This is a genomic window from Trichormus variabilis 0441 (genome assembly GCF_009856605.1).
GTDB classification, from domain to species: domain Bacteria; phylum Cyanobacteriota; class Cyanobacteriia; order Cyanobacteriales; family Nostocaceae; genus Trichormus; species Trichormus variabilis.
This window is the reverse complement of the sequence record NZ_CP047244.1, coordinates 57,672-115,342: the sequence shown is the minus strand read 5'-3', so window position 1 is coordinate 115,342 and position 57,671 is coordinate 57,672. Positions and strand designations below refer to the sequence as shown.

Annotated in this window: 53 protein-coding genes and 5 pseudogenes (2 of these 58 cut by a window edge); 10 read left to right on the top strand and 48 right to left on the bottom strand. The window is 47.1% G+C overall.

The features are described from left to right. From GSQ19_RS28660 to GSQ19_RS28575, 19 genes and pseudogenes are all read right to left on the bottom strand, one after another. Positions 1–72 carry the beginning of a hypothetical protein gene (locus GSQ19_RS28660; RefSeq protein ID WP_224311643.1) on the bottom strand. 180 nt of this gene lie to the left of the window's left edge, so the window shows 72 of its 252 coding nt (coding positions 1–72); it begins with the start codon at positions 70–72; its stop codon lies beyond the left edge, outside the window. Further along, positions 50–1,606, bottom strand: a complete 1,557-nt coding sequence (locus tag GSQ19_RS28655; RefSeq protein ID WP_011316799.1) for a GMC family oxidoreductase — start codon at positions 1,604–1,606, stop codon at positions 50–52. The genes GSQ19_RS28660 and GSQ19_RS28655 overlap by 23 nt, the downstream gene beginning before the upstream one ends. 73 nt (positions 1,607–1,679) lie before the next feature. Beyond that, positions 1,680–1,994, bottom strand: a pseudogene (locus GSQ19_RS28650) (salicylate esterase); the annotation flags it as partial. A gap of 24 nt (positions 1,995–2,018) precedes the next feature. Further along, positions 2,019–2,387, bottom strand: coding sequence for a cupin domain-containing protein (locus tag GSQ19_RS28645; RefSeq protein WP_011316797.1), 369 nt, complete (start codon positions 2,385–2,387; stop codon positions 2,019–2,021). 35 nt (positions 2,388–2,422) lie between these two features. Beyond that, positions 2,423–2,653, bottom strand: a complete 231-nt coding sequence (locus tag GSQ19_RS28640; RefSeq protein WP_153228519.1) for an AraC family transcriptional regulator — start codon at positions 2,651–2,653, stop codon at positions 2,423–2,425. A gap of 133 nt (positions 2,654–2,786) precedes the next feature. Next, the gene (locus GSQ19_RS28635; RefSeq protein ID WP_011316796.1) at positions 2,787–3,452 is read right to left on the bottom strand and encodes a hydrolase; all 666 of its coding nucleotides are present in this window, start codon (positions 3,450–3,452) and stop codon (positions 2,787–2,789) included. A gap of 436 nt (positions 3,453–3,888) precedes the next feature. Further along, positions 3,889–4,749, bottom strand: a complete 861-nt coding sequence (locus GSQ19_RS28630) for an alpha/beta fold hydrolase (RefSeq protein ID WP_011316795.1) — start codon at positions 4,747–4,749, stop codon at positions 3,889–3,891. Between the two features lie 79 nt (positions 4,750–4,828). After that, the gene (locus GSQ19_RS30380; RefSeq protein WP_255449157.1) at positions 4,829–4,963 is read right to left on the bottom strand and encodes a hypothetical protein; all 135 of its coding nucleotides are present in this window, start codon (positions 4,961–4,963) and stop codon (positions 4,829–4,831) included. A 254-nt stretch (positions 4,964–5,217) separates the two neighbouring features. After that, positions 5,218–6,186 carry a zinc-dependent alcohol dehydrogenase family protein gene (locus tag GSQ19_RS28620; RefSeq protein WP_041457411.1) on the bottom strand — a complete coding sequence of 323 codons (969 nt, stop codon included), beginning with the start codon at positions 6,184–6,186 and terminating at the stop codon, positions 5,218–5,220. Positions 6,187–6,285: 99 nt separating this feature from the next. Continuing rightward, positions 6,286–7,137: pseudogene (locus GSQ19_RS28615) on the bottom strand (alpha/beta fold hydrolase); the annotation flags it as partial. Further along, positions 7,134–7,286 carry a hypothetical protein gene (locus GSQ19_RS28610; RefSeq protein WP_153228381.1) on the bottom strand — a complete coding sequence of 51 codons (153 nt, stop codon included), beginning with the start codon at positions 7,284–7,286 and terminating at the stop codon, positions 7,134–7,136. The gene GSQ19_RS28610 and the pseudogene GSQ19_RS28615, both read right to left, overlap by 4 nt. Before the next feature lie 17 nt (positions 7,287–7,303). Continuing rightward, complete coding sequence (locus GSQ19_RS28605) at positions 7,304–8,059, bottom strand: SDR family oxidoreductase (RefSeq protein ID WP_011316793.1); 756 nt, start codon at positions 8,057–8,059, stop codon at positions 7,304–7,306. A gap of 162 nt (positions 8,060–8,221) precedes the next feature. Next, a complete protein-coding gene (locus tag GSQ19_RS28600; RefSeq protein ID WP_011316792.1) occupies positions 8,222–8,803 on the bottom strand; it encodes a nuclear transport factor 2 family protein in 582 nt (193 codons plus the stop codon). 117 nt (positions 8,804–8,920) lie between these two features. Continuing rightward, positions 8,921–9,040: pseudogene (locus tag GSQ19_RS30595) on the bottom strand (SDR family NAD(P)-dependent oxidoreductase); the annotation flags it as partial. A 183-nt stretch (positions 9,041–9,223) separates the two neighbouring features. Then, positions 9,224–9,406, bottom strand: coding sequence for a hypothetical protein (locus tag GSQ19_RS28595; RefSeq protein ID WP_041457393.1), 183 nt, complete (start codon positions 9,404–9,406; stop codon positions 9,224–9,226). Between the two features lie 187 nt (positions 9,407–9,593). Beyond that, complete coding sequence (locus GSQ19_RS28590; RefSeq protein ID WP_011316791.1) at positions 9,594–10,151, bottom strand: DsbA family protein; 558 nt, start codon at positions 10,149–10,151, stop codon at positions 9,594–9,596. A 234-nt stretch (positions 10,152–10,385) separates the two neighbouring features. Then, positions 10,386–11,120, bottom strand: a complete 735-nt coding sequence (locus GSQ19_RS28585) for an SDR family oxidoreductase (RefSeq protein ID WP_011316790.1) — start codon at positions 11,118–11,120, stop codon at positions 10,386–10,388. 63 nt (positions 11,121–11,183) lie between these two features. Next, complete coding sequence (locus GSQ19_RS28580) at positions 11,184–11,822, bottom strand: nuclear transport factor 2 family protein (RefSeq protein WP_011316789.1); 639 nt, start codon at positions 11,820–11,822, stop codon at positions 11,184–11,186. Between the two features lie 25 nt (positions 11,823–11,847). Then, positions 11,848–12,753, bottom strand: a complete 906-nt coding sequence (locus tag GSQ19_RS28575) for an NmrA family NAD(P)-binding protein (RefSeq protein WP_224311648.1) — start codon at positions 12,751–12,753, stop codon at positions 11,848–11,850. A 201-nt stretch (positions 12,754–12,954) separates the two neighbouring features. Between GSQ19_RS28575 and GSQ19_RS28570 the strand changes: the two genes are divergently transcribed. Beyond that, a complete protein-coding gene (locus GSQ19_RS28570) occupies positions 12,955–13,875 on the top strand; it encodes an AraC family transcriptional regulator (protein WP_011316787.1) in 921 nt (306 codons plus the stop codon). A gap of 15 nt (positions 13,876–13,890) precedes the next feature. Here GSQ19_RS28570 and GSQ19_RS30375 read toward each other — a convergent pair whose 3' ends face one another. The 4 genes from GSQ19_RS30375 to GSQ19_RS28555 form a co-directional block, all read right to left on the bottom strand. Then, positions 13,891–14,022, bottom strand: coding sequence for a hypothetical protein (locus GSQ19_RS30375; protein ID WP_255449156.1), 132 nt, complete (start codon positions 14,020–14,022; stop codon positions 13,891–13,893). 48 nt (positions 14,023–14,070) lie between these two features. Further along, positions 14,071–14,700, bottom strand: a complete 630-nt coding sequence (locus GSQ19_RS28565) for a response regulator (protein ID WP_011316786.1) — start codon at positions 14,698–14,700, stop codon at positions 14,071–14,073. Positions 14,701–14,712: 12 nt separating this feature from the next. Continuing rightward, positions 14,713–21,798, bottom strand: coding sequence for a PAS domain S-box protein (locus GSQ19_RS28560; RefSeq protein ID WP_011316785.1), 7,086 nt, complete (start codon positions 21,796–21,798; stop codon positions 14,713–14,715). A 342-nt stretch (positions 21,799–22,140) separates the two neighbouring features. Then, the gene (locus tag GSQ19_RS28555) at positions 22,141–23,316 is read right to left on the bottom strand and encodes a hypothetical protein (protein WP_011316784.1); all 1,176 of its coding nucleotides are present in this window, start codon (positions 23,314–23,316) and stop codon (positions 22,141–22,143) included. 235 nt (positions 23,317–23,551) lie between these two features. On the opposite strand from GSQ19_RS28555, the gene ssb reads away from it, so the two are divergent. The 5 genes from ssb to GSQ19_RS28530 all read left to right on the top strand — a co-directional run bounded on the left by ssb (position 23,552) and on the right by GSQ19_RS28530 (position 27,923). Continuing rightward, on the top strand, positions 23,552–23,935 hold the full coding sequence (gene ssb, locus GSQ19_RS28550) for a single-stranded DNA-binding protein (RefSeq protein WP_011316783.1): 384 nt from the start codon (positions 23,552–23,554) through the stop codon (positions 23,933–23,935). 73 nt (positions 23,936–24,008) lie between these two features. Then, positions 24,009–24,428: a hypothetical protein gene (locus GSQ19_RS28545; protein WP_011316782.1), complete on the top strand. Its 420-nt coding sequence runs from the start codon at positions 24,009–24,011 to the stop codon at positions 24,426–24,428. A 138-nt stretch (positions 24,429–24,566) separates the two neighbouring features. After that, complete coding sequence (locus tag GSQ19_RS28540) at positions 24,567–25,361, top strand: ParA family protein (RefSeq protein WP_011316781.1); 795 nt, start codon at positions 24,567–24,569, stop codon at positions 25,359–25,361. A 207-nt stretch (positions 25,362–25,568) separates the two neighbouring features. Continuing rightward, positions 25,569–26,852: an RNA-guided endonuclease IscB gene (gene iscB / locus GSQ19_RS28535; RefSeq protein WP_011316780.1), complete on the top strand. Its 1,284-nt coding sequence runs from the start codon at positions 25,569–25,571 to the stop codon at positions 26,850–26,852. Between the two features lie 84 nt (positions 26,853–26,936). Then, positions 26,937–27,923 (top strand): ParB/RepB/Spo0J family partition protein, encoded by a 987-nt coding sequence (locus GSQ19_RS28530; RefSeq protein ID WP_011316779.1) that lies wholly within the window; start codon positions 26,937–26,939, stop codon positions 27,921–27,923. 307 nt (positions 27,924–28,230) lie between these two features. Here GSQ19_RS28530 and GSQ19_RS28525 read toward each other — a convergent pair whose 3' ends face one another. The 19 genes and pseudogenes from GSQ19_RS28525 to GSQ19_RS28435 form a co-directional block, all read right to left on the bottom strand. Continuing rightward, positions 28,231–28,827 carry a nucleotidyltransferase family protein gene (locus GSQ19_RS28525; protein ID WP_041457394.1) on the bottom strand — a complete coding sequence of 199 codons (597 nt, stop codon included), beginning with the start codon at positions 28,825–28,827 and terminating at the stop codon, positions 28,231–28,233. Beyond that, positions 28,806–29,966 (bottom strand): XdhC family protein, encoded by a 1,161-nt coding sequence (locus GSQ19_RS28520; protein WP_011316777.1) that lies wholly within the window; start codon positions 29,964–29,966, stop codon positions 28,806–28,808. Before GSQ19_RS28520 ends, GSQ19_RS28525 begins: the two co-directional genes overlap by 22 nt. Before the next feature lie 57 nt (positions 29,967–30,023). Then, complete coding sequence (locus tag GSQ19_RS28515; RefSeq protein ID WP_011316776.1) at positions 30,024–32,315, bottom strand: xanthine dehydrogenase family protein molybdopterin-binding subunit; 2,292 nt, start codon at positions 32,313–32,315, stop codon at positions 30,024–30,026. A gap of 18 nt (positions 32,316–32,333) precedes the next feature. Continuing rightward, on the bottom strand, positions 32,334–33,326 hold the full coding sequence (locus GSQ19_RS28510; RefSeq protein ID WP_011316775.1) for an FAD binding domain-containing protein: 993 nt from the start codon (positions 33,324–33,326) through the stop codon (positions 32,334–32,336). Next, complete coding sequence (locus GSQ19_RS28505; protein WP_011316774.1) at positions 33,313–34,155, bottom strand: 2Fe-2S iron-sulfur cluster-binding protein; 843 nt, start codon at positions 34,153–34,155, stop codon at positions 33,313–33,315. Before GSQ19_RS28505 ends, GSQ19_RS28510 begins: the two co-directional genes overlap by 14 nt. A gap of 118 nt (positions 34,156–34,273) precedes the next feature. Further along, positions 34,274–34,522 (bottom strand): annotated as a pseudogene (locus GSQ19_RS28500) (transposase); the annotation flags it as partial. 192 nt (positions 34,523–34,714) lie between these two features. Beyond that, positions 34,715–35,269, bottom strand: coding sequence for a general stress protein (locus GSQ19_RS28495; protein WP_011316772.1), 555 nt, complete (start codon positions 35,267–35,269; stop codon positions 34,715–34,717). 186 nt (positions 35,270–35,455) lie between these two features. Then, entirely contained in the window at positions 35,456–36,016 is a 561-nt protein-coding gene (locus GSQ19_RS28490) for an HdeD family acid-resistance protein (RefSeq protein ID WP_011316771.1), read from the bottom strand. Between the two features lie 105 nt (positions 36,017–36,121). Beyond that, complete coding sequence (gene clpB / locus GSQ19_RS28485) at positions 36,122–38,743, bottom strand: ATP-dependent chaperone ClpB (RefSeq protein ID WP_011316770.1); 2,622 nt, start codon at positions 38,741–38,743, stop codon at positions 36,122–36,124. A gap of 44 nt (positions 38,744–38,787) precedes the next feature. Next, the gene (locus GSQ19_RS28480; RefSeq protein ID WP_011316769.1) at positions 38,788–39,105 is read right to left on the bottom strand and encodes a chaperone modulator CbpM; all 318 of its coding nucleotides are present in this window, start codon (positions 39,103–39,105) and stop codon (positions 38,788–38,790) included. After that, positions 39,102–40,109, bottom strand: coding sequence for a DnaJ C-terminal domain-containing protein (locus GSQ19_RS28475; RefSeq protein WP_011316768.1), 1,008 nt, complete (start codon positions 40,107–40,109; stop codon positions 39,102–39,104). The genes GSQ19_RS28480 and GSQ19_RS28475 overlap by 4 nt, the downstream gene beginning before the upstream one ends. A gap of 84 nt (positions 40,110–40,193) precedes the next feature. Further along, positions 40,194–41,237 (bottom strand): YfdX family protein, encoded by a 1,044-nt coding sequence (locus GSQ19_RS28470; protein WP_011316767.1) that lies wholly within the window; start codon positions 41,235–41,237, stop codon positions 40,194–40,196. 396 nt (positions 41,238–41,633) lie between these two features. After that, entirely contained in the window at positions 41,634–42,536 is a 903-nt protein-coding gene (locus tag GSQ19_RS28465) for a YfdX family protein (RefSeq protein ID WP_011316765.1), read from the bottom strand. A gap of 188 nt (positions 42,537–42,724) precedes the next feature. Further along, on the bottom strand, positions 42,725–43,564 hold the full coding sequence (locus tag GSQ19_RS28460; RefSeq protein ID WP_011316764.1) for an aldo/keto reductase: 840 nt from the start codon (positions 43,562–43,564) through the stop codon (positions 42,725–42,727). A gap of 149 nt (positions 43,565–43,713) precedes the next feature. Then, entirely contained in the window at positions 43,714–44,385 is a 672-nt protein-coding gene (locus GSQ19_RS28455; RefSeq protein WP_011316763.1) for a BON domain-containing protein, read from the bottom strand. A gap of 32 nt (positions 44,386–44,417) precedes the next feature. Continuing rightward, the gene (locus tag GSQ19_RS28450; protein ID WP_011316762.1) at positions 44,418–45,191 is read right to left on the bottom strand and encodes a ChaB family protein; all 774 of its coding nucleotides are present in this window, start codon (positions 45,189–45,191) and stop codon (positions 44,418–44,420) included. A 185-nt stretch (positions 45,192–45,376) separates the two neighbouring features. Further along, positions 45,377–47,266 carry a molecular chaperone DnaK gene (gene dnaK, locus GSQ19_RS28445; protein WP_011316761.1) on the bottom strand — a complete coding sequence of 630 codons (1,890 nt, stop codon included), beginning with the start codon at positions 47,264–47,266 and terminating at the stop codon, positions 45,377–45,379. Between the two features lie 244 nt (positions 47,267–47,510). Continuing rightward, a complete protein-coding gene (locus tag GSQ19_RS28440) occupies positions 47,511–48,101 on the bottom strand; it encodes a DsbA family protein (RefSeq protein WP_011316760.1) in 591 nt (196 codons plus the stop codon). Between the two features lie 45 nt (positions 48,102–48,146). Next, positions 48,147–48,617 carry an Hsp20/alpha crystallin family protein gene (locus tag GSQ19_RS28435; RefSeq protein WP_011316759.1) on the bottom strand — a complete coding sequence of 157 codons (471 nt, stop codon included), beginning with the start codon at positions 48,615–48,617 and terminating at the stop codon, positions 48,147–48,149. A gap of 294 nt (positions 48,618–48,911) precedes the next feature. Here GSQ19_RS28435 and GSQ19_RS28430 point away from each other — a divergent pair, with 294 nt between their 5' ends. Next, complete coding sequence (locus GSQ19_RS28430; RefSeq protein WP_153228380.1) at positions 48,912–49,112, top strand: hypothetical protein; 201 nt, start codon at positions 48,912–48,914, stop codon at positions 49,110–49,112. A 300-nt stretch (positions 49,113–49,412) separates the two neighbouring features. On the opposite strand, the gene groL is transcribed toward GSQ19_RS28430, so the two are convergent. Together groL and groES are read right to left on the bottom strand one after the other, a co-directional pair. Continuing rightward, positions 49,413–51,050 (bottom strand): chaperonin GroEL, encoded by a 1,638-nt coding sequence (groL, locus tag GSQ19_RS28425; RefSeq protein WP_011316758.1) that lies wholly within the window; start codon positions 51,048–51,050, stop codon positions 49,413–49,415. 153 nt (positions 51,051–51,203) lie between these two features. Further along, a complete protein-coding gene (gene groES / locus GSQ19_RS28420) occupies positions 51,204–51,515 on the bottom strand; it encodes a co-chaperone GroES (RefSeq protein WP_011316757.1) in 312 nt (103 codons plus the stop codon). A gap of 789 nt (positions 51,516–52,304) precedes the next feature. Here groES and GSQ19_RS28415 point away from each other — a divergent pair. Both GSQ19_RS28415 and GSQ19_RS28410 read left to right on the top strand, forming a co-directional pair. Further along, positions 52,305–52,754, top strand: a complete 450-nt coding sequence (locus GSQ19_RS28415) for a DUF1931 family protein (RefSeq protein ID WP_011316756.1) — start codon at positions 52,305–52,307, stop codon at positions 52,752–52,754. A 251-nt stretch (positions 52,755–53,005) separates the two neighbouring features. Beyond that, on the top strand, positions 53,006–53,176 hold the full coding sequence (locus tag GSQ19_RS28410; protein ID WP_011316755.1) for a hypothetical protein: 171 nt from the start codon (positions 53,006–53,008) through the stop codon (positions 53,174–53,176). Between the two features lie 80 nt (positions 53,177–53,256). Here the strand turns inward: GSQ19_RS28410 and GSQ19_RS28405 are convergent, their stop codons facing one another. After that, positions 53,257–54,444 carry an NADH:flavin oxidoreductase/NADH oxidase gene (locus GSQ19_RS28405; protein WP_041457396.1) on the bottom strand — a complete coding sequence of 396 codons (1,188 nt, stop codon included), beginning with the start codon at positions 54,442–54,444 and terminating at the stop codon, positions 53,257–53,259. A gap of 590 nt (positions 54,445–55,034) precedes the next feature. On the opposite strand from GSQ19_RS28405, the pseudogene GSQ19_RS28400 reads away from it, so the two are divergent. After that, positions 55,035–55,196, top strand: a pseudogene (locus tag GSQ19_RS28400) (metallothionein); the annotation flags it as partial. A gap of 251 nt (positions 55,197–55,447) precedes the next feature. Here GSQ19_RS28400 and GSQ19_RS28395 read toward each other — a convergent pair. The 3 genes from GSQ19_RS28395 to gnd form a co-directional block, all read right to left on the bottom strand. Continuing rightward, positions 55,448–55,708: a hypothetical protein gene (locus GSQ19_RS28395; RefSeq protein WP_011316752.1), complete on the bottom strand. Its 261-nt coding sequence runs from the start codon at positions 55,706–55,708 to the stop codon at positions 55,448–55,450. 385 nt (positions 55,709–56,093) lie between these two features. After that, positions 56,094–57,470 (bottom strand): glucose-6-phosphate dehydrogenase, encoded by a 1,377-nt coding sequence (zwf, locus tag GSQ19_RS28390; protein WP_011316751.1) that lies wholly within the window; start codon positions 57,468–57,470, stop codon positions 56,094–56,096. A gap of 98 nt (positions 57,471–57,568) precedes the next feature. Then, a protein-coding gene (gene gnd / locus GSQ19_RS28385; protein WP_011316750.1) for a phosphogluconate dehydrogenase (NAD(+)-dependent, decarboxylating) crosses the window boundary here: on the bottom strand, positions 57,569–57,671 show its 3' end. It continues 911 nt past the right edge of the window; only the last 103 of its 1,014 coding nucleotides appear in the window; its start codon lies beyond the right edge, outside the window; it ends in the stop codon at positions 57,569–57,571.

The following is a 57,671-nucleotide window of genomic DNA, read 5'->3' as shown; positions in this document are numbered from 1 at the left end:
GAGTAACGCTTGATAATGCGGCGGAAGGCTATCTCTGAGGCTTTCACCATCATTGAGGCAATTTTGTTCCAACTTTTATCAAATCGGCAGCCTTTTCTCCAATCATAATTGCCGATGCATTTGTGTTTCCTGTGATCATAGTTGGCATAATCGATGCATCAACAACTCGTAACCCTTCAATCCCCCGTACCTTGAGTTGAGGATCGACAACCGCCATTTGATCAATACCCATTTTGCACGTCCCAACAGGATGCCATCCCGTACCGCACGTTTGCCGAATATAATCTTCGATTGCTTTGTCGCTATGCACGGAACTCCCTGGAGCAATTTCCTCACCCCGAAACTCATTAAACGCATCGGAGTACACAATTTGACGCAAAATTTTAAGTCCTTCAACCATCAGTTGCATGTCAGATTCTTTCTGAAGATAGTTGACGCGAATCAACGGTGGGTCGAAGGGGGAGGAGGAACGTAGTCTTACACTACCACGACTTTCGGGACGGGTGATGTAAAAGGTAAGGGTGAATCCCGGACCTTCACGTGCATAGGCAGGATCGACATATAAAATCGGAACAATTGTAAATTGCAAATTAGGTGCCGCATCTAAATTATTGTTGGTATGCAGAAATAACCCAGCCTCTCCCCCATTACTACTTGGCGCAAGGGGTACGTCCTGAGTAGACTGGTAGGCAATAACAGCAAGTGGGTGATCTTGAAGATTCTGGCCGACACCCGGCAAATCAAAAACTACAGGAATGCCTACTGCCCGCAGATGTTCAGCAGGTCCAATTCCAGAAAGCATGAGCAGTTTAGGAGAATCGAAGGCGCCAGCACTCAAAATCACTTCGGAGTTGACCCTGATTTGATACTCCGTTCCATTTTGAACATACACTACCCCTACTGCACGCTTTCCCTCAAAGAGTAAACGAGTCACCAATGCTCCTGTTTGAATGGTCAAGTTGGGGCGATCTTTAATCGGACGCAGAAATGCCACTGCTGTACTTTGGCGCTTGCCATCTTTCACGGTCACTTGGTAAAGTCCTGCACCTTCCTGCTGTACGCCATTAAAGTCGGGATTTTGCTCATAGCCCTGTGCGATCGCGGCTTCCACAAAGCGTTGCGACACTTTTGCAGGAGAAAGTGGATCTGTGATACTAAGTGGTCCATCAACCCCGTGAAATAACGATGCTCCCCGCTGCTGGTTTTCCGATTTCTTGAAGTAAGGCAAGACATCCTGATAACTCCAACCAATATTACCTAACGCTTGCCAGCTATTGTAGTCACGTTCATTGCCTCGTATATAAATCATGCCATTAATCGAACTGCTGCCGCCCAAGACTTTACCGCGTGAAGATAAAATTTTGCGGTTATTTAAGTAAGGTTCCCCTTCAGTTAAGTATGCCCAGTCCACTTCCGAGCCTAAGAGTGTAGTAGGCCACAATGAGGGAACTTGAAGTTCTGGCTTGGTATCAGGATCACCCGCTTCGAGCAGCAATACTTTAGTATTAGGGTCTTCTGTAAGACGGTTGGCAACAACGCAGCCTGCTGAACCGGCGCCAATCACAATATAATCAAAAGCAGCACTGTGATGGTATGTAGTTGTCATGATTTCTCCTTTTCAGGTCATTGTTTGTTGAATGACGGCGACATTAGTGGGTTGGCGATCGCAAATTCTGCTGCTAGTCACGTCCTGCCACAATCATCTTTTCTGCTAAACTAACCGGGTTAGAAAACATGACCTCGTGACTACCGGGCATTTGTACAAGCCGAAATAGTCCCAAGCGGCTAGACATTCTGGGATGCCAACCCCAATCGCCTTGAGGGAGGACGTTGTCTTCGGTACAGTAGAGGTAGCTTTTGGGGATGGGCAGCGAGTAAAACTGCTTCAGGTCTAACTTGTCAAGCCACGGTTGATACGGTTGGGGCGATAATTGTGCGTAACTGGATCGAGCTAGTTCGAGGTCAGCGTCGTTGATAAACGCTTCTCGCCAAATCCCTAGCAGTGAGATTTGCATGAATCAGACTGGTGCATAAATCGTTTCGTCTTCTTTGCGCCAAGCTGGATCAACTAGACAAACGAAAACAAGGGGTTCGTCGCCGTAGTTGTAAAGTAACTGGATGGCATTTGGAGGAATATAAACCGCATCGCCTGGTTCAATGCGACGAACTTCGCTATCGATCGACATTTTGCCAACACCGCTAATGATGTAATAAACCTCAGAAGTCTTTAGAGAATGGGGAATCGAAGTTTCGCCAACAGGCAAGATCGCATACGCCAAACTGTAACGCAAGTTGATGTCTTGTTTGTCAGGATGAAGCAGTTCGCGCAGAACAGTTCCATCTCCAGCGATAATTTCTTCACAGTCGTTTAGTTTTTGGATCAGCATAAGTTTAGGCTTGCAATTACACAATCGGAGCAAGTTCAAAATCTGTAAATTTTGGAGAAGAAATTTGCCTGTTCCACGCGCCGTTGAATTACGTACTGATAGGGCGAAATCCCCATCGTTCGCTTAAACAAACTTGCACAGTAAGTCGGGCTGATGTAAACTACACTTACCAGTTCGGCTAAGGATAAATCACGATTCAGATGAGCATGAATGTAATCGATCGCTTGCTGCAATTGGCTGTAAGTTAAGCTTCTATTCTCAGGCATGATAATTTGTACGACCTCAGAATAGTGGCGCAACAGATGAATCACTAACGCTTGAGACGGAGACAGTATTTTATCTTTTTCAAAATGCTGTCTCCTATTTTACTTGTTGCTTCCGTAGAGGAAACCTCAAGTATTAATGTCCACCTGAGGTCGCTGGAGGGGTTGTTGCCAGGATCTGAAGTTCCCATGCAAGGGCCACTGCACTAGCACCGCCATGCTCAAGAAGAATCTCTGATACACCCGCAGATGTTTCTGTGCGTGCCCAGTCACGTTGCCATTCAGCAAGTACAGCCATCCAGTTGATTGGAACTGCACCAGCCTGAACCATTCGGCGAACCGCCATGTCATGAGCTTCCGCACTAACACCGCCCGAAGCATCGGTAACGATGAATACTTCATAACCTTCACCCAGCGCCTGGATTGCTGGCATTGCGAGACATATCTCGGTCCAAAGCGCAGCAAGTATAAGTTGCTTGCGGCCGCTTTTCTTCACTACATCTGTAACGTTTGGATCTTCCCAAGTATTGATGAAAGTGCGGTTGATCGGTTTTTGATCGGGAAAAACATCCTGTAGTCCCTTGATGATGTAACCCCCTCTCTCTTCAATGACTGTGGTCAGGATTGTGGGTACGTTAAACACTTTTGCCGATTTAGCAAGACCAATCACATTGTTAATGATCATCGTGGGTTCATGGCTGTTCAAGTTGGTGAACTGATAAGGCTGGTGGTCAATCAGTACCAGGATGCTATCTTCTGGACGAAGCAGTCCTTCTAAGCCGATTTTTGGATTTTTAGACATCGCTATAAGTCTCCATTCAAGTTTACTTTTTAGACACGCCCTAGTGGCGTGGCAAGGCTAAAATAGTGCAAAAATAAGTTATTGTCGTGTGGGCATCTTGCCAGCAGATGACGGGCTAGTAGTTCACCAACCCAAAATTTCTAGGCTAGGGCAAGCAGGGGGAGAAAGAGATTTTTTTTGCTGCTATTAACCTTGCAAAGTTTTCTTGCGAGACTACTAGAAGCCCATCCCACAAGAGAGTTTTAATGCAACATTTAAGGCTTGCCACGCCACTAGCGTGTGATACCATTTCACTAAGATTTTGATACAGACCCAAATCCAGAAACCTTTACAAAAGATAGGTTTCTTAATTTTGAATTTTGAATTGGTATGAGTCTGAATCAAAGGGGTGAATCACACAGTTTTTTCACAAGCCAGAAATTCAGCAGGTCACTGATTATTCCTGCTGAAGAAAGTCCAGTAACAAGGGATTGATCTGATCGGCGTGAGTCCAGTTGATGGCGTGCGGCCCGCCAGGGATGACAACAAGTTGACTGTTTTTAATCAGCTTTGGAAGTCTTGCTGCGGTGGACTCCAGTGGCAAAATGCGATCGCTATCTCCATGAATAATCAGAGTTGGTACATCAATGCGGGGCAAATCGTCGCGGAAATCGGTGAGCCAAGAGGGTACACAGTCCAAAGTCCCTTTAGCAGAAGCTCCTACTGCTACATTCCAACTGGCTTGAATTGCTTCATTGCTGATGCGTTGGCGAAGCCTCTCGGAACGAGAATCGCCAAGCAATACATCAACATTGAAAAACTCTTTGAAAAAGGCAGAGAAATAAGCTGGACGATCGTCAACAATCGCTTTCATAATGCCATCGAAAACGCTTTGATCAACACCCTCTGGATTGTCGTCTGTCTTTAACAGAAACGGTGGAACGGGAGCTATCAGCACGGCTTTCTGCACCCGCTCTGAGCCGTATTTGCCAAGATAACGTGTGACTTCACCCGTTCCCATTGAGAAACCGACCAGCACGGTATTTTGCAAGTCAAGCTTGGTCATGAGTGTATTCAAATCGGCGGCGAAGGTATCGTAGTCATAGCCAGATGAGGGCTGACTGGAGTTGCCAAATCCTCGGCGATCGTAGGTAATTACTCGATATCCTGCATTCAGTAAAACTAAAACCTGCTTCTCCCAGGAATGTCCGTTCAATGGAAATCCATGAATCAGAACAATCGGTTGTCCTGTCCCAAGATCTTCGTAGTAGAGATCGATGGTTGCAGAGTTTTCTTGACCAACGGTAATGTAAGGCATGAGAGGTTTCTCCGTTGTAAATTGATGATGTGTTTTTGTCTGTTGCATCACAATTGTTATGCAGAGATCGAGTACCGTCTTAACAATGCTGCGTTAAGCAGACTTCAAGATGGGGCAAGCATCCATTGCGTATGAACGACAAGAATCCTTCATTGTTGCCTTGGGCGATCGCCGCGTTTGCCACCTCTAAGATTGCTTTATTTTTGGCTGACATTTGAATCTCTCCTCTGTTCAATTGGATGCTTTAAGCGATAACTTCTCTGCGAGACGCTACGCGAACGTTAAGCTTTCCTTCTCTACGAGAGGCTGCGCCAACGGAACGCTGCGCGTAGCTTGCTTCCCCGTAGGGGTACGCTAACGCTGTTGCTCTACCAATTCCCAATGTTTCTCCTATTCCAATCAATATTGACCTTCAGCACACAATCAAACTCCGATCCGTTTAGCAATTATTAACGCTGTAAAGCTGGTCTAATCTTCTGTAAACTTCAGCACAATTTTGCCCCGTGTTCCTCCCTGCTCTAGACGCTGATGTGCCAGAACGACCTGATCCCAAGAAAATACTGAATCAATCACTGGACGAAGCTGATGACGCTCGATGAGTTTTGTCAAAGCCTCTAATTTTGCTCGGTACTGGGGTGAAAAAACAAAATGAATCGTCAGATTTTTACCCCATGCTTCAAGAAGCGATTGCGGTATTGCAATGTCTACAATGCTTGTAAGCCTACCAAAGGGACGAATGATTTCTAGACTACGCTGAATTGTTTCTCCACCGATCGTATCTAGAACTAAATCCACACCCAGTCCATTTGTTTCTTGACGAATGACTTCTACGTAATCTTCATTTTTGTAATCAATCACTCGATCTGCGCCCAGTTCTGTCACGAAATCTCGGTTTCTAGAACTACACGTCGCAAAAACGTATGCCCCTATCGCTTTGGCGAGTTGAACTGCGATCGAACCCACTCCACCCGCACCCGCATGGATGAGAACTGTTTCACCAACTTGTAGATTGCCCCTAGTCACTAGACAATCCCAAGCAGTTCCGCCTGCAAGCGGAAAAGAAGCTGCTTCAATGTGCGATAGATTTGCAGGCTTCAATGCAACAATCGCTGCATCAGCCACATGATACTGAGCGTAGCTACCAAATTCTCCAAAAATTTGCGGCGAGTAATATACGTTGTCTCCCACCTTGAAATCAGTCACAGCTTCGCCAATTGCCTCAATCACCCCAGAAACATCGACTCCAAGGATGGCAGGTAGTTGAACCAGTTCCTTGTAATCACCACGACGAGTTTGGTAATCGACAGGGTTAATCGAGGTTGCACAAACTCTGACTAACACCTGATTCGCCTTCAGTGTTGGTATGGGAACAGTTTGAATCTCAAACTTTTCAGCATCACCAAACGCAGTTAATACGGCTGCTTTCATAGATTCCATCTGTGCCAACTCTCCTTGATTTAGAATAAACAGTGACGGAATTTTGATACCACTCAGCTTAGGTAAGTTCTCCCTTTCAAGACGCAGCGTGGAACCGATCGTGCTGTCGAGGAACGCGCGGATCAACGTTGCTACCTCCTCCGCATGGGTCTCCAACGCGAAATGTCCGGCATCGAGCAGATGAATCTTTGCATCCGGGAGATCTCGCTGATAAGCGGCAGCACCAGCGGGCAGAAACGCCGGATCATGACGACCCCAGACGGCGAGAAGCGGCGGACGGTACTCACGAAAGTAGGACTGGAAGGCTGGATAGAGCGCGACGTTGCTGCGGTAATCGAGGATCAGATCGAGCTGGATCTCCTCCGCGCCCGCTCGCCCCATGTAGGCGATGTCGAGTTCGTAGCCGTCGGGCGACAAAAGGTTTGGATCGGCTCCGATACCGTACTGCCAATTCCGGATTGTGTCTGGCGTGAGCGAGGAGCGGCAGGCTTCCCGATTCGCTGCGCTCGGTTCGCGCCAATAGGTCTCCCACGATCCCCATTCATCACTGAAACCCTCAAGGTAGGCGTTGCCGTTCTGCGAGATAATCGCAGATATCCGTTCAGGATGGCGCATTGCCAGACGCAGACCTATTGGCGCACCGTAGTCGAAGATGTAGAGTACGTATTGATCGAGCGACAAAGCATCGACGAAGCCCTCGATTACGTCGGCAAGGTGGTCGAACGTATAGTCGAACATCCCGCGTGGCGGTGCCTTAGTCTGTCCGAAACCAGGCAGATCCGGCGCGACGAGCCGAAAGCGATCGGCAAGCAGAGGGATCAGGTTGCGGAACATGTGGCTAGCGGTCGGAAAGCCGTGCAACAGCAGTATCACTGGCGCATTGCTTGACCCCGCCTCGCGGTAGAACACTTCGACATCGCCGACCTGTCGAAACCCGTAGCGTATTTTCATCGTACAATTCTCTTTTTTGATTTTCTTCCGACTGAACTTCGACACTCAGATTTGGAATCTTGGACACCTTTCGCATACCCTACGATCGCCGCTCCTAAACCGCGAGAACCGCCCGTTACCAGTGCAACTTTGCCTGCAAGTGTTGTCATCTCGCACTGTCGTTCGACTACTGCGCTACAAACCCACCATCTACCATCAACATTTCACCTGTTATGAACGATGCTATGTCAGATGATAAAAACAGAACTGCATTTGCAACTTCAAGCGGTGTTCCAATTCGTCCGATCGGGTGAAGTCCTGTTATATAAGCTTTGACCTCATCCTGCCCACCTGTAGCTGCTTCAAACATATCTGTTTCGATTGACCCTGGTGCAACGGCATTAATGCGAATACCCGCTTTGGCATATTGGAGCGCGGCGGCTTTTGTTAAACCTACTACTGCATGTTTACTCGCGGTGTAGAGGGGTACGCCAGGAAGTGCAACGACTCCAGCCCCAGATGATGTATTGACGATTGCACCACTTCCCTGTTTCAACATCTGAGCAATTTCATATTTCATCGACAACCAAACGCCTTTGACATTGACGTTCATAATGCGATCGTATTCCGCTTCTGTTTGCTCAATCAATGAGGGATTTTCGCCGACCATTCCTGCATTATTAAAGGCAATATCTAACCGACCAAAAACGCCAACCGCTTTATCAACCATTGCTTTAACATCGGCTTCTTTCGTGACATCTGATTGCACAAAAAACGCCTCTCCGCCAGCTTCCTGAATCAATCGAACCGTTTCTTCACCTTCATCTATTCGACGACCCACTACCACCACTTTTGCCTGTTGTTTGGCATAAGCGATCGCGGTTGCTCGACCGATGCCCGATGTTCCGCCAGTCACCAAAGCAACCTTGTCTTTCAGCATCATGATAGTTACCTCTTGTTGTGAATGGCTGTGTCACTTTGTCAAAAACTCAATGAGCAATACGTGTAGGGGCCAGCAATAAGAAGCACCTCCTACAACCAGGATGAGTACGATGCTGATTGCAAAATGGCGGGTTTAGGCATTGATATTTGCTGGCTCCTACATTTAGTCGCGATCGATCAGTGCGTTTGAGGGCAAGCTCGGATCAAGTACCTTGCGCGCACTGTCAACCCCTACAACGGGCAGTGTACCCGGATCGAGCATGCCGAGTTGAACCAATACACTCGCCTGATCCCAGTAGAGATGTTCGTGGGCTAGCTTGTCGTCACGAAACTGAACAATTGCTACCAATGCCACTTCAACCCGTTTAAGAGTCGGAGCAATGCCGGGTAGCATCCAGTCCATCTGAATGGTATGAGTGAACTTAGCCACCATTTCATCGACGAGTTGATTGGTCCCGATTGTGCGCGAGACCGGAGTCAGCTCCATGTCCGGCGGTATCTGTGGAATGAAGTATTTGGAATAAAACTCGCGCAGTGCTGGTTTCCCTACTCCCCCAATCATTACCGGAATGCCGTTAACGTAAGCATCCTCAACCATCGTGGCAAGAGCATCTTCAGTGTTGTGAGCGTCAAACTCGTGCCGCAGATGCTCATCCCAAAGTTCTTGCAAAGACTCCTGGGCTGGTGTCAAATTGGTAGTTGCTTGTAAAGAAGCTTGTCCGTCTACAGTTTGCTCTTTGACCATGATTAAATACTCCTGGTTCTATCTATCTAAAGTGTCTTGAGTTCCAATGCTTGACTGCTTTCAGATTCTTAAAATGATTTGTCAGATTTTTGTGATGTTAGTGAACTTGTTTCAATAGACGTATAAGCATTCAGCGCCTGTTTCACGAATCAGTTTGGCAGTTTTTTCACCTTCTGCATCGCGTCTGCCTGAGAATACTACCTTTGCTCCAGCAGCACCAAATGCGATAACTTCTCTGCGAGACGCTACGCGAACGTTAAGCTTTCCTTCTCTACGAGAGGCTGCGCCCTAAGCGTAGCTATGCCGCAGGCTTTACGGAACGCTACGCGTAGCTTGCTTCCCCGTAGGAGTACGCTAACGCGGTTACACGACCAATTTCTGAAGTTCCGCCAGTGACTAACGCCACTTTATCTTGCAGTATCATTCTGTTTCTCCTGTTTCAATTTCGTCAGTTTGTATCGGGTAAGTTTGTCTCAGCAACTCAGTGACTTCTTGCGCGATCGCAATCAGGGCATGATTAACTGAGGAGTCGCGAAGAGAACCAGTCTGAGGTGTACCTTCATGCCCAGAATTATTCTTGCCTTGTACTAGTGAATGCGTCATAGAACTATCCTCAATGAAATACCGATTTGTAATTCACTAAATCAATACGCAGGAATTCAGTTGTTGGCATGGTTCAAAAAGCGGCAAATTTGTTCAGTGAAACAGGCAAAATCTAGCCATCAAAATTAGATGGCTTACAGCACTTACAGGCAAGTCAGATATGAATTGAGAGCAAAGATCGGGGAACTTAATAACTTGCAGCAATCATGGCAGCCATCAACTCCGTCGTGTTCCAGCGCTCGGTGTACCGAATTCCATTGATAAACAGGGCTGGGGTAGTCGTCACTCCACTCTGTATTCCGCCTTCGATATCTTCATTGATGCGATCGACATACACTTGTTTAGACAACTCTTTGAGAAATTGAGGAATGTCAAGCCCTAAATCATTGGCGTACTCGACAAGATAACCGTTCTCCAACCTTTGTTGATGGTCAAATAAAGTATCGCTCATTAACCAAAACTTTCCTTGGGCGGCGGCGGCAACGGCTGCTTGGGCTGCCCGTTGTGCCTGGGGATGAATCTGGATCTGTGGAAAATGGCGGAAGATAAAACATAAATAATCCTCTCCAAAAGAAACCGTAAGCTCTTGCCGAATGATTTTAATCAGTTTGTAAACGGCTGCACTTCTAGGACATTGATAATCCCCATACATCACTAATACCACGGCGGCACTTAGCACACCTTGACTGTGATCTTGGATTGAAGCTGGCACAACTAAAGAACTGGAACTATGGTCGTCGATCATCTTTCTACATCTGTATCAAGCATGGAACCTTGCGATTCACTTGCTCAATCCACATGAATTCAATATAAGCAATTGGGTTTTAGTTGTCGTCTACAGTGAGTTAACATTTTTAGGCTGTAATTTGATGGAGCAGCCGCTCCTTCTTAAGATAGAAGGTAGGCTCTAACTCAAGTTAGACTCAAAACTTAATTGCACGGTCAATCCTATCTGTCTGACGTGAACGAGAGCCGTTGCCTACATCATATGGCGGATCGGGCGAACAATCACTTCGTTGACATCGACATCATCCGGCTGAGACACGGCATACAGAACAGCGCTGGCAATCGTATCCGGGTTGAGTGCGTCTTTGCGAAGTTCTTTCAAGAAGCCTTTTGTTGGCTCGTCTGTGATATCAGAGCCGAGTTCGGTCTCAACCACACCGGGAGAGATGACGGTGACGCGAATCATTTTCGACTCCTGTCGCAGTCCTTCGGAGATTGCCCAAACTGCGTACTTGGTAGCGCTGTAAACTGCGCTAGTGGGTACTACCACATGGGCACCAATCGACGCAGTATTGATGATTTGTCCGTTACCTTGCGCTTCCATAATCGGCAAAGCTGCTGCAATGCCATTCAACACCCCGTTGATATTCACGTTAATCATGTTGTCCCATTCCTCGACCTTCAAAGCATTCATCGGGGATAGAGGCATCACGCCTGCATTGTTGAAGATGACATCAACGCGATCGAACTTGTCTTTTGCAAACCCAATGAACGCTTTCACATCTTCTCGATCGGTGACATCTACGGCTTTAAATTCTGCTGTACCGCCTGAGGCGTGGATCTCCTCAACAATCTTTTCGAGCTTTTCGGTGCGTCGTGCACCCAAAAGCACCTTTGCACCGTTTCGAGCAAGTAACTTAGCTGTGGCTTCGCCAATCCCGCTACTGGCTCCAGTGATCGCAATGACTTTGTTCTCAATGTTTAACATCGTTGTTTTCCCTTCTGTTCGAGTTGAGTGCTGTGAACTAAATATTGATTTCCATTTCCTGAATCATGAAGGTGAAACCCTTGTCCACAATTCTGTAAACTTGCTCATGTCTAGAAAGGCGATCGCTTCGATTACCTGGTCATCTTTCATGCGGAAATACCACGTATAGGTGTTCCGATACGATCTGCCGTCTCTGGCGGTCGCCTCCCCGTCCCACAGCACGATCACCATATCGCCATCCGCCCAGATGCCGCGTACAGTCGGGACAATTGGAGTTGATAGTCGGGCACTGGTCGGGCTAACGACTTGATCGAGTAATGCTTGTCGGCTGCGATATGTGCCCGCAGTTGCACCCGTCCCAGTAATTGTCCAGGTTACATCCGGGGCAAGCAGATCAAATGCACTGCCAGTTCCGTTGCGCCATTGGTCGAAAGACTGCTGGACAGTTGCTTTGTTGCGTTGCTCGATCATCTGAGTTGCTTGTGCATCTGCTGAATTAGACGCAGTTGCTTGGGATAAGTCTGCGATCGCTGAAGGCTGAAGCAGAGAGGACTGCTGATTCAACGCTGTCGAGTAATCACTTGACTCAAATGCAGTCACATTCGATTGAATCTCTGCCTTCGCGCGAGCTTGCATCATCACCGGAATAGCCAACAGCCCAATCAGTCCTGCTCCCGTGAAAATTTGACTTAAATAACGCACTATTTCAATCTCCTCAAGCTAATTTTTACTTGGATTTGCTTCCAGTCAATCTATCAACAGCAGCTTCTATTGCAGTTTGTCCGGTGCGCGTTTCTATCTCTGGGCTACTTTCAAAGACGATATGACCAGAGTTGAAACCGCGCATCATCTCGCTGTAGCTGTTGACGGCTTCAGGTGAAAAGCCAAAGCTGGAAATTGTTGCTTGCCAGTCGCTTTCGGGAACAGCAATTGCCTGTACATTACGGTTAAGCACAGCGGCAAAAGCAGCAGCGACATCGTTTGGTGAGTAGTCGATCGGACCATGCAGTTCGATGATGCGCTGACCTTTCCAGTCTTCAATCATGGCTTCAGCCGCAGTGCGCCCGATGTCTTCGGTCGAAACCATAGGCAGCCGACGATCGAGTGGAGCAAAAAAACTGGGCAGTACCCCTTGTTCGGCAGCGATCGCGGCGGCACTCCCCCAATTCTCCATAAACGATGCTGCTCGCAGAACTGTGACGGGAACTGCCAAGTTGCCCAACATGCGCTCTAAAATATGGGTCGTCAAAATGTTGCCCGTACCGGAAGCGTGCTGTGAACCAACCGAAGACAGTAACACGACCTTCCGTGCATCAGCGTTTGTAAGGGCTTCAACATAACACTCGCCGATCTGTTCTGCCAGCGCAAACATATCGCTGACGTTGTAAGCAGGTGGGTTCATCACATAGACGGCATCCGCTTCACGCATCGCGGCGGTCATCGCTTCGACATCAGTGACTTCGGCAATCGCTACGTCTGCACCTTTCTCTCGCCATGTACTGGCAGCTTTATCAGAGCGCAAGACAACGCGCACTGGAAAATTTCTCTCAAGCAAAGCGTTAGCCACTGCTGAACCTGTCTGTCCCGTCGCTCCAAAAACTACATACATAAGGTTCTCCTGCTCATTAATCATTCCGGTCACTCAGGCGATTTTTGCCTTCTTGCATCATTGCCTGATCCTCATCTTGTCTATTCGTCTAAGTTCAGCATAGGTTGGAAAAGCTGTTCTTGAAATGCCCAAACCTATCCGATGATTGCCTAATTCTCCAGAGCGATCGTTTGCAGAGATTCTATAATGTCAACTGTAAGGTATTGAGTTAGTCGAGTCTCTGCTATGACAGTCGCAATCTCTCGCCCTGACATAATTGCGGATCACCGCCAAGAAATCGCCACACGGATCGTGCGGCATACCAAATCCAGCGGCAACATTATCCAACCCACGGCGATCGAGCAATTAGACTTTGCGCGCTCAGATACAGTATCTACCGCACCTCATAGCGTGTATGAACCCATCCTGGCGATCGTCGTTCAAGGTCAGAAAAAAGCATTTCTGGGTGAGGAGACATATCAGTATGGTGCAATGCAGTATCTCGTCGTTTCCGTTGATTTACCGCTGAGTGGCTTTGTGACTGAGGCGACACCTGACAAGCCGTATTTAGGGCTGAAGCTGAACTTAGACTTGATGCAATTGTGTGAGATGGTTGCCCAAATGGGTTCCAGTTCGGCAAAGCCAGAAAAATCTATTCGAGGTATATCGGTTAGCAACGTCGATCCAGCGTTGATGGAGTGTGCCCTTCGCCTCGTCAAGCTCTTAGACACTCCGCAACACATCTCTATGCTGGCACCGTTAATGATTCGTGAACTCTATTACCATCTGCTGTTGGGTGAACAAGGGGAAGCCGTGCGTCAAATTGCCACATCCGGCAGTAATATGCAGCGAATTGCTTTAGCAATTCAACAAATCAAATCTGATTTTACCAAGCCGATGCGGATCGAGGATTTAGCGAGTCAGATCGGGATGTCTACTTCGTCGTTCCATCAGCATTTCAAGCAAGTCACTTCGATGAGTCCGCTTCAGTATCAGAAGCAGTTAAGACTATTAGAAGCGCGTCGTCTGATGTTAGCTGAGGATTTCGATGCGACCTCTACTGCCTACCAGGTGGGATATGAAAGTCCCTCACAGTTCAGTCGGGAATATTCGCGCTTGTTCGGTGCGCCGCCCATTCGAGACATTGAACGGTTACGGACAGCTTGAGCGAAGATTGGCTAGTTATCCATCGACTACAGCATGGCTAGCGATGGCAAGGGTGGTGCGAGTGCCAATGTATTTGGACCCGAAGGGAGCAGTAACTGCAACAAATTTAGTCCCTGGACTGGCGACTCGTTGCGCTTCGCGGTTCATCAGATCAGTGAAATTCTGAGGCTGTTGGGAATCAATTGCAAGTACATCCTACAAACTTACAATGCCGCGCTTAACGGCAACAATCACAGCTTGGGTGCGATCGCTTACATCCAACTTATTCAAAATCCGATTGACATGGGATTTAACAGTGCCTTCACCGATACTCAAAGCCGCCGCAATCTCGGCATTACTCATTCCCTGCGCCAGTGAGCGGAGTACTGCTAGTTCTCTTTCACTCAGTTCTGGATTGCTGAGGCGCTGTACCAACTTTGCTCCCACATCGGGCGGAATATACTTCTGGCCCCGATGAACGGTACGAATCGCATTCAGAAGCTCGTCCGGTTCAGTTTCTTTCAACAGGTATCCTTTTGCGCCTGCCTGCAATCCCCGATAAATATCTTCGTCACTATCATACGTGGTCAGTACAATAATCCGAGCAGATTTAGCAGTAGCACAAATTGCACCAATGGCGGCAACTCCTTCCACTTCAGGCATTCGCAGATCCATTAGCGTTACATCTGGTTGGTGTTCTCGAAAGGCGGCGATCGCTTGTTCCCCATTTTCGGCTTGTGCAATCACCTGCATCTCTGGGTCACGGTTAATAATCGTGGCTAATCCTTGCCGAAAAATGGCGTGATCGTCCGCAATTAGAACCCGAATGGTCGTAGCTTGGCTCATTGTAATGCTCACTCAAGGGTTGACGGTGACAATAATTTCTGTTCCTTGTCCAGGTTGACTCCTAATCGTGAGTTGTGCGCCGATGCGCTCTGCCCGTTCGCTCATGCCGAGTAAGCCAAAACCCTCAGAGGCTGAAATACTTCCAACTCCAAAGCCCTGTCCATTGTCTCTCACGCGCAAGCAAAACTGGTCGCGATCGTAGACTAGCTCCACTCGAATTTCGTCGGCATTGGCGTATCTAATCGCATTAGTTAAGGCTTCCTGCCCAATCCGCAGTAGGTTATTCTCGACTTCAGTGGGTAGAGAATACACTGCACCCTCAATCTCATAATATAAGGTGGTGTCAGTTGCAGCAGCCCTGATTTGAGCGACGAGACGATGGAGAGCGCTCTGTAAACTGCCCTCCTCCAAAAGCTGAGGACGGAGCGCAATTACCGATCGCCGTGCTTCAGTCAGTCCAGTTCGTGCCAATTCTTTGATCAGATCCAGGTGTGCCTGAGCTGCTTCTACATCATCCGTTAGCACCTGTTTTGCAGCACCGACCTGAGCCAGAATCCCTGTAAACGCCTGAGCGAGTGTATCGTGAATTTCGCGTGCCATACGGTTACGTTCTTCTAAAATTGAGGCTTCTTCTGCTTGCTTCTGCGCCGTAATATCTCGCACCAGCCAAATCACCTGATCGTGGCTGATTGGGGCAATGCGAGCCGAAAACCACATTTCTCGTCCATTTAGAAACGCACCATACTCGACTGTGAGGATTTGTTGGGTTCTCAGTACCTGCTGAATATAACCTAGAAACTCATCAGCTTCTTCCCTTCCGAGTTGATGCATAGTTTTACCAATCATCTCCTCAAAGGGTTGCCATAGCAGATTTCGTTCCAGTACCATTATTTCAAGGAATCGCCCTTCAGCAGAGAATACAAATAATGGATCGGGAATGGCTGAAAAGAGCGCCCGCAGTTCTGCTTCAGAGGCTTGCAATGCTGCTTCTGCTTGCTTGCGATCGTTGATATCCGTAACAACTCCCAACGCTCGGATGGGTTCACCGGATTCATTCCAGGTAACAATTTTGCCGACAGAACGAATCCATTTCCACTGACCATCCTGGGTACGAAGGCGATACTCTACTTGAAAGTTGGGGATTTCTCCAGTAATACAAGCACGGTAGGTTGCGACAACTGATTCTCTGTCATCAGGATGCAAACGAGCAATCCATTCAGGAATGGTTTCGTGGAATGTTGCTGGATCGTAGCCCAGCATTAAAGCGTATTCCGGGTTAACAATTCTTTCTTCAGTCTTTAAATCGAAATCGTAGAGTCCTTGATTTGAAGCGGTTAATGCTAAGCGTAGTCGTTCTTCACTCGTTTGTAGAGCGGCTTCTGTTTGTTTGAGATCGCTAATATCCGCAATCACCCCTTCAATGTAGTCATCGTCTGCATTCAGATAAGCAGAGAACAGTCCCCAAAACACTGTCCCATCTCGTTTTCGCCCCTGTGCTTCATAGCTTCGCACTTCCCGATCCCGCTTCAGCACCTCAAGGAATTGTTGGCGATCGCTGGTATTTAGATAGTAGTCTGTGGCGTGTTCAAGCCCAATCATCTCCTCTGATGAATCAAAGCCAAGCAGATTGGCATAGCGTTGATTGGCATCGAGAAGTAATCCATCCGAGAGGCGGGTGCGGAAGATGCCAACCTGTGAGTTTTCAAAAATATTGCGGAACTTAGCTTCACTGCGTTGTAATGCCTCTTCTGCTTGTCTACGCTGGGTGGTGTCATTGCCCACCGATAAGATTTCAACGACATCTCCTTGTTCATTGAAGATGGCTTGATTCGACCAGGCAATCCAAACCCGTCTACCGTTTCGACAAAGGTTTTCATTCTCGGTTTGCAGGTAAGCTTGAGGCAAGGGAGCTTCAAGATTGTGAAACAGATCGTGAACAAACTGCTTGAGATCGCGTCCAGATGTTTCGGTTTCTGGAACGATTGTTTCCAGTAGGGTACGCCCTAAAATCTGATCTTCCTCATAACCAAAAAAGCTCAGTCCATAGTCATTCATGTATCGAATTCGTCCTTGCCTATCCGTGCGAAGGATGATTGAATTCGCAGTTTGAATCAGGTTACGGTAATTGGCCTCACTCTGTCGTAAAGCAGCAGTTCGTTCTGCAACCTGTTGCTCTAAAGTGCAGTTGTAGTCGGCCAGGAGTTTCTCGGCTTGTTTGCGCTCTGTAATGTCCTGAAAGGTAGCGATCGCATAAGTGATATTGCCCTGTCGATCGAAAACTGGTGTTCCCCGTGCCTCAATTAGAATTGAGACATGATCTCGACGAATTTCTATATCTTCAGTCCTAATGCGTTCGCCCCTTAATGCCCGCACAATAGGCAAGCTCTCCGCTGGATAGATTTGATCCGTTCCCGCTACATAAAGCTGATAAGCCTCTGAGAACTGCTCTGGTGCTATGGAAGTATCAGTTTCTTTGCCCGTGAGTTGATTGCCGCATTGGTTGGTATAGTAAGGGCGACCCTCGGCATCCACGATCGCAATTCCCACCGGAATCGCTTCGAGGAACTGGGTGATCTTGCTTTCCTTAGCCCGCAGTTCTGAGTAAAGGTTGGCATTTTCGATGGCGATCGCGGCTTGAGTCGATAATAGCTGCAAGACCTGCGATCGCTCTGGTGTAAATACTCCAGCTGCTAACCGATTTTCTAAATACAATACACCGACCAGCTTGGCTTGATTCAGCAGCGGCAAACAGAAAATAGATTGAGGCTGGTTCTGTTGAATGTATGGCTCATTAATAAAAGCACCTTCACGAGTCGCATCATTTAAGGTGACAGCCTTTAGAGTCCGAATCACATATTGAATGATTGATTCTGGCAATTGATCGGCAATTGGAATAGACTGTAACACCTGAGTCGCACAAGCATTCTCATCGGTATTGAGTTCACAAGCCGCTTCAATCGACCATTCTTCTGAGTTTTCTAAAATCAGATATCCGGTTTGTGCGCCAGCATTCTCAATCAAAGTTTGCATCAGCGATCGCAGCAATTGCTTCAGTTCAATTTCACGAGAAATCGCCTGTGAAGCTTTCATCACTGCTGCTAAATCGAAAGCAGTATGGAAGGGATTAGAGATAGTTGCAGCAGTAGTAGGAATTGATGTGGAAGCGGCTCTAGACGACTGAGAAAAGAACTGTGGATAGCGAGTTTCTAAGTCTTTAACTTTAGCGATTGCGCCCCAGCGATCGTAGCAATAGTGCGCCTCTTTCATGTAGGTTTGAGCAATTTTTGACCGACCTCGCGCTAGATAGTGTTTAGCCGCTAATTCATAAGTTAATGCTTCTTCCTGGATATACTCATTTTCAGCAGCACCTGCGATCGCTTGTTCGTAAAGTTCTTCAGCCTCAAGAAATTGCCCTAAGACTCGTGCTTTCTCTGCCTCGACTAGATAAAATTTATGTAGATAATTCATTGGGGCGTGTTCTGCCCATTTCTGCATCTTTTCTTGGTTGGTGTTGACGCAGTTTAGCAAAGCTAATTTTTCAGAGTTTGAAGCATCGAGCAATAGGCTCAAAAGCGTCAGAGAATGATAGAAACAGAATACAGGTAAAACCTTTATTGCTGTCACTTCTTCAAAATGTTGCCTTGCCAAAATAGCAGTCTGTACAGCTTGATGATATTCTTCAAATAGATAACACAGTATAACTTTGTGCAGATATAGCATTTGAATTGCAGTTCCATCTTTAACTGCAAGGGCGTGTGGTAATGCCTGCTCTTCATTACACACCCGACCAACTAAGCGACTGGGATTAAGAGACCTATCTAACAAATTAAGAATGGTCTGCCACACTATTGCAATCCAAGTCGAGGGGCTTTCCCGTCTGATTCGATCAACTGCTTTGCTATATGTTGCAGTTTTCTGTTCTAGTTGGGTGAGTGACTCACCGACGAAAAACGAGTTGTAGCACACGTCATATGCAGCATAACCAGCGGTTTCAAAGTCTCCGGTTTCCACTCCTTCCTGATAAGCCTCAACCAGCAGTGGTATCGTCTCCTTAAGATGTACTTTCCATTGCATAACATGGTCACTAAATAACTGTAATGCTTTAGCCTTGCCTTTTTTGGTATTCAATCGTTCTGCCAAACTAAGAGCCAATTGACCAAATTTATAGCCGAGTTCAATGTCTTGAACAACTCCACATAGAACAAATCCGTAGCCAGCATAATACAGTGGTGACCAGATAGCATTCCCGTAGTTGATCGATAAATTTACCGTTTTGCAAGTAATCAGCATGAATAGTGCTGGTGATACTATGAATGCAGCAGCTCCTATATTCGCTAGGATTGACATTGCTGCTAGCGGTTCTGGTGCAGTCATCTCTGGTAAATTACTCAAGTCTTCAATTTCTCGTTGGGCGAGTAGTGCCGCCGTTGACTCCAATCCGCCTTGAACATCTAACTCACTTGGATTTTCTGGTAAAATCACTCCCAGGAGCTTCAACACTTCCAAGCCAATTTTGAGTGCTTCTTTCAGGTTGCCCTGTGACAAATATCTTTGAATGCTGCTATCGTAAACTTGCACTTTGTCAACCACTGTTTTGGCACGAGCGAGTACCACTTCTACCAACTGTTCCATCTCATCAAAGCAACCCTGGAGATACGCCGCTTCTGCTGCTTCTGAGTACAGCGTTAAGGTAAGGTCATACTCACTGAGCCAACTCTCCCAATTGAGGAGTTTAAGCCCTGTAGTGAAATACTTAAAAGCTGCTTCATAAGCCGTTGCTGCCTTTGCTTTCTGTCCTGCCATTAAATTCAGTCTGGCAATTTCAGTTCGTTCTGATCGAGCAGTGACTAGCTCAAGTCCTTGATTGAGATGATCGATGATTTCAAACAACCGATCGGATCGTTGCTCTGGTGAAGTTTTTTCGAGCAAATTGCCACCGATTTGGAGATGAACAACCTGTTTGTGCGATTCATCAATCAAAGCATAAGCCGCTTGCTGAACGCGATCGTGCAAAAACTTGTAGTCTTGAACTAACAAGTTTTCGTCTAATTCAGATAGAGGTTGAATTAATCCAGCATTTATTGCAGCTAGTAAATCTAGAGAAATTATTTTCGGCGATTTTTCACAAGCGATCGCTAACGTCTCTAAATCAAATTCAGATCCAACACAAGCGGCTAAGCGGAGAATTTGCCGTGTTTCATTTGGCAATTTCTTCAACTGGAGCAGCAGCAACTCCACTACATTATCGGTAATATTTCGGGCTTGAATTTGAGCAATATCCCACTGCCAGCTTAACTGTTTCGCATTAAAGATTAACAGATTTTCGCTATACAGCATTCGCAAAAATTCACCGACAAAGAAAGGGTTGCCTTCGGTTTTACGTAACACTAATTGGGCTAAAGAACGAACGGTGTCAATATTGCGACCTAGCGTCTCGGCAATCAGTTGACTCAAGGGTTCGAGGGTTAAGGGTGCTAAGGTAATCTCCTGAAGTACTGCCCCTTGGTTTCGTAGTTCTAAGAGCGTTAATACTAGTGGATGCGTTGGATGCACTTCCGAGTCTCGGTAGGCTCCAATCAAAAATAGATAATGGGTTTGCTCGTCGAGTAATATTAACTCGATTAACTTCAGCGTCGCGGAGTCGGACCATTGTAAATCGTCTAAGAAGATGACCAGGGGATGTTCTTTTGAACAAAACACCCGCACAAAATTTTGAAAGATTCGATTAAAGCGATTTTGAGCTTCCGTTGCTCCAACTTCGGGTACGGGTGGCTGTTTGCCAATAATTAATTCAACTTCCGGAATGACATCTATGATGATTTGCCCATTGCTTCCTAAAGCAGTGAGTAGACGCTCTTGCCACTGTTGCACTTGCTCATCCGGTTCCCCCAGAAGTTGCTGCACCAACTTTTGCAGGGCATCCACAATGGCGCTGTAGGGAATATTGCGCCTAAATTGGTCAAATTTACCCGATATGAAATAGCCGTGCTTTGCTGTGATGGGTTTATAGAGTTCTTGCACCAATGCTGTTTTGCCAACGCCAGCATAACCAGCAACGAGCATGAGTTCGACATTGAATTGAGCATTTTCTATGCCTGACTCTAGTTGACAAATTTCGCCAAACGTCTCTTTTCTAGCCACTCTGTCAAACGCCGCCAATAATGCTTTAGTCTGGACTTCTCGTCCATACAGTTTCTGAGGAATGCAAAACTGTTCTGAAACATCTTGCAGTCCCAACGACATAGCGTTGATCTGACCCATTTCTGCCAGTTGCCCGGCGCAGCGTTCTAGATCCGCTTTGATGCCCCAGGCACTTTGATAGCGATCCTCCGCATTTTTCGCCATCAACTTCAAAATTATGCCTGAAATAGGTTTGGGAATCGTGGCGTTCAATTCATGCACAGGAATCGGCGGTTTGGCAATATGGCAATGAACTAGCTCTAGGATGTCTTGAGTGGGGAACGGTAGCTGTCCAGTTAACAGTTCGTAGAAGGTTACGCCCAGCGAGTAGAAATCGGTGCGATAGTCGAGCATCCGATTCATCCGCCCGGTTTGCTCTGGCGACAGATAGGCAAGCGTGCCTTCTAACACATGGGGACTTTTGAACGTCGGATTGGTGCGGTTAAATTGGGTCGCAACCCCAAAATCAATAATTTTGACAACGCCAGTATCCAGATTAAAGACTATGTTTCCAGGGTTGATATCTTTATGAATGATATTGGCTGCATGGATTCTGCCCAGAATGTCGCAAAGGGCGATCGCAATACCAAGAAAAGTGGATAAAGGCATCGGGCAGAAAATATCTGGACGCTTTTGCATCCATTTTTCTAGGGACTCTCCCCCAAAATCTTCTAAGAGAATCACCAGAGTGCGTTGATAGTCCTGCTGGCTGTATGCCTTGATAACTCCTTCCAGATTCAGGGAGCGAATAATTTTATATTCCTGTCTGTAGCGGGTTAGTTCTTGGGGAGAGGGATAATCAAGCTTTAGCATTTTTACGACGATCTCTACTCCATCCTCTCTAATGCCCCGGTACACTAGAGAATTGGAACTTTCGTATATTTTGTTTTGGATAGCAATACCAGGCAGAGTGATCATAGAGCAACTCTTGAAAGGATAATCTGGTACACCTCAAACTATACAGCAATCCAGCTATCACATTTTTCATCTTCTGAAATTTTATCAAGATAGGGAAGAAGGGGGGAATTAAACAATTTATCAAGGGTAACAATACCTTCGCCAATTTAAGAGGGTGAGTTGATGTACAAACTCCCATTTCTCCGAAGCTGGGCAAAAACAATCAGTCCTAAAAATTCCTTCCAGGTTTATCGCAAGGCTTTTTTAATTTTTGTAGACTCTTCTTTTGGCAAAAGTATTGTATAAATAAGTATTTTTTCATAAATATAAATTTGTCTTTATTAACCAACAGCAGAATATTAATTATTGCTTTCCACTCAACCGGCCTGTTTGATAAAAATCAAGCAGGTTAGGGAAAGCTTTTTCTAGCAACCAGTTCCGCCCAATTTCTGATTCGGGAATATTTGAAGCAGCCATGTAATAAGCACTTCTGTAAGCAGCTACACCTAAACAAGCTTGTAGGCTGGATATAGCCCGTGAAGAAACTGGAATAGCCATCAAATCTTGTATATGACTGGGATGATAATTTTGTCCTACCAGTAAAAAATGAACTAAAGTATGAACCAACCGGGATAAAACAACTGTTCGGTCTTGCCAACGTTCTAAACGGGTCTTCATACGGAAGTAATCAGGTAAATCAGCTGCTAGAGATTCATCAAGGAACAAATCGCTTTGGCTTTCGATAAAATTAGAATCCAGACCTATAAATTGTTTGAGAAAAACAAGCGTTTTGCCCCAACGTTCGTGTTCCTTAGTTTCAGGAGAGAACGCACCTTCTGAATAATGTGAAGCATACTTTTCTTGAAGCTGTACAACCGCCTCTTGGTTAATATCACCTTGCCAGTCAGATTCAACAAAAAACTCTTTTAAAATATCTTGCAAGTAGATGGATGAAAACTCACAAATATCTGGTGCTTCATCATCAAAATCGTCTTCATAAGTATCAATAAGGAATTTCTCTAATTTGATTTCTAGCTCTTGCTTTCTATTAACTGGCAGTAATGATTTAGCGTCTTCTAATGATAAAGGAAAATCTAAATAAGGATGACCTTTGGCTAAGTAAGAATCACTCAAATCTGCCAAACTTTCAAGCGTAATAGTCCGGGCAAAATACTCATCTTGTGGGTGTACACATATCCCGTCTAATTCCTTATCCACCAACATCATAGTAATTGCCAGTAGAGCAAACCATGAAGCATCGTGCAAACAAGTCGGTAAATCAGCAATTAAATCTACTAACTTCAGTTCTAGAATTTCTCCCCAAACGCCTATCCTAGCGGTATTAGAAACATCACAAAAATGCTCGACCTCTTCTCCAACAGATGTCTCTCCTAACCACGTAAGATTTTCTACTTGCAAAGGTGAGGAGTAGTCAGGTGTTAGCCGATTTTGGCTGTCCTCATCGAACTGTATCCACATCAAAGCCAAGAGTATCAGCTTACAAATACTTACTCGCTTCACGAGAAGATATTCAAGCATAAGTCATTACTTATAATTTTTAGATACATACCACGCTAATTGCGATCCCACCATAGCACAGGATTATTAGCCGTTCCTTAGTAAAAACCGCAATGGTATGAGAAACAGGGATAAAAAATAACTCACAAGTATGAATCAAAAAGTGTGCTTTAAATAAAACAATTCGTCAAAATGATAAATCCTAAAAGAACTAATGCTGACGCAGCAATAAGAGAAATATATCAATTCTCGCGTTATGAACTATATCAACAAAGTCATGCTAGTTGGCAGATGTGGACAAGAACCCGATCTAAAATTTTTCGAGTCGGGCGCAGTTAAAGCTTCAATCTCTATTGCAGTAAGACCACCCTACAGAAGTGAACAAGCTCTTTGGTTTGATTTAGTCGCTTGGGGAAATCAAGCAGAAGTGATTGGAAATTACGTTCGTAAAGGAACTCAAATTGCAATTACTGGTGAGTTTGGATTTGATCGTTGGGCTGATAAAAATTCTGGCACTATGCGGCAAAAGCCTGTAATCACAATCAACACCATCGAATTACTAGGTTCACCCCGTAAGGAAGAATCTACATCTACTTCTTTACCAAACGAAACACAGGCTGTAGCTAACGCAAATTTCTAGAAAGTTACAAATCGCTTATGCAGTATACATCATAGGCGATTAACCATCTAATCAATCTACAAATCAAACGACCATGATTCATAATACTGCAACTATTAATCTTAAATCAGTGAACACAACCCACGACAAAGAAGGTTCCTTGATTGCTTTTGGAATTGCTGAATTCTACTATCGTTCAAAGGAAGGAGTCGTTACTGACGAGATACCATTCCGTTCCAAGGGCGCACCTGCTGTCGTTATCAACGAACAGGGGGAAGGCGTACATGGTACAGCAGAAGGATATCTTGATTTAGTAGTGGATAACAGGGGTGAGTACAAAGAAAAAATTGCCACATTCGTAATTAGAAACTTTATCTCAACACAACCGATTAACGAACTCACCCAAGTTAGCAAAAACTCTCACTCGCCTGAAACTCCCGATTTTGCCAAAGAACTACTCGAAGATAACGTTACTTCGACAAATGAAGACCTAGACGAAGAACCTCCATTTTAGAACCAATTAACTGAATAATGCTAGTCCAGGCAGGTTTACTGGTTTGAACTAGCGTTATTTTTTTTCAAAAATCCAAAATAAAAATCCACTGTTTGGTAGAATCGCTGACATGGGTTCACAAAATCGCTTCATTAATATATGTCATCAACCAAAATAATTGCCACTTTCAATCAGTCAGGTGGTGCAGCTAAAACGACTATTACACACAATCTTGGATACCACCTTGCTAAAAAACACCGTGTACTGCTTGTGGATATGGACCCACAAGCATCACTAACAGCTTTTATGGGATTAGGGGAAGTCAAGCTGCAAACTGAACAAACTATCTATGGTGCGATCGCTGAAGAAACTCCCCTGTATATATGGGAAAAACCTATTCACGGGATGCACTTGGTACCAACAAATATCCAATTGGCAGGTACGGAGCAAAAAATTTTTCATGACTTGACCATCGACAACCGCCAACGGCTCAAGTTTGTGCTATCAAATGTACTTGACCAGTATGATTATATTTTGATTGATTGCCCGCCTTCTCTAGGAATCCTAAGCATTATGAGCTTAGTCGCTGCTTCACACGTTATTATTCCTGTTGAAACACAATACAAATGCTATCTCGGCACCAACCAACTGCTAGAAACAATTGCCCGGCTCAAAAAAGGAGGACACCAAAAATTACAAATTGCCTGTATAATTCCAACCAAATACGATAATCGTAATCTTCAAGACACAGGAATACTGGAAGAAATTAAACAACAGGTTGAAGGACGGATACACGTTACTGCCCCCATTCCTAAATCAACAGCTTTTCCTGACGCAACCCAAGCACATCTACCACTTGCACTCCACAAGAAAAACCACCCCGCAGTTAGCATACTCGAAGAAATTACAAAATATATTACTCAACTGTCAGTAACTCAGGGACAAAGCCACTGAGCTTGTAAGAGAAATCAAGCAAGCTGTACTGACCAGTCTAAGTCTTAACTGACTACGTTTTTTGAGTCACGACACCGGAGAATGCGAAGCTAGTTTTCCGCTCTGTCATTTGCAATTAAACAGTTTTAAAGTCACTGAAACAGTGTTGCAAGTGTAAAAAGCTCTTAAAACATTGACGAAGCTAACATTACCCGCAAGGAGGGACTAATGTCCAAAGTATTTGTTTTAGATACCGAAAAAAGACCCTTAGACCCAATTCATTCGGCGCAAGCTAGACAGTTATTACGAAACAAAAAAGCAGCAGTATTTCGGCGTTTTCCTTTCACAATTATTCTGAAAGAATCTAGAGCAGATGCATCTGTATCTGACTTGAGAATTAAGCTAGACCCTGGAGCTAAAATAACGGGAATAGCATTAGTCAATGATTCCACAGGTGAAGTAGTTTTTGCTGCTGATTTAAAGCATAGAGGCTTCGCTATCAGAGATGCTTTGATTTCCAGAAGGCAACTAAGACGTACTAGGAGGAATCGCAAAACACGATACAGAAAACCCAGATTTCTCAACAGAACTAGATCAGAAGGATGGTTAGCTCCTAGCCTTATGAGTCGGGTTCACAATGTTGAAACATGGGTAAACAGATTACGCAAATTCGCACCAATCACAGCGATTAGTACCGAATTAGTCAAGTTTGATATGCAATTAATGCGTAATCCTGAAATCGAAGGTAAGGAATATCAACAAGGTACGTTAGCTGGATATGAAACCAGAGAATTTCTTCTAGAAAAATGGAACAGACAATGCGCCTATTGTGGTATCAAAGATATACCTTTACAGATTGAACACATTCACTCACGCTCAAAGGGAGGTTCTAATTCAATCACTAACCTTACTTTGAGTTGCGAAAAATGTAACGTCAAAAAAGGGACTAAAGATATTAAAGACTTTCTCAAAAAAGATCCCACTAGATTACAGAAAATTTTGGCACAAGCCAAGAAACCATTAGCTGATGCAGCAGCAGTCAATGCCACTAGATACAAACTTCTAGAGGTTTTAAAATCAACTGACTTACCCGTTGAGTGCGGTTCTGGTGGATTAACGAAGTTCAATAGAACTAATCAACAATTACAAAAAACTCATTGGTTAGACGCTGCTTGTGTTGGTCAATCAACTCCAATATTAATTATCAAAGGTATCAAACCGTTGTTAATTACCGCTAATGGGCACGGAACAAGGCAGATGTGTAGAACTGACAAATTTGGATTTCCTAATAGATATGTTCCCAAACTGAAATTTATCAAAGGTTTTCAGACAGGTGATATTGTTAAAGCTGTTGTCACCAATGGAAAAAAAATTGGTGAATACATTGGACGTGTAGCTGTACGTTCTACAGGTAGCTTTAATATCTCTGCTCAGAGAGGATTGATTCAAGGAATAAACTATAAGTTCTGTAAATCAATTCACAAAAAAGATGGTTACAGTTATTCAAGTTAAAAAGACCTCAGCGAATAAATTCGCTCCTGTCGCTTCCCTCTCAGGGCTAAAGCCTCTGAGTTTCCCGCTTACCGAGGATTTTGTATGAGCCAAAAACGCGAACTAGAAAAACTAACCGGACTGGATAATTTATTTGGAGATGACGAAGAAAAATCTTTATCCGATTCCACTTTACCCTTATCTCAAATTATCCTTCCGCCGAGTCAGCCTCGTCGTTATTTTGACCCTGTAAAACTCAAATCACTCGCTGACAGTATCAAGGAAGTAGGGTTACTAGAACCCATTGTCGTTAGAAAGATTCAGGAAGACAAGTACGAGATGGTCGCTGGTGAACGCCGTCTCAAAGCTTGTGAAATAGCAAAACTTGAGGCAATACCCGTAGTCATTATTGAGTGCGACGAGAAAAAAGCTCGTAAACTACGCTTAGTTGAAAACCTCCAAAGGGAAGACCTCAATGCTTACGAGGAAACTATCGGAATTCTCGAATTACTAGCTGAAGAACTCGATATTGACCAAGAGACAGTGGTCAAACTGCTCTATGACATGAATAATGAAAGCAAAGGTAATTCTAACCATAACGTTATGGTTAGTGAAGAAGGACGAATCATACAAGATGTATTCTCGAAGTTAGGAAAAATTACTTGGCAGTCATTTGTAGCTAATCGTCTTCCTTTACTCAAACTCCATTTGGATATCCAAACTGCATTGCAAAAAGGCGAAATTGAATACACAAAAGCTAAGGAAATCAACCGGATAAAAAATGATGATGAAAGACAGAAAGTTTTAAATAAAGCGATCGCAGAAGGTTTATCACTATCTGAAATTAGGATTCTAGTAGTAAATATTCTTCAGCAACAGTCAGAAAATAAGCCATCATCTCATAACCAAGAGCAAAAAGAAAAAGCTGACAAAATATACAAAGCACTTAGAAAAAGTAAAATTTGGAATGATGAGAAAAAGCTAAAAAAAATTAATAAGCTTTTTGCTCAAATTGAAGCACTTCTAGAAGAAGAAAACAAAGATGATCCTTCTTTACAGCAAGGTAGTCTAGTCTCGGAGAACTCTTTGTAAAAGGTACTGGATGGCTAGAAGTCAACTTATAGATTAAGTAATCGTTAGAGAGTATGTTAACTGAGCTATAAAGACTAATATAATCAGAACTGTGAAAATCTCGATTTAATAGTATTTTTGAAAACGGGTGTGGTCAAAACTAGTTGTTGGCTAGTACTCAACGCTTAACCATTAACTGTCCGCTTGGCATAGATGTATGCCGGGGCAACTACCCACTTCTGACTACATCCCTTACAGTCGTATGAGCATTCATGCTAGTCTATTGCATACTTTTGCTTATTGACTAATAGCCCTAAAGCTTAACTTGTTAACGATGATGCTTGTGAAGTTGTTCATAATCCTCAAGAGTATCTACATCAATAACTCCCTCAGCAAAATAAATGCTTGAACAGTTTGAATAATGCTGACGAATGATTTTTCTAGCACCGATATCATCCTGAAGAAGAGCTAGTTCTGAAAATAACGTTTTGTGAAATATAGTAGGAACACCAAGGATACCCGCGTATTCCGAAGCAACTATCATCGAATTTGTAGCTTGATATCTTGTAACAAGTTGATTAATCAGGTCGGAGGAAACAAACGGTTGATCGCATAACATCAGTACGATCGCTTCAATCTCAGATGCGATCGCCTCAATAGCATTTAGTCCACATCGAATGGAACTGGCCATACCAGTTGACCATTTTTGATTATAAACAATGTGGATATCTAAATTTCTCAGATGCGGCTCAATAGTTTCGACGTAAGCACCCAACACAACAACAACTGGCCGACACTGAGAATTAATCGCCGCTTCCGTGATATGTCGAATTAGTGATTTACCTTGGTAAGCTAGGATCTGTTTAGGCTGACCAAGCCTTGTAGAAGCGCCTGCTGCCAAAATTATAATGCCAATGTTAGACATGGTTGCTCTAAGAGAGAGTGGATCGAGCCTGGGCGATCGCGCAAGAAACTACCCCTACCTCCGCCAATTACAGCTTGAATTTCTGCCACGATGGACAGGGCGATTTCTTGGGGTGTTTCCGCAGCAATGTCTAGTCCTACAGGGTTATAAATTCGTTGTTCTTGTGCAGATGTGGTAATGATATTTTCTTCAGACAGATCATCCCACAATTTTTGCATCCGGCGTTTTGGGCCTAACACTCCCAGGTAACGCACCTGGGACGGAATCAGAGTCTTGAGAAATGCTAGGTCGCTTAGATAGCGGTGTGTCATGACAACTGCTACAGTTTGCGGTGTCAGCAAATGTTTGTATGAGTGGGAATCATTGAGTTCGCACCAGAGAATTTGGTCAACTTGAGGAAAGCGATCGCCCCTCAAATACCCTGGTCGATCGTCAATTACGGTAACGTGCCAACCCAGATGTTTCGCCAAATGCACCACGGGAATCGTATCATATCCAGAACCAAATACGAGCAGTGGTACTAATGGATGAATTACTTCAATCAACACATCAACGCGTCCTTGAGGTAAAGTATATGATTGTACGCAAGTTTGTTTTTTTCTCAGTGCTTGGTGAGTGTCTATTTCTATCTTTTGAGCAATGAAAATATTAGCAACGTGATTGATGACAGTGCCATCTGATTTCAGCATCATTCGAGAACCAACTGTAATATCTGACGCTCCCTCTATTTTAAAGACAGTAGCGATCGCTCCCACTTGCCCAGACTGCAAACAATCTTGAATGAAAGACATTTGGCTGGCAGCAGTTTCATCACCTAAAGATTCAATCAAAACATCGACAACGCCATTACACCCCAACCCAAAGCCAAATACAATGTCTTCATCCGATGTAGTGTCATATCTTACTACTATCGGTTCACCACCGCCAAACATCAGCGATTGCGCCCGTTCAAAAACATCACCTTCCAAACAGCCACCGCTAATCGCATTAATCATTTGTCCATCTTCAACCAGTAACATCCTCGCCCCTGGTCGGCGATAAACCGAGCCACTTGTTTGTACTACCATTGCTAAAGCACTACGCTGTGCTGACTTTTGGGTATGTACAAATGCTTGCAGGATATGCTGTAACTCGTTCATATAGTTATTGCTCACTTACGAAACTATGTAATAGCGCTAAATTTGCGGCAGCAAATTCTACAAGAGTTTGTCAGGCGTGATGGGCAAATCTCTGATTCGCTTGCCGGTCGCGTGAAAAACCGCATTGGCGATCGCTGCCGGAATTCCGACCATACCGAGTTCGCCCATGCCTTTAACACCGAGCGGATTGACGATTTTATCGTCCTCCTCAACAAAGATCGTTTCGATCTCCAAGATATCGGCATTAACCGGCACATGGTAGTGCTGCAAATTCGGGTTCATGATCCGCCCGTAACGATGGTCGATTTCAGTCGCCTCTTGCAGTGCCATGCCGATGCCCCAGACAACGCCGCCAAATTCCTGGCTGTGCGAGGCCTTCGGATTCATGATCTTGCCGCTGGCAGTCACTTCAATGGCCCGCGTAACGTGGACAGTCCCCACATCTGGATCGACCTTCACTTCAATGAACTGCGCGCCGTGCGCCAACGTCGCATACTTCTCGCGCTCCTCTGAGGGACGCGACTCGAATGTTTCCGTGATTGCGGTGAGACCATTACGCTTCATCACTCCAGAGATATTGACGAAACGCGACGGGTCGCTTTTTAGTCGCAGTCTCCCGTCGAGCATCTCGACATCGGCGGCGGCTGCCCCCTTGAGCGGAGAATTCGGTTCCTGGTTTGCGAGTGCGAGCAACTTCGTGCCGATGGCCAGAGCCGCGCCGCGCACGGCCGAGCCGACGCTCGCCGTCGTCCAAGATCCCCCCTGCGACGGTGAGCGAGGGAACTTCGTGTCGCCGAGTTCAAATTTCACCTGCTCCAACTTCAGCCCCAGATACTCAGCAGCGATCATGGTCATCACGGTGTAGGTGCCGGGGCCGATGTCACTGGTCGCACTAGCAACTTGCGCCGTGCCATCCACCCGCAGCGTGATGAGGGCGGCAGCAGGCATCTGGAAAGCGCCCCAGACGCCGGTTGCCATACCCCAACCGACGAGTAGGCGTCCGTCGCGCATTGAGCGCGGCTCAAACTGGCGCTTCTTCCAACCGAATTTTTCCGCGCCGAGCCGATAGCACTCCCGCAACGCCTTACTCGAAAATGGCTTGCCGCTCTCGGGGTCTACTTCGGCGTAGTTGATCAGCCGTAGTTCGAGCGGGTCGATCTTGAGCGCGTAGGCCAGCTCGTCCATCGCGCATTCGAGCGCAAACATACCGCTAACGGCCCCCGGTGCACGCATCCAGGTCGGGGTGGGGAGGTCAGTGTTGGTAATCTTCAGCGGCGCGTAGAGGTTCGGGCAGGCGTAGACCTGGCGCGTGAAAAGTGTGGTTTCGTCTGAGAACTCCTCGATGTTGGAGGTGTTGTGTACGACTTCATGAATCATCGTGGAGAGCTTTCCCGATCGCTCTGCGCCGAGCGCGACCTTCTGAATCGTGTACGGACGATAGCCGTGGCCAGTGAACATTTGTGTGCGCGTATAAACGACCTTGACTGGGCGTTTGAGTTCCCGGGCCGCCATCGCTGTCAGCGCCGGATAATAGTTCGGGCGCAGCGACGATCCGAAAGCCCCGCCGACGAAGGGTGAAAGCACGCTCACGTTTTCCTCAGGCACGCCGAAGCTCGAAGCCAAATGTGCACGCACGCCATAGACCCCCTGCGTCTTGTCGAAGATCGTGAGCTTGTCGCCTTGCCAGACCGCGATGGCCGCGTGCGGCTCTATGGGGTTGTGGTGCTCGATAGGAATGCGGTACTCGGCCTCTACCTTCACAGCCGCTGTACGCATCGTCTCTTCCGGATTACCGCGCGTTAAAGTATGTTCAACAACTAACGGCTGAGTCTCAATCGCCGCTGTACGCATCGTCTCTTCGGGATTACCGCGCGGCTTTAGAGGCGGCGCTTGGGTGGGGACGCGCGCGATCGCTCGCACCGCCTCGGTGTCGGTCGTGTGCGGCTCTGTGTTGTAGGAGACTTTGACCAGACGTGCCGCATAACGCGCCTGCTCGTATGTCTCAGCAACGACGAGTGCCACAGGCTGCATATTGAAGAAGATTTTGTCGGACTGGAGCGCCCGAAACGACTTGTCTTGCTCATCGGTAGCGCGCGACGGAGCCTGCACCATAGAAAACTTCGGATCGAGCTTTGGTGTGTTCAGGTGCGTGAAGACGCGAATTACGCCCGCAGCGCGTTCAGCCTCACCCGTGTCGATTGATTTAATCGTGCCCTTTGCTACGGTTCCCAGCACGATAAAACCGTAAGCGAGATTGGAAACCTGAAATTCTGCGGCGTATTTTGCCTTGCCCGTCACTTTGGCGATGCCGTCTACGCGGCTCATTTCTTTTCCGATGTATCTTGCCATTTCTTTTATTCTCCCTACTTACGCAACACCGCCCGACATCGCTCGCTGCAAAGCGAGAACAATGGCGCGTTTTCCGAGTTCGACTTTATAACCGTTATGTTCAAGCGGTTTCGCATCTTTGAAAGCCACTTCGGCAGCAGCCCGAAAAGTTTCTTCCGTCGCTGGTTTTCCGATCAAAACTCTTTCCGCTTCGCCTGAACGCCAAGGTTTATGCGCGACGCTTCCCAAAACAACGCGTGCCTGTTTGATGTTGTTGCCTCTTGTTTCTAAAGCAGCAGCAACGGCAAGCAGTGCGAAAGCATATGAAGTGCGATCGCGAACTTTTAGGTAATAAGACTTGTCGGCGAAGTTATTCCTCGGCATTTCGATGGCAACGATCAATTCCCCATGCTGAAGATTGTTATCTTTTTCCGGCGTGTCGCCCGGCAAGCGATGAAAATCCTGGATCGGGATTGTGCGTTCTCGCCCGTTCGTGCCCCGAACCTTCACAACCGCGTCAAGCGCATAAAGCGCATTCGCCATATCGCCTGGGTAAGTTGCCACGCATTTATCGCTGTAGCCAAAAATGGCATGAATGCGATTGAGTCCCTGAAGCGCTCCGCATCCGCTGCCAGGCTCGCGTTTGTTACACGGCATAGCGATGTCGTAAAAATACTGGCAACGGGTGCGCTGCATTAAATTTCCCCCGTTGGTCGCCATATTGCGAAGCTGTACGGTGGCACCAGCTAAAATCGCCATTGACAGAAGCGGGTAATTTTGCCGGACGAGCGCATGGTTAGCCGTATCAGTATTTTTGGCTAACGCGCCGATAGAAATTCCGTTCGAGGTCGATCGAATTTCCGCCAGATTCAAACCTAAGATGTCAACAAGTTCGCTGGGACGCTCGACGTATTCTTTCATCAAATCAATCAAATTTGTCCCGCCTGCGAGAAACTGTGCCGTTTGATTAGCGGAAACGGTGCCAACGGCGCTTGCTGCGTCGGTTGCGCTAGAATATTTAAACGATTTCATCGGCTTTGCCCTCATTGAATGCAATGGCAATTTCTTCATCGCTTGCAAAATGCCTGGTCTGGGCTGTTTCGCGCCCGGAATGAACTTCTTTGATTGCCGCAACGATTCCTGGATAAGCGCCGCAACGGCAAATGTTGCCGCTCATGCGTTCTCTGATTTCTTCATCAGAGAGTTCTAAATTCTGGGGACTCGTCCGCAAATTGTTAGTGACGTGACTCACGTCGCCGTTTTTGGCTTCCTGCAAAAGCGCCACTGCCGAACATATCTGCCCCGGCGTGCAGTAGCCGCACTGGAAGCCGTCGTGTTTGATGAACGCCGCCTGCATCGGATGAAGATTGTCGGCGTCAGCCAGCCCTTCGATAGTCGTCACCTCTTTTCCCTCGCAGCTCGCGGCAAGTGTCAGACACGAAAGCACGCGGCGTCCGTCAACGATCACTGTACAAGCACCGCACTGTCCTTGATCGCACCCTTTTTTGGTGCCGGTCAATCCAAGTCTTTCGCGTAGGGCATCGAGCAGCACCGTGCGCGAATCCACTTCCAGGCGTTGAGTAGAGCCGTTGATTTTCAACAAGACCTTAACGGCGTTTTCCACCCCAGCGGTCGAAGCGAACACTGCGTCGGGCGAAGCGGCGAGCGTGGCAAAGACCTCCTCTTTAGCCAGCAGGTGGAAGGCGAAGGTGCCGAGTGCCGCAGCCATGTTTTGCTCCAAGAATTTTCGGCGAGCAGCACCGACAATACCGAGTTCGTCGAGTAGTGTTTTTTCGTCCGCGCTGAGTTGCTCATCGCTTTCGGTTAGATCGAAGTCTTGTCGTTCTTGATTGTCGTCCATGATTCTCCTTGCAACATTCTCGAACAAGCCCTGGACAAGTGTTTGTTTTTCGCGCCGACTCTTCTCACGGTCTGCACCCACCAAAGGCGCAGAAGCACCTTTGCTCAATCCGCCCTTACACTGCAAGAGTTGCTTGTCTATCAGATAAATTCTCTAGATATTGCATCACCAGTATCATCGCCAACCGCCAAGGTGCTTGCGCTGGCTGACCCCGTTGTGGATACAGTGATGCGAAATCTTCATCCTTATAAAAGACTCCAAGTTCATCACGCAGTCGCATATATAAATTACCTTTGGGGAACGCGGCTTTGGCTACACGTACCGTTTCATCAGGAATAGGAGGAAGTTCTTCGGGATGTAAGCACATATAATGCCTCCACAGGTATTCCTTCTGGTTTATTGATTATTGAAGCAGCTAACTTAATTTTTTTCTCCCGTGTAATACACGGAAAGGGATATCTATCTTCTCCAAGTGATACACGGTAAATCCACCGTTTTTTTGTTAAGCAATATTTCGCCAACGGTATCCGTATCTCGGCGGCCACCCAAGAAGGCTTATTTAAACCTGTGGTAGCTCATAGATACCCCAATAGTTAATATCATGCTTCTTCAAAATGACTTCAGCATTTTGAATCTCCTCATCTTTGCCTTTTAGTACTAGTAAATATTCACAGCACTGGATGCGATCGCAATAACGTCTAGCTCGGTCTTCAGGAATACCTAAACTAGCTAGCACCTTTACTAAATGATTTGTGGCTATAGTACTAACTGCAACACCCGCTACACTGATAATGAATGCTGTTCCAACCGAACCGACTGCAATTATTACTCCAATACCGCCAGGAAGTACCAAACTGCTAAGACCAACTAATACGCTTCCCCAAAAACTTGCAGTTAAAGCGTCACCAACTGCTCCAGTTGTATCTACACTTTGATTGTTGATACGCGAACTGACTGATACTTCGCCAATAGGATTTATGCGATCTGCAAATTTTGCAAAAATCGCAACTTTTTCCATTGGAAAGCTTGAGGCTTTCAATTCATTAACTGATTGCTCCACTGCTTTACGGTTAGTAAATACTCCAACAGCGTGCTTGTTATCTGTTGTAATCATATTATCCTTATTTCAGTGAGGCAGCACTAGCTCACCAATAAAACCGAAAGTTATTTCAACAAATTAGTAAATAGTTAACAGTAAACTGTTTTTCAGTTGGGAGTCAAAGTTCCTCACCACTATTGCGTGCTACGTTTGAGTTGGAGATTTAGACCCCAACTCAAACTTTGATAACTGATAACTGCTTTAAACTCTTGCCCTATGGTCAGGAAGACTACGAGAAGCTAATGAAAGCATGATCATCCAAACACCCGTCAACAAAAAATTAATCCCTACAAATACTCCCAATACCCAAACTGTGCTGACAGGCCATTGAGCTAGAATCAAAATCCCTAGAATAATAGCCATGATCCCGCTAAATAGTACCCAACCCCAGTTTGGATCTTGACGCATTTGAAATGCTGCAATCACCTCCAATACACCCTCAATAAAAATGATCAATCCAAAAGCTAAGGTGAGAGAGAGCGCAGCACCAAAGATGTTGCTAAGCAGCAGAATCCCACCAATTACGTATAGAACACCAACTACTAGTGTTGTCCAGAAGCCTCGTTTGTGACGTGATTGAAATGCATGAACAATTCGGACGATGCCAGCAATAATTAAAGTCCAGGAGAATACGATTGTGATGGCAATAGTGGCAATAAATGGTTCTGCGATCGCTGCAATTCCCAGCAGAATCATCAAAACACCTAAGACAATTGGCAATGCTGAATTTGTTCTGGTTTCTCTAAAATCTTCAGAAGTCATAGCTTTTCAAAAAATGTTTTGATATGTTGTTAAATTTTGAAAGAGAGACGCGATTAACCCAAGTCTTTCCAAGAGTTATCTCTCCCTTGTACTCCTCTGCCCCCTCTAAGCATTGACCAGTTCAGGTGATAAGCGCTTCAACACCAGTCGTTCGTGTTCCACATGGACGTAGATTGTGTCGCCTTCGTGGAACTCGCCGCGTAGAATCGCTTTGGCAATCGGAGTTTCTAGTTCTCGCTGAATCGCCCGCTTCAGGGGACGAGCACCGTAAACTGGGTCATAACCGACCTGAACAATCCAATTGAGAGCCTCGTCGGAGATTTTGAGCGAGAGTTTACGCTCGCGCAGTCGCTCCTCTAAACGCTGCACTTGTAGTTTGACAATTTCGCGCAACTCGTCCTTCCGCAAGCTATGGAAGATAATGATTTCATCAATGCGGTTGAGGAATTCGGGGCGGAAACTTTCTCGCACTGCTTCCATGACGCGATCGCGCATTTGTTCGTACTTGCTATCGTCTCCTGCCACATCCAAAATGTATATTGAACCAATATTGCTGGTCATAATCGCGATCGTATTTTTAAAATCTACTGTGCGTCCCTGAGAATCAGTTAGGCGACCATCATCCAGGATTTGCAGCAGGACGTTGAATACATCAGGATGAGCTTTCTCAATTTCGTCAAACAGAATTACAGAATAAGGTCGGCGGCGAATCGCTTCGGTGAGTTGTCCGCCTTCTTCATAGCCCACGTAACCTGGAGGCGCACCGATGAGACGGGCAACAGTGTGTTTCTCCATGTATTCGGACATATCGATCCGCACCAGTGCATCTTCGGTATCAAACAGATATACCGCTAAAGCTTTTGCCAGTTCTGTTTTTCCCACCCCGGTCGGGCCTAAGAAAATAAAGCTAGCAATGGGACGATTCGGGTCTGCCAACCCAGCACGGGAACGTTGAATTGCATCAGCAACAGCTCTTACAGCTTCGTCCTGACCAATCACACGTTTATGTAGCTCTTCTTCCAGATGCAAAAGTTTTTGCATTTCCGATTCAACCAGTCTGCTCACCGGAATACCCGTCCACTTGGAGATAATTTCGTCAATGTCAGCTTCGGTGACTTCTTCGCGCAACAGAGATTTACCGCTAGTCTGGATTTGAGCTAGTCGCGCTTCGGCTTCTTCTAGTTGTCGTTGCAGCTCAGTGAGTTTGCTGTATTTCAGTTCTGCTGCCCGGTTGAGGTCGTAATCGCGTTCGGCTTGCTGAATTTCTACGTTGACACGCTCAATCTCTTGTCTAATTTGGCGAATGCGATCGATGATTTGCTTCTCTGCTTGCCATTGAGCATTGAGGGCATCTTGGCGTTCTTTTAACTCTGCAAGTTCTCTCTCCAGCCGTTCTAAACGCTCTCTGGAAGCACTGTCTGTTTCTTTTTGCAGTGACAGCCGCTCCATTTCCAGTTGCAGAATTTTGCGATCAATTTCGTCTAATTCTTCTGGTTTAGAAGTAATTTCCATTTTTAGTTTAGCCGCAGCTTCATCCACCAAATCAATAGCTTTGTCGGGTAGGAAGCGATCGCTAATATATCTCGCAGACAGAGTAGCTGCCGCAACTAACGCACTATCAGAAATCTTCACGCCGTGGTGTAACTCGTAGCGCTCTTTCAAACCGCGCAGAATTGAGATGGTATCTTCCACACTGGGCTGATCGACATACACCTGCTGAAAACGACGTTCCAAAGCCGCATCTTTTTCAATGTACTTGCGGTATTCATCTAGCGTGGTGGCACCAATACAGCGCAATTCGCCGCGAGCGAGCATCGGCTTGAGCAAGTTGCTAGCATCCATCGATCCTTGCGTTGCACCCGCACCAACTACAGTGTGAATTTCGTCAATGAACAAGACGATTTGTCCCTGTGCTTCTTGGATTTCTTTTAAGACAGCTTTCAGGCGTTCTTCAAATTCTCCCCGGTATTTGGCTCCGGCAATTAACGCACCCATGTCTAAAGCTATTAGTTTGCGATCGCGCAATGATTCCGGGACATCACCACTGACAATGCGCTGCGCTAATCCTTCTACAATTGCTGTTTTACCGACACCGGGTTCACCAATCAGCACGGGATTATTTTTAGTCCGACGAGAAAGGATTTGAATCGTGCGGCGAATTTCTTCATCTCGTCCAATCACTGGGTCGAGTATGCCTTCACGTGCCAATTGGGTTAAATTGCGTCCGTATTTTTCTAGCGCTTCATATTTAACTTCTGGGTTTTGATCTGTCACTTTTTGACTCCCTCGAATCTGTTGAATGATGTTGCGGAGTTTTTTTTCATCCAGTCCAAATTCTTGAAACAACCCTTTACCAAAGCGATCGTCTTTGGCAAAGGCAAGTATTAAATGTTCAATAGAAATATATTCATCACCAAACTCTTTGCGGTATTGTTCGGCGCGATCGAGCAGCCTCTCTAAACTGTGTCCGATGTATACCGAACCACTGCTAGCCCCCGATACTTTGGGCTGACGGTTGATGAAGTCGATAGTGCGCTCGTGTAGTTTTTGAACATTTACCCCGGCTTTGTTGAAAATAGAACTGGCGAGTCCTTCCTGTTCCAGTAGCGCTAGCATCAAATGTTCGCTCTCAATCTGCTGATGCTGAAACTGCTTGGCAATTTCGGGAGTACGAACAAGGGCTTCCCAGGCTTTTTCGGTAAATTGCTCGGGATTGGTTGGTTGCATAATCGTGCCCCTTAGCTGAGAAATAAATTATTTTGTTAACGCTCTTAATTACGAATTTGTAATTCAGCACGGTAGGCACGCAGTTGCGCCTTGAGTTGGTCAATTTCAGTTACCATATCTAGCACCATTGCTGCTCCGACCCAATTCAAGTTCAGATCGCGGTGCAACCTTTGAATCTGCACAACGCGAAAGATATCCTGTCGGCGCAGCATGATTCCTACAGGTTCAATTAGTCCCAGGCGGACAAATCGTTCTAGTAATAAAACCGAGGTTTGGGTGAGGTAGGCGGCTTGCTCGAAACTATAGAGGCGATCGCCTGTTTCTGACCACACCACGCAAGACAAACTCAGGTTAGAACTCATAACCGCACCTCCGTTAAGCCTTGACGGGAATTAAAACTACTGACCTGCCGCAATTTTTCATAGCACTCTCTTTCTTGGGGACTCAAATCTTTGGGAGTCACAATTTTTAACCGCACGATCAAAGCGGTACGATTACCTTTTGGATCGCGCCAGCCCTTGCCACGTAGTCGGAGTGCTTGACCGGAATCCACACCGGCCGGAATCGTCATCGTTACCTTGCCATCGGGCGTAGGAACATCTATTTGTGCGCCAAGTACAGCTTCCTCTGGGCTGACAGGTACTTCGCAAGCAAGATTGTCGCCCTCAAATTTGAAGAAAGGATGGGGCAATAATTCAATTGTCAGATACAAATCGCCGCGTTGCTGAATAAAAGGACTCATCTGTCCTTTGCCTTTGACTCGAATGCGGCTTCCCGATTTTACTCCTGGCGGAATGCGAACAGTGATAGTTTCTCCATCAATTTGTAGCTGCTTCTGTGTACCGTGAAATGCTTCAGAAAAAGTGAGAGCGATCGCTGCTTCCGTATCCTGTGCGGGAACTTCAGTGAAGCGGCCGAAGGGGTCTTCTCCATAGCCAAAGTCGGCGTATTCCCGGAATCCTTCTGGTCTTGTTGTAGTGCGATAATTAGCTGTGCGCTGCCTTGTACGACCGCCACTGCGACCTAACCCTCCCAGCAATTCATCAATGAAATCATTAAAGTTGCCATACTGGCTAAAATCATAACCTTGTGTACCCGCCCCTCTGGGTGGAGGTGTACCCGCCGCAGCCTGTTGCCAGTACTGACCATACTGGTCATACTTCTGGCGTTTTTCTGGGTCAGACAGCACTTCATTAGCTTCGTTAATTTCTTTGAACCGCGCTTCGGCTTGCTTATCCTTAGGATTTAAGTCCGGGTGATATTTCCGTGCCAATTTCCGGTAGGCTTTTTTGATATCCTCCGGAGTGGCGTTCTTACTGACACCCAGAATTTCGTAATAATCTTTGAAATCGGTTGCTGCAACCATCAGCACCTCTTGAAATTAACGCGATGGGACGGGTGGGCAGAGGGGCAGGGGGAGATAAAACTCCTCACTCTTATACAGACGCGATTAATCGCGTCTCCTGGCTTCTGCCCTATTTGAGGAATCATCTGGTTTAACGACTTCGGATACTCGGTTGAAGAAACTAGAGAATTGTTCTTGAAGCTTGGCAAATGCGCCTGCTGTGTTCTCACGTGCCTTAACTTGCCGCTCTAGATTTTGAATTGCTTTGTCAAATGCTGCATACTCGCGATCGCCTCTGGCATATCCTAGTTCTTGAGCTAACTTGAGTTGGACACGAGCATCTTCTAGCAACCTCTGTGCTGCGTCGCGATCCTTCTCTGCTAAAGTAACCGCAGTCACTAGATCGGTATGGGCTTTGACTAGCGGCAGGGGTCGAGCTTGTTCTGTGACCACTAAAGTTGAGAGCGCAAGTTGCAGCACGCCTTTGGCTTCATCAATTTTGCCTTCGTTCAACAACCGAGCTGCCTGCTTGGTAGCATCTGGATATCTCTCTAATGGCAGATTGACGATTGCTGTGCGAATCTCGCTCATCAGGTTGTTCAACAGTTCGCGAGCCGCCGGAAAATCTTCTGCATTTACAGCAGACTTAACTTGTTTGCGAATTCGGTCAACCAAATTAAAATCCTGAGGGGCAAAATCGATTATCGCTACCTGAGCCGCCACCGGAATTAGAGCTAGTTTAGGGTATTGTGCTACTAGAATGTCAATTTTTCCAGTTGCTCGTTCTAGGGCAGCAATTGCTTCTTGAGTCTTTCCCCGCTCAATGGCAGCGATCGCTTTTTTAGTTTCTTCAATTGCGGCGATCGCTTCTCGATCCAGTTTACTTTCAGCCTCAGCTGTTGCCTGTTGCCTCTCCTTTTCAATCTCCTGCTGAAGACTAGTATCAAGCTGATTCAATCTTTCAGGAGATACCGCAGCAGAGCTAACTGCATGAACGGGAGCGATGAATAAAAGCGTGGAGAAAAGAATACCCACTAACAGGACTTGCAGCCTTCTAAAGAATCTGTGATATTGGTTCACGATCATTCTCCTGGTTTGTAAACTTGCTTTGCGCCTGGGATAGATGCCTTTTTCGTCGCGATCAAACATCTGTACCTTTTTGGGTCTAAGGATTATTCAGGTTTTCCCCTACAACGCCACTTGATGCCAGTCGCTACAACGCGCTTAACCCGATGCCAGGTGCTTTATGCCGGGAAACCCTTTCAGCAGTTCCTTCTGGGGGACTCGGGGCCCCCACGAAGTGGGGATTGGGGGAGAACCCCCAAGACCGGACTGCCGACGCTCCTGCGTCGCTACCGCTACGCTAACACCACCGCAGTGGCTCCCCCACACCCCCACACCCTTATACCCTTTCTTTGGTCACAAGCGTGCTGTAGAGAATTGTTGCCGATTTGGAAACCTTATCCAAATCGGTGTTTTGCAAGTTGCCACTGTTGATCGGGGTTGCAGCATGGCTAACCCTCACCTTGATAGGTTTAAACCCAATCAAGCATTAGCTGTTTGCTGACTTTGGGTTTGCTGACTTTCATGAGATGGTCTGTTGACTCTGGACACCCGGTTGAAGAAACTAAAGAACTTTTCCCGGAGTTTGGCAAATGGACTTTCTGTTTTCTCCTTTGCCCTGATTTGCCGCTCAATGTCTTTGATTGCCCGGTCAAGTTCTTTGTACTCGGGATCGCGTCTAGCATAGCCCAGTTCTCTCGCCAGCTTGAGTTGGGTGCGAGCATCTTCCAGCAACCGCAGTACTTGGTCCCGATTTTGCTGGTCCTGATTCTGTTGATCCTGTCCCTGAGCGGCTAAAGCCATTGCAGCAGCTAGTTCAGTAAGGGCATTAATCAGTGGAATGGGTCGAGATTGTTCTGTCACCACCAGAGTTGAGAGTGCCAGTTGCATTACCGCTCTGGCTTCATCGTTTCTCCCTTGATGCAACAATCGGGCGGACTCCTTCATGGCATCAGGATACGTCTCAAGTGGCAGATTGACGGTTGATGTGCGAATCTCGCTCACTAGGTTGTGCAACAGTGCACGCCCAGTCGGAAAATCTTCCTCATTCACAGCCCTCTTAGCTTCATCGCGAATTGGCTCAATCAAATCAAAATCCCGAGGGGCAAGATCGATAATGGTTATCTGAGTTGACACAGGAACCAGAGCCAGTTCAGGGTAGCGTGCCAGGAGAATATCAAGTTTTCCAGTTGCCCGTTCCAGAGCTTGAAGTGCTTCTTGAGTATTTCCCTGGTCAATGGCGTTGATTGCATTGCGAGTTTCTTCGAGCGCGGCGATTGCGTCCTGATCTAGGGAACTTTGAGCCTCATTCGTTGCCTTTTGCCTCTCCTGTTCAATCTCCTGCTGAGATTGAGGATTGGGCTGATTCAATGTCGTAGAGTTCATAATCTTCTCCTTGTTTGTTAATTTGTTTTGGGTTTGGAATAGGTGTTTTTTTCATCGCGACCAAACAATTGTTCAATCTACTTCTAAGCCTTCACTAGCCCATTAGTTTTTCCTTTGGTCTTGTACCAGAGGCTTCTCCCCTGCTCCACTCGGACTGCTCCCTTGCCTCTTCGTTGGTTGCAGGCGAGCTACAGCATTGGAAGCACGTGGGGACGGGGACCGGGCGGGAAAGCTTTATCGATCCGATCAAGCTCGGCTTCGGTCAACTGGAGCTCCCCAGCCCCGGCGTTTTCGGCTGCGTGATCGGGGCTAGAGGCCTTGGGGATTGCGAAGAGCGAGGGCCGCCGCACTAGGAACCGAAGCGCAACCTGGCGAGGGGTCGCGTTGTGCGCGGCGGCGATTTCCTGTAGCACGCGGCCTCCGGTCGTGTGCGGATCTGGGAAGTGCCCGTGACCGAACGGGCTGTAGGCGACCACGGCGACGCTATGCTTCTCACACCAAGGAATCACGGCATGCTCGATCGCGCGCTCTTTCAAATGGTAAAGAACCTGGTTGCAGACGAAACGACCCTCGCCGGCGATCGCCCGGGCCTCTTCAAGGTCGGGCAGATCGAAGTTGCTCACTCCCCAGGAGAGAATCTTCCCCTCGTGCTGAAGCTGCTCGAAGGCGGCAATTGTGTCCTCCAACGGGTGCTGACTGCGCCAGTGCAAGAGGTAGCAGTCCAGTCGATCAGTTTTGAGGCGAGCAAGCGACTTCTCGCAAGCCGCCATCGTCCCGCGCCGAGAGGCATTCTCGGTAAGTACCTTGGAGACCAGGAAGACCTCATCGCGTCGCCCGAAGATCGCCTCGGCGACCACTTCCTCGGCGATGCCGTACATCTCGGCGGTATCAATATGGGTCATGCCGAGATCGAGACCTCGACGCAGCGTGGCGATTGCGGAGGCGCGATCGCAGCGATCGATGTACCAAGTCCCTTGACCGATCACCGCGACCTCACGCTTTGTGGAACCAAACCGACGCTGTTCCATGCTTGTTCTCCTGATTAGATTCTTTTCTTTTGCAAGTTAGCAATTACACTTCGTGTACACTACGCGATTACACTCTGTGTACGCTGCGCGAACGCGCCGATGCGATCCTCACTCTCCATCCTCAGGCTCGTTCCTGATGTCGGTCAGGCTTAGGGCGAGATCGTGATCCGGTTTTCCACTGAGGTGATTCCTGGTGCCGACCACGCTGCCCGCTCCGCCTCTTGCTTCTCAGCCCAGGAGCGCACCGCCCCCCTCAGGATGACCTTGCTCCCCTCCACCTCGACCGTGATCCGCAGCGCGTCGGTCTCCGCGCTGCGCACCAGCGCCTGCTCAATTTTCTGCTTGAGTTCCGACGGCGACACGCGGGGCTTGATGGTGAGCAAGTTGGTCACCCCCTTGACGCCTTTCAGGCGGCGGACAACCCGCTCGGCATCGCGCTTCTGGTACTCCCACTCGACCACACCCCTGAGCGTGACCCAGCCCTTGGAGACCGTGACGTCGAGATTATCGATGGACACGCCGGCATCCCACTCCAGCGCATGAATGGCGGCTGCGGCAATGTCGGCGTCAGTGCGCTCGGCAGAGACCGGCAGCCGAACCTCGATGTCGTTGGCCACAGCCAGTACGCCACGGACGCGGTGGGCAGCTTCTTCGGCAGCCCAGCGCTTGTAAAAGGAATCGACCCAGCCTGTGAGCGTAACAACACCGTTTTTGACGGCCACGCCGATTTCGGTAGACTGGACGCGGGGATCCCACTTCAACTCATTCAGCACATCCTTTTGGATTTCCTCGTCAGTTCGGGTTGCGGTTGCAGTTGTCATGGTTGTTTCTCCTTTGAGCTACCTCTGGAAATTTACGATCTGACTTTAGACCTGGAATAAGTGCCTTTTTCGTCGCGATCGAACACCTGTTTGACCCGATCCCAAGCCTTCGTCAAGGCATTATCTTTTCCATTGGCTTCTCTGAACGACCGATTGTAGGTATCAACAAAAGTTTTTTGCGCGTCGTCCGACAGATTTGCTCTAATTTCTGGTGAAATCTGCTCATTATCTGCCAGTTCACCTTTTGGTTGACGGGGAATCTTCATGTCAGTGATAGCGACTTCTTCCGCACCCGCACTTTCTAACAGTGAGACAACTTCGTCTGCTTGTTCTTGTGGAACTTCCGCGACCAGTAAAAACTCACCTGCTTTCAGGCGTGTTTCGTAAATAGTAGCTTTGTCCTCCGGCATACCCATTGCGATTAAGGCAGATCCAATGCCTGCTCCCAAGGAACCATATAAAGCACCGCCTGCCGCTCCTAATAATGCTGCTCCCAAAGGGCCTGCTGCTACTACGGTTCCTAAAAAGGGAATGAACAACACACCCACACCCGTAAGTAAAGCCAACAAAGAACCAAACAGCGATCCAAAAATCGCTCCGGTGGCGAGTCCATCCAAGATCACATCTTGTTTAGTCACAAATCCGGAGATGCGAGTTTCGGCGTGGAAGTCGCGACCAATAATCGAAATGTGATCTTTGGGAATACCGCGATCAATTAGACGCTCAACCACTTCTTGCATCTTCTTCTCATCTTTGAAGATAGCAGAGACACTTTTGAGGGCGGTTTTTTCAGATGTAGAAGTCATAAAAATTACTCCAAATTAAAAAACTAGATAACATTACGAAATGTGGCGCAGATTTAAGGACACGGGGATAGGAAGAGAGTATTTGATAATTTCACTGCGTTACTCAAAGGGTGACGCACGCAGGCTCGCTAAAGCAGTTCCTTTAACTCTGGGAACCAAAGCAACGGACTGTTCACTGCGTCTTGTTACTTTTGTTCCACAAAGTCTGCATCGATGACATCTTCACCGCCGCCTTGACGGTCTGTAGAAGTACCACCGTTTGGAGATGCACCTGCTTGTGAGTAGACCGCAGTGCCGATTTGCATCAGGGCTTGTTGAATTTCGTTGGTGAGGGACTTCATGCGATCGATGTTGTTCTGCTCAATTGCCTGACGCAAGTCTCGAATTAAGCCTTCCACGCGGGACTTGTCTGCTGGTGGCACTTTGTCGCCCAAATCCTGAAGTTGTTTCTCGGCTTGATAGGCAACAGAATCCGCCATATTTTTGGTATCAATTTGTTCGCGCCGCCTACGGTCTTCTTCCGCATTGCGATCGGCTTCTTTCACCATCCGCTCAACTTCAGATTTATCGAGGGTAGACGCACCTGTGATGCTAATGGACTGTTCTTTACCTGTGGCTTTTTCTCTGGCAGTTGCTGACAGAATCCCGTTAGCATCAATGTCAAAAGTAACTTCGATCTGTGGCATACCTCTGGGAGCTGGAGGAATCCCATCTAGTCGGAAGGTTCCCAGGCTCTTGTTGTCGGATGCCATTTCGCGTTCGCCTTGCAGAACATGGATTTCTACGTTTGTTTGTGCGTCAGCCGCCGTTGAGAACACCTCAGACTTCTTCACTGGGACAGTGGTATTGCGCGGAATAATCTTGGTCGTCACGCCACCTAGAGTTTCAACACCTAGCGACAACGGCGTGACATCTAGGAGCAGCACGTCTTTTACCTCACCCCCAAGCACACCCGCCTGAATCGCTGCGCCCACTGCTACGACTTCATCCGGGTTGACACCTTGGTGTGGGTCTTTGCCTATTATCTGCCGTACCAGTTGCTGGACAGCCGGCATTCGAGTTGCACCACCCACTAGGATTACTTCGTCAATATCTGCGGGACTCAGTTTAGCATCGCGCAGAGCTTGTTCGACAGGAATGCGGCTGCGATCGAACAAGTCGGCGCACATTTGCTCGAACTGTACCCGCGTTAAGGTCATATCTAGATGTTTCGGGCCTTCCGGGGTTGCAGTAATAAAAGGTAAGTTAATGTTCGTCTGTGTCGCGCCTGACAGTTCAATTTTGGCTTTTTCTGCTGCTTCGGTGAGGCGTTGCAGGGCTTGTTTGTCTTTACGGAGGTCGATGCCTTCGTTACGCTGGAATTCAGTTGCTAGCCAGTCTACGATTCTCTTATCAAAGTCATCACCGCCCAAGTGGGTGTCGCCACTGGTAGCTTTCACTTCAAACACACCATCACCCACTTCTAGGATAGACACATCAAACGTCCCACCGCCTAAGTCAAATACCAAGATAGTTTCGTTAGTTTTTTTGTCAAGTCCGTAAGCGAGGGCAGCCGCCGTTGGCTCGTTGATAATTCGCAGAACTTCAATCCCGGCAATTCTACCGGCATCTTTGGTGGCCTGCCGTTGAGAGTCATTGAAATAGGCAGGGGTGGTAATTACCGCTTGCCTCACTGGTTCCCCCAGATATGTGCTGGCATCATCTATCAGCTTGCGGACTACCTCAGCCGCGATTTCTTCGGGTGAAAATTCCTTGTTCAGAGCGGGACAGTGTAGCTTGACGTTGCCATTACTGTCACGTACCACTTTGTAAGTAACTTGTTTTGCCTCTTGGGTGACTTCATCATACCTGCGCCCGATGAACCGCTTCACAGAATAAAAAGTGTTTTCTGGGTTCATTACACCCTGGCGCTTGGCAATTTGCCCGACAAGTTTTTCGCCCTTCTTGGTGTAGGCAACCACAGACGGAGTTGTGCGACCGCCTTCTGTGTTCGGAATGACGACGGGTTGTCCGCCCTCTATTACAGCTATACAGGAGTTGGTAGTTCCTAAATCAATACCAACGATTTTTGCCATCGTTAGCAACCTCCTTCAAAGATTGAGATAAAAAATTGAGAGTTTGGATTCAGGACAAGTTGAATAAATGGTATTAAGAAGGCAGAGGGCAGAACGGGAATCCCCATAAATAAATTTAGGGGGATTTAACAACGGCTTCTGAAAGTAAGGATTTCCCGACTTGAGCAAACTGGCGTGGGCTTGTGACCTTTTGGCAGAGGGAAGAATCTATCCTTGAACCTTCTGCCCTCTGGCTCCTTAGCACTCAGGATTCGGCTGCGTTTTGAATCGCGGCTAACAATGAGCGGAGGTCGTAAGAGCCATCGTGGCGCACACCGTTGATGAAAAAAGTCGGCGTGCCGTTGACCCCGCTCTGGATTCCGCTGAGTAAGTCTTCGCGTATCTTGGCTGCGTGGGCGTGCTCGGCGAGTTCGTGACTAAACCGAGGCACATCAAGACCGAGGTTAGCGGCATATTCTATTAGATGTTTGCGATCGAGTGCCTGTTGATGTTCAAAGAGATGGTTGTGCATCTCCCAGAACTTACCTTGCGCCGCAGCTGCCTCTGCTGCTTCTGCTGCCTGCTCGGCGTGGGGATGCACGCTAGTTAACGGGAAGTGGCGGTAGACAAAGCGCATGAGATCCCCGGTCAACTGCTGGAGTTCTTTGACGATGAAATGGGCACGACCGCAATAGGGACACTCATAGTCACCGTATTCCACGAGGGTGACGGGTGCGTTTTTTGGTCCTCGGATATGGTCGCGTTCACCTTCAGGTGTGCCGTTCGCGGTAGCGTCTCTGAAAGAGAAGGCATCGCTAACTGGGAGGCTAAGTTCGCCCGTTGCTGTTGTGATCATGTTGTCACCTCCTGCTCTTAAGGGAGTGCTTTGGAAAACATTGCGTCACTGCCCTTGCCCGTTGCCCCTGTGCCCGTCACCTAAGTTTACTTTCACAACCTTGTTCCTATCTTCTTCAGCCTTGGGCAGCCTCAGCTTGAGAATGCCATCTTTGTATTCTGCTTGCACCTGATCGTGCTGGACACGGGTAGGCAACGGAATCACGCGCTGAAACCTGCCATAGCGGAATTCGGTGCGGGTGATGCCTCTTTCTTCCGTTTTGATTTCTGACTTGCGCTCACCGGAAATAGATACTGCCTCTGGCGATACCTGCACATCTAGGTCTTTGGGGTCTACACCGGGAATTTCTACCTTGAGATGAACCGCATCGGGGGTTTCTTGAATCTCTGCGGAGGGAATAAAGGCAATGCCTTCCTCTTCTCTACGACCTGTCGGTGCTATCTCATCAAACAAGCGGTTTAACTGCCGCTGCAAACTTTCAACTTCTCGGAAAGGTTCCCAACGAACGAGTGCCATAATTTTAAGTCTCCTGATGATCTATACTTGAGTGTTTAGAATTCTGCATTAGACTGGGTTTTGTCAGTCGCTGAAACAGCGTTGCTATCATGCCAGTGCTGAACTCTGTTGCCACTATAGAGAAGAAATCTAAGGACTTTCTGAGGAAATTATGATGATTGGGGATTGGGACAAGGCAAAATTGTAAGGGGAAAAACAAATAACTTCCCTTTAACCTTTCTCAGTTACGCCAGTTGGCTCAACGGGGGAAACACTCCGAAGTTGCTCCACTTGGTGAGGAAGTTCAAGTCTTGGATGCCACATCCTCCACTTGGGGAGCCACCCCTGTGGGCGGTGAGTCCAGTGCTGCCGGAGGGTTACCCTCCGCAGGCAACTGGCGAACCCGAAGGGGTTTCCCGACTTGAGGGGAGTGGCGTGAGACCCCAAGACCGGAGTGGCTCCGGTTCCCGTCGAGTTGAAACTTCCGATCTTCGTAGCGTAAAGCCTACGGCATAGCTTCTCTACGAGACGCTACGCGAACGCTTAGAGCGACGCAGGAGCGTCACCCGAAGGGGCAAAGACGACACTTGCACTCAACGAGGGAACCTCCCTACGCTTCGGGAACGCTTTCAGCGAACGGGTTCGGGGGATCGCAATCGGCGGAAACCCTTACGGGTTCGGCAGTTCCTCCACTTGGGGAGACCCCAAGACCGGACTGCCTCACCGCCAAGACTGCGACCCCCTCACCGCAACGCAGTGTCTCCCAAAGACCGCACTTCTCTTTGCACGCGACTGGCTCCCCAATACCCAGTTTCCTCAATAATCGAAGCCTTCGCCAGGGCCAGGGCCGACACCAGCTGGCGCTTTCGCCTGCTTGTCAGGTTTTTCTACCACAACACCCTCAGTGGTCAGCACCATACCACCAATAGATGCAGCATTCTGCAAAGCACTACGAGTCACCTTCGCTGGATCGACAATGCCCGCCTCGAACATATTCACAAATTTATTAGCAACGGCATCGTATCCCTCATCAAAGGGCAGTTCACGGACGCGCTCCACAATCACCGCACCATTAGCACCAGCATTATCAGCAATGCGACGTAGTGGAGCATAAAGGGCGCGAGCCACAATCATAGTGCCCGTCAACTCTTCATCCTTCATTTGGCTCTTTGCCCATTCCTCAAGCTGGGGAGCAATGTGTGCTATTGTTGTACCGCCACCGGGCACAATTCCTTCTTCAACTGCGGCTTTGGTGGCATTAATTGCATCTTCTAGACGTAGCTTGCGGTCTTTGAGTTCAGTTTCGGTGGCAGCACCGACCTTAATCACCGCGACACCACCTGCCAGTTTCGCCAGCCGTTGTTGCAGTTTTTCCTTATCGTAGGAGGATTCAACTTCTTGGATTTGGCGACGAATTTGTTCGATGCGAGCTTTGACAGCTTCTTCGTTGCCTTCTGCCACGATGGTTGTGTCGTCTTTGGTAACGATCGCTCGCCGGGCTTTACCAAGCATTTCTAACCTGACATTTTCTAGCTTCAAGCCCGTATCTTCGCTAATCACCTGACCACCTGTGAGCGCCGCGATGTCTTCCAGCACGGCTTTACGTTGAGCGCCAAAGCCGGGAGCCTTCACCGCCGCGACTCGCAGTACACCGCGCAAATGGTTGACAACTAAAGTTGCCAAGGCTTCTTTTTCAATGTCATCCGCAATGATTAGTAGGGGTTTGCCCGTGCGAGCAATTTGCTCCAGAATCGGCACCAAATCTTGAACCATTGTAATCTTGCGATCGGTGATTAAAATGTGGGGTTCTTCCAGCACTGCCTCCATTCGCTCTGGATCAGTCACAAAGTAAGGCGAAACGTACCCTCTATCAAAGCGCATTCCTTCAGTGACTTCCAGTTCGGTCGTTGTGGATCTGCCTTCTTCTAGAGAGATTACACCTTCTTTGCCCACTCTTTCCATCGCCTCAGCCACAATCCGACCCACTTCGGGGTCATTACCCGCTGAAATGGTTGCAACCTGCTCAATGTCCCTAGAATCTTTAATTGGACGGGCGTGTTCTTGAATTTTTTCGATGACGAATTCTGTAGCTTTATCAATCCCCCGTTTCACCGTCAGGGGATCGGCACCAGCCGTAACGTTGCGTAGCCCTTCTTTAAGCATCGCGTGAGCCAGCACAATTGCAGTGGTGGTTCCGTCACCCGCGACATCGTTTGTCTTGGAGGCTGCTTGACGTAGCAAGGAAATCCCGGTATTCTCAGCGGGATCTTCTAGTTCAATTTCTTTGGCAATAGTTACTCCATCATTGACGATTTGAGGAGCGCCAAATTTTTTCTCCAAAACTATATTCCGCCCTTTGGGACCGAGGGTGACAGCGACGGCTTCGGTCAGAGCGTCAAAGCCTTTTTCCAATGTCCAACGGGCCGTGTCCTTGTACAGAATTGTCTTTACCATAGAAATGTTGTCCTTATGAATAACTAATTAGGATGTTTTCAGTAGTGCTGAATAGAGACGCAATAAATCGCGTCTGTACAAGAGTTAGGAGTTTTATCTCCCCCTGCTCCCCCTGCTCTCTTTTCCCCAATACTCAGTCCCTTTGAAAGCTGCTTACTCCACGATCGCCAGGACATCTTTTTCAGATAACAACACGTATTCTTCGCTACCGAGTTTAATGTCGGTTCCGGCATATCTGGAATAGAGAACTCGCTCGCCAATTTTCACTTCCATTGGCTGACGAGATCCATCCTCATTACGTTTCCCCGGGCCGACTTGCACCACTTCTCCAATCTGTGGCTTTTCTTTGGCGGTGTCGGGCAATAAAATTCCCCCAGCAGTTTTTTCTTCCGCTTGCGCGACCTTAATAAAGATGCGATCGCCCAATGGTTTTACTGTCGAAATACTCAGCGATACGGCTGCCATAGGCTATTCTCCTGTTGAGAAGGCAGGAGGCAGTAGGTACATTAGTGAGTGGGCTTTAAACCCACAACTAAAGTTTTTGTCATCTTTCTTCTGTACCCCGCAGTATGTCTCCTACCTTTTTTGTCAAAAATATTGATTGGTACTGCTCAGTGCTTGTTACCTTAACCAAAAAATCTAAGGACTTTCTGAGGAAATCATGGAAGTTGCAAAACAGTTGTATGGCAAAAACCGGGCGTGCAAGAATTTCTGTTGAGGTTCAGCTTAATTGAGTACGATGGTGGGATGTACTGATAGTTGCAGATATCGGCTGAGTTGCAAAGCACTGCAAATGTGATTGGTTGTGAGATTTAGCTTACAGGCTAAAGGGTGCGGCTACTATTAACCGAACTGTATTGAATTGAAGAAGGCAGGAGGCAGAGGGCAGAGGGCAGAAGGTTTTGTTTAGAAGGGGATTCAGACCCCTCCTAAACAAGAGCCACCCTACGGGTGAATCCTACGGATACGCTACGCGAGCGCCAGTCGCCTACAGAAGGAAACCTTCTTGCAGCGCTGGCTCACCAAATTGAAAATTTGGTGGGGGTCTTAAACCCTTACTCCCTACGGTCGTAGCAGAGGGCAGGAATCAGATTTCCTTCTGCCTTCTGCCTCCTGCCCTCTGCCTTTCTTGATAAAACCTCATTGGAGCGGACTGAAGAGAGCCGTCAGTACTAAGTTCAAGGTTATTAGCATCTGCTCAATTCAACCGTTAAACACTGAGGTTGTTTAATGTTCTCAAAGAGGATTTAAATCATGTCAGTAATCAGTATTTCTAAGTTCGAGCGCTTCTTCCGCACTGTGGCAGGTCTAGACGTGGACAAGAACGACCTTAAGCGTTACAGCGACTTCGTCAATCATAAAACCTACGATCTTCTCCTTCGTGGCCAGGCTACGGCGAAGGCGAACGGGCGCGACATCATCGAACCTTTTGATGTACCTATTACAAAGGGACTGGAGGAGAGAATTCACAACTTCAAGGAGATCAACGAGGAGATTGAGCTAAAGCCCATACTGGATTACATGACGACGCGGCCACTGCTCGACCTGGACTACAGTAAAGAGACCGAGGCACGGCTTCCAGACATCGTGGGTGGACTTAGTGTGGCACTTGCCCGCACCTTCAAGATCATCGATCCCGATCTCAAGAACCCCCAGACGATGCACTGGGAGCGCGCCTTCAGCATTTTTGACTTGCTGCTGTAGACTCAGTGAATAGATGGAACGGCATCGAAAAATGGGCGGGGGCTACTTCCGCTTTTTTGTCAAATACCAAGATTAACAATTAGCCCTTTCAAGGTGACTCGAAAAACTCTTATTTCTTCTCAGCATTCTCTGTGTTCTCTGCGGTTTGAAAGTATTTTTTTAACCTTAGAGGTGCAGAGACTACAGCGAAAAGTTCCTCGAAGACGGGTTTCCCGGCGTAGGAAACTTTTCAAGAGAGAGGTAAGCGGCTATTGAGGAATTTATCGTCGAGAACTTTTATCCACATTGAAAGGGATAGTCCTAATATATTTGACCCGATTAAGTACTTTGCTGCCCCAGAAAATCAAGACTTAGGAGTAGTCAAAGCCCTGCCAAAGCCAGTCTCCAAGCTTGATTTATCGCCTTTTCCTGCACCCTCTTGACAAATGTGCAATTACCTTAACCTCTCACTGATGCCCCTGCCTTCTCTAGTTGATCCCACTGTTGTGCAACGTCAAATTTTTCACCTTCTCTGTCGTTTAACTGCATAACCGTAAGGCACAGGCCAATTAGGTTCTTCATCCAAGCTACAACGGGCATAAATCGACCAGTATGGATTGCGGAGTAATTCTCGACCGATGAGAACCAAATCTGCACACCCACGAGTAATTATTTGGTCGGCATACTCAGCCTCATTTATCAGCCCCACAGCTCCTGTCATGATCCCAGCCTCTTCTCGGATTTTGGCAGCAAAAGGGACTTGATAGCCTTTCTCCACAGGAATTCTGGCATGGGGTACTAAACCTCCTGTTGAAACATCGATCAAATCAACGCCTAGAGTCTTTAGTTCACGGGACAATATGATTGATTGCTGGAGATCCCAACCTCCTTCTACCCAGTCGGTAGCGGAGATGCGTACAAAAAGCGGCATCCCGTTGGGCAAAACATCTCGTACTCGCCTTACTACTTCCAGTAATAAACGCATTCGGTTCTCCAACGAACCGCCGTAACGATCTGTTCGGCGATTACTGAGTGGTGAAAGAAAAGAATGCAATAAGTATCCATGTGCTGCGTGGATTTCAATCATTTGAAAACCTACTTGCAGGGCACGCTGCGCTGCTGCAACGAACGCGAAGATCGTTTCTTGAATACCACGCTCATCGAGGGATATCGGTACAGGAGCGTTCTCTTGAAAAGGAATTGGGCTAGGTGCGACAGGCTGCCAACCTCCTTGTTCAGGTGTCAGTGGCGTACCGCCTAACCAAGGAACATTGCAACTTGCCTTCCTTCCAGCATGGGCTAATTGAATCCCTGTAACAGATCCCTGTTGGCGAAGGAAGCGCACAATGCGAGTTAGTGGCTCGATTTGCTTGTCGTCCCAAAGCCCAAGGTCGCCAGGTGTAATCCGTCCTTGGGGTGTTACGGCTGTCGCTTCAACCATAATCAGACCAGTTCCTCCCACAGCCCGACTCCCTAAGTGGACGAAGTGCCAATCGTTAGCAAATCCATTCTCTGCTGAGTATTGACACATTGGTGACATCGCCACGCGACTTGGCAAGGTGATATCTCGAATTATTAGTGGAGTAAACAAATCCACTTCGGGTATTTCCGAGTCGTGCAGACTCCTTGATTGACAGCCTTGATAACCTGGGGTTTTTAATTCGGTCTGGGCTGGAGATGATGACAAAGTTGTTATGTTCTGTGTAGTCATGATTTGACTGTTCGGTGCTTTATGAACTCACACTTAACGTTTGACTTTCAACTTTTTTTGGCAGACTGATAGGTGGAAACTGGTATTTATGAATCTTGACGATCGTGTTCTCAAAGGAGTCTCTGCTGATTTGCGATCGCCTAGGTTGGGGCATAGCCCATCGCATCTTTGTGAGCATATTCTCCCAAAATTCCCGCTTGTTGTGAATCAAGCTCACTGAACGCAGCAAAGCGACCATATAAGATTAAAACATCACCGGGACGGACATAGGTAGAACCTTGCGGTGCGCCGATGTATGACCCAGCCTAAATTAGAGTGGCATGTTGGCTCCCACCCAGTTCCATAACATAGACATTGTTTGCTGAACTTGAACACTAACGCTAGTTGGTAAATCTAAGGAAAATCTGAGGAGATGCTGGGAGGCAGAAGGTAGGAGGTAGTCCAGGGGGAACGCATCTTATTTCCTAGAGCCGTTAAAAATCAGGTTGTATAAATTATAGCTATTGAAGCAGCTTAATAGTTACTTGAGACAGATGGTTATTTATTAAACAATTCAATAATATGACTTCAAAACAAATTTGATGTTATCCATGACTACAACCGTTACTCAAATGAAATGTGCTTGTCCATCTTGCCTATGCGTTGTTTCTCTGACTGATGCTGTCATCAAAGATGGTAAAGCTTACTGTGGAGAAGAATGTGCCAATAATCATCCCAATGGGCAAGGCTGTGGTCACACAGGCTGTGATTGTCAATCCAATTCGCTTTTTCCCATTCACAATTCGCAGTTACAATCAGTGGTAGCTTGAACTCACGACCTAGAAGCACCACTGAATCAAAAATTCAGTGGATAATTTTAATGCACTCACGCTCTTTCTGGGGTTCAAAAAGCGTGACAAGACATAGTGAACCGGACGCTTACCTAATGATTAAGTACACAATCATGAAGCAGAGCATCTTTTACTACTGATAGGTCAGTAGAAATGAAAACCGATAAATTTTATCAGGTCACTGTCGGGTTAGTTACAGCTTGCAGTGGGGCAAAGTCTGAGTAAACTTCAGTGGGCAGACAACGCAAGATAATCATCAGTAAGTCAGCTTTAACTTGAGGCGTGGAGAAATCCACAATTCGCCGGAACTTGGTCATAGTAAGGACTGTAGCCACCTCAGCTATGTGATTTAAGGCATCTTCAGGCGATGATTCGGCTTCGTCAATCAGCGTCGGGAAGTATTCACGGGCAAACCACCTTTCCTCATCGCTCAAGTCTGTGAGATTTTTATTACTACCGCTATGAAGACTATCTAATACTCACCGTTCGCGTAATAGAGAATGAATTTGATGAAATAGGGGATATGTGAAGAAGCAAGCTTTCCGAAAACAGGCACTCGCCAAGCCTTGTCCCAGCAAAAAACTTGTTGTGAAGTAACTTTAGGTGGTAAGAGTGAAAAATGGCACACATACCCCAACGAATAATTTCAGAACGAATCGATGATGTTGTTCTGCTGCTAGAGGTGATGAAAAAAATGGGACTGCCGGAAATTTAGTTCGGCGAAGGCTTCTATAATTGCGATTTGAGACATGGGAGAGATGCATTAATGAGTAAACTTGAAAACCAATACCAACTCTTCAAGTACAGTATAGGAAGATATCACGTCTCATTAGGATTATGCCAACCGCCATCTGGGGGAATCATGCGATCCGCTAAAGGAGGCCCCCAGGTATGAGGTGCGTATTCGTAAACAGGGGTTGCTCGATCTAGGATAGGAGCAACAATTTGCCACTGTGCTTCTACTTCATCCTGGCGAGCAAATAACATGGAGTCGCCTTTCATGGCATCTTCAAAAAGCCGCTCGTAGGGATTCATCTCATTGCCATGCTCGACTTGAGCGACTAGTCCGACTTCGCTACCCACCATTCTGTCGCCTGGGGTTTTAGAGCGAATGCCGATCGCAGTCAGCACATTTGGACTAAGACGAAAGTAGAAATAATTTGCTAATCCAAAGGCACGCTCGCCAAAAACATCCTGCGGCGGACGCTTGAGCCTGACCACAACTTCAGTAGTTGTACTCGGTAAACATTTGCCTGCACGAATGTAAATCGGAACGCTAGCCCAGCGCCAAGTATCAATGTTGAGCTTAACCGCCGCAAAGGTTTCGACCTTGGAATCAGGAGCTACACCAGGTTCTGAGGCATAGCCCTTGTACTGCCCGCGCACTACATTTGAGGGTTCGATTGGATCTATGGATTTGAGCAATCGCGCTCTTTCATCTCGGATGGCTTCATGCTGCTCGTTGATGGGCGGATCCATCATTAAACACGCCGTCACCTGAAGTAGATGATTTTGCACCACATCCCGAATAGCGCCTGTCTCTTCATAAAACTGTCCCCGTCCATCAATGCCAAATTTTTCAGCCATCGTGATTTGGATGCTGGCAATACTGACACGATGCCAAATCGGTTCGAGTAATGAATTGGCGAAGCGAGTGTAGAGAAGGTTTTGGACTGGTTCTTTTCCCAAGTAATGGTCAATCCGAAAAATATGACTTTCGGGAAAGATAGAGTGCAGAATGCAGTTCAGTATTCTAGCCGATTCTAGATCGCGTCCAAAGGGTTTTTCTACCATAACGCAACCATTCTTTACACAACTTGATTGACCTAACCCTTCGACAACCGTCGCAAACAAACTGGGAGGAATGGCTAAGTAATACAGAGGAGCTTCAGCTATTTGGAGTACCTGGCATAATTTATCATAGGTGGCGCGATCGCTATAATCACCAAAAATATAGTAAAGTAATGAACACAGTTTCTGGAAAGCTGCCTCATCAACGCCTACCTGTTCCTCCAGGCTCTTACGCACATAAGATTGTAATTGTTCGATGCTCCAATCTCGCCTACCCACTCCAATAATTGGAATGTCAAAATGACCGCGCTGAATCATCGCCTGTAAGGCAGGAAAGATTTTTTTGTAGGCTAAATCACTTGTGATCCCAAAAAATACCAGGGCATCAGAGAGTAAAGCTGCCATGATTAACCTCCATATCGACGCGGACAGAGGAAGCAGGAGAGCAGGGGGGTAGAAGGGCACAGAGGAAAAAAGCTGATTAAAATCCCCGTGTCCCCGTGTCATTTTTCCAAATGCCCACCAAACTCGTAGCGCAACGCAGAGATGAGTTTATTTGCAAATTCTGATTGACCGCGAGAGCTAAATCGTGTGTAAAGAGCTGTA

Excerpts from the sequence above, each read along its gene's own strand:
- GSQ19_RS28620 (WP_041457411.1), bottom strand. The coding sequence starts at position 6,186 with ATGGAATCTATGAAAGCAGCCGTATTAACTGCGTTTGGTGATGCTGAA.
- GSQ19_RS28645 (WP_011316797.1), bottom strand. The coding sequence starts at position 2,387 with ATGCTGATCCAAAAACTAAACGACTGTGAAGAAATTATCGCTGGAGAT.
- GSQ19_RS30380 (WP_255449157.1), bottom strand. The coding sequence starts at position 4,963 with ATGTCAGCCAAAAATAAAGCAATCTTAGAGGTGGCAAACGCGGCGATC.
- GSQ19_RS28520 (WP_011316777.1), bottom strand. The coding sequence starts at position 29,966 with ATGAACGAGTTACAGCATATCCTGCAAGCATTTGTACATACCCAAAAG.
- GSQ19_RS28560 (WP_011316785.1), bottom strand. The coding sequence starts at position 21,798 with ATGATCACTCTGCCTGGTATTGCTATCCAAAACAAAATATACGAAAGT.
- GSQ19_RS28655 (WP_011316799.1), bottom strand. The coding sequence starts at position 1,606 with ATGACAACTACATACCATCACAGTGCTGCTTTTGATTATATTGTGATT.
- GSQ19_RS28605 (WP_011316793.1), bottom strand. The coding sequence starts at position 8,059 with ATGATGCTGAAAGACAAGGTTGCTTTGGTGACTGGCGGAACATCGGGC.
- GSQ19_RS28590 (WP_011316791.1), bottom strand. The coding sequence starts at position 10,151 with ATGATCGACGACCATAGTTCCAGTTCTTTAGTTGTGCCAGCTTCAATC.
- GSQ19_RS28480 (WP_011316769.1), bottom strand. The coding sequence starts at position 39,105 with ATGAGTTCTAACCTGAGTTTGTCTTGCGTGGTGTGGTCAGAAACAGGC.
- zwf (WP_011316751.1), bottom strand. The coding sequence starts at position 57,470 with ATGGCAGCTTTACTCTCTGATGCCCTGGTATTTTTTGGGATCACAAGT.
- GSQ19_RS28640 (WP_153228519.1), bottom strand. The coding sequence starts at position 2,653 with ATGCCTGAGAATAGAAGCTTAACTTACAGCCAATTGCAGCAAGCGATC.
- GSQ19_RS28510 (WP_011316775.1), bottom strand. The coding sequence starts at position 33,326 with ATGAAATCGTTTAAATATTCTAGCGCAACCGACGCAGCAAGCGCCGTT.
- GSQ19_RS28505 (WP_011316774.1), bottom strand. The coding sequence starts at position 34,155 with ATGGACGACAATCAAGAACGACAAGACTTCGATCTAACCGAAAGCGAT.
- GSQ19_RS28540 (WP_011316781.1), top strand. The coding sequence starts at position 24,567 with ATGTCATCAACCAAAATAATTGCCACTTTCAATCAGTCAGGTGGTGCA.
- dnaK (WP_011316761.1), bottom strand. The coding sequence starts at position 47,266 with ATGGCAAAAATCGTTGGTATTGATTTAGGAACTACCAACTCCTGTATA.
- GSQ19_RS28545 (WP_011316782.1), top strand. The coding sequence starts at position 24,009 with ATGATTCATAATACTGCAACTATTAATCTTAAATCAGTGAACACAACC.
- GSQ19_RS28460 (WP_011316764.1), bottom strand. The coding sequence starts at position 43,564 with ATGGAACAGCGTCGGTTTGGTTCCACAAAGCGTGAGGTCGCGGTGATC.
- GSQ19_RS28595 (WP_041457393.1), bottom strand. The coding sequence starts at position 9,406 with ATGACGCATTCACTAGTACAAGGCAAGAATAATTCTGGGCATGAAGGT.
- GSQ19_RS28575 (WP_224311648.1), bottom strand. The coding sequence starts at position 12,753 with ATGATTAATGAGCAGGAGAACCTTATGTATGTAGTTTTTGGAGCGACG.
- GSQ19_RS28530 (WP_011316779.1), top strand. The coding sequence starts at position 26,937 with ATGAGCCAAAAACGCGAACTAGAAAAACTAACCGGACTGGATAATTTA.
- iscB (WP_011316780.1), top strand. The coding sequence starts at position 25,569 with ATGTCCAAAGTATTTGTTTTAGATACCGAAAAAAGACCCTTAGACCCA.
- GSQ19_RS28570 (WP_011316787.1), top strand. The coding sequence starts at position 12,955 with ATGACAGTCGCAATCTCTCGCCCTGACATAATTGCGGATCACCGCCAA.
- GSQ19_RS28405 (WP_041457396.1), bottom strand. The coding sequence starts at position 54,444 with ATGACTACACAGAACATAACAACTTTGTCATCATCTCCAGCCCAGACC.
- GSQ19_RS28490 (WP_011316771.1), bottom strand. The coding sequence starts at position 36,016 with ATGACTTCTGAAGATTTTAGAGAAACCAGAACAAATTCAGCATTGCCA.
- GSQ19_RS28565 (WP_011316786.1), bottom strand. The coding sequence starts at position 14,700 with ATGAGCCAAGCTACGACCATTCGGGTTCTAATTGCGGACGATCACGCC.
- GSQ19_RS28600 (WP_011316792.1), bottom strand. The coding sequence starts at position 8,803 with ATGGTCAAAGAGCAAACTGTAGACGGACAAGCTTCTTTACAAGCAACT.
- ssb (WP_011316783.1), top strand. The coding sequence starts at position 23,552 with ATGAACTATATCAACAAAGTCATGCTAGTTGGCAGATGTGGACAAGAA.
- GSQ19_RS28435 (WP_011316759.1), bottom strand. The coding sequence starts at position 48,617 with ATGGCACTCGTTCGTTGGGAACCTTTCCGAGAAGTTGAAAGTTTGCAG.
- GSQ19_RS28610 (WP_153228381.1), bottom strand. The coding sequence starts at position 7,286 with ATGACAACACTTGCAGGCAAAGTTGCACTGGTAACGGGCGGTTCTCGC.
- GSQ19_RS28430 (WP_153228380.1), top strand. The coding sequence starts at position 48,912 with ATGCCACATCCTCCACTTGGGGAGCCACCCCTGTGGGCGGTGAGTCCA.
- GSQ19_RS30375 (WP_255449156.1), bottom strand. The coding sequence starts at position 14,022 with ATGAACCGCGAAGCGCAACGAGTCGCCAGTCCAGGGACTAAATTTGTT.
- GSQ19_RS28515 (WP_011316776.1), bottom strand. The coding sequence starts at position 32,315 with ATGGCAAGATACATCGGAAAAGAAATGAGCCGCGTAGACGGCATCGCC.
- groL (WP_011316758.1), bottom strand. The coding sequence starts at position 51,050 with ATGGTAAAGACAATTCTGTACAAGGACACGGCCCGTTGGACATTGGAA.
- GSQ19_RS28470 (WP_011316767.1), bottom strand. The coding sequence starts at position 41,237 with ATGTTTGATCGCGACGAAAAAGGCATCTATCCCAGGCGCAAAGCAAGT.
- GSQ19_RS28455 (WP_011316763.1), bottom strand. The coding sequence starts at position 44,385 with ATGACAACTGCAACCGCAACCCGAACTGACGAGGAAATCCAAAAGGAT.
- GSQ19_RS28555 (WP_011316784.1), bottom strand. The coding sequence starts at position 23,316 with ATGCTTGAATATCTTCTCGTGAAGCGAGTAAGTATTTGTAAGCTGATA.
- GSQ19_RS28465 (WP_011316765.1), bottom strand. The coding sequence starts at position 42,536 with ATGAACTCTACGACATTGAATCAGCCCAATCCTCAATCTCAGCAGGAG.
- GSQ19_RS28440 (WP_011316760.1), bottom strand. The coding sequence starts at position 48,101 with ATGATCACAACAGCAACGGGCGAACTTAGCCTCCCAGTTAGCGATGCC.
- clpB (WP_011316770.1), bottom strand. The coding sequence starts at position 38,743 with ATGCAACCAACCAATCCCGAGCAATTTACCGAAAAAGCCTGGGAAGCC.
- GSQ19_RS28635 (WP_011316796.1), bottom strand. The coding sequence starts at position 3,452 with ATGTCTAAAAATCCAAAAATCGGCTTAGAAGGACTGCTTCGTCCAGAA.
- GSQ19_RS28525 (WP_041457394.1), bottom strand. The coding sequence starts at position 28,827 with ATGTCTAACATTGGCATTATAATTTTGGCAGCAGGCGCTTCTACAAGG.
- GSQ19_RS28495 (WP_011316772.1), bottom strand. The coding sequence starts at position 35,269 with ATGATTACAACAGATAACAAGCACGCTGTTGGAGTATTTACTAACCGT.
- GSQ19_RS28585 (WP_011316790.1), bottom strand. The coding sequence starts at position 11,120 with ATGTTAAACATTGAGAACAAAGTCATTGCGATCACTGGAGCCAGTAGC.
- GSQ19_RS28630 (WP_011316795.1), bottom strand. The coding sequence starts at position 4,749 with ATGCCTTACATTACCGTTGGTCAAGAAAACTCTGCAACCATCGATCTC.
- GSQ19_RS28450 (WP_011316762.1), bottom strand. The coding sequence starts at position 45,191 with ATGACTTCTACATCTGAAAAAACCGCCCTCAAAAGTGTCTCTGCTATC.
- GSQ19_RS28415 (WP_011316756.1), top strand. The coding sequence starts at position 52,305 with ATGTCAGTAATCAGTATTTCTAAGTTCGAGCGCTTCTTCCGCACTGTG.
- groES (WP_011316757.1), bottom strand. The coding sequence starts at position 51,515 with ATGGCAGCCGTATCGCTGAGTATTTCGACAGTAAAACCATTGGGCGAT.
- GSQ19_RS28475 (WP_011316768.1), bottom strand. The coding sequence starts at position 40,109 with ATGGTTGCAGCAACCGATTTCAAAGATTATTACGAAATTCTGGGTGTC.